Source organism: Streptomyces hundungensis (assembly GCF_003627815.1).
Lineage (GTDB): Bacteria > Actinomycetota > Actinomycetes > Streptomycetales > Streptomycetaceae > Streptomyces > Streptomyces hundungensis_A.
The window spans coordinates 6055591-6111201 of the sequence record NZ_CP032698.1 but is presented as its reverse complement, the minus strand read 5'-3'; the positions used below and the strand labels follow the sequence as shown (position 1 = coordinate 6111201).

Genomic DNA, 55611 nt, shown 5'->3' with positions numbered 1-55611 from the left:
GCTCTTCTGCGCATCCGGCCGATACGTCAACTGACGCTCGCTGCATTGCTGTTGGGGCTCGCCACGGTCAGCGACTCCTTCGTCTACCTCCTGCTCCAGCACCGGCTCGGCGTCCCCGACCGCTGGTTCGCACTGCTCCCCCTCGGCACGGCCGCCGCCTTCCTGCTGCTCGCCGTACCCCTGGGCCGGCTCGCCGACCGGCTGGGGCGCCGGCGCGTCTTCCTCGGCGGGCACATGGCCCTGCTGCTGGCGTACGTGTTGCTCCTGACCGGCTGGCAGAGCCCGGCCCTGCCCTTCCTCACGCTGGCCCTGCACGGCGGGTTCTACGCGGCGACCGACGGCGTCCTGATGGCGGCGGCCGCCGGTCACGTCCCGGTCGAACTCCGCTCCTCCGGGCTCGCGTTGATCCAGACCGGCCAGGCGCTCGCCCGGTTCTTCTGCTCGATCGCGTTCGGCGCGGCCTGGACCGCGTGGGGCGACCGCACGGCCCTCGGCACGGCGACGGCCGTCCTCGCCGGATGCGCGGTGGGCGCGTTCCTGCTCCGTCCCTCGGCCCCCGAGACGAAGGCCCGATCCGAGAAGTCGACCCGACCCGAGAAGTCGACCCGACCCGACATGAAGGCCCGACCGTGACGCTCCGCAACAAGATCCTGGTCCTCGTGGCGGCCTTGGCGGTCCTGGCCGCGGCCGCCGCCGCGTCCGTGCTGCACGCCGCGGACCGCGAGGACCAGAAGAACCGACCGCGCTCCGACGGCCCCCGCGTGACGGCGGGAACCGTGTCGCTGCGGCCCGGCTCCGGGCCCAGGATCGTGTTCCGCAGCATGGCGTGGGGCCCGCACCGCGACGAGCTGGCCACGGTCGCGGCCGGCGACCCGGCGGGGCCGCGCACCGCCTCGGGCGTGAAGTGCCTGCGCTTCTACGCGGCGGCCGGCACCGGCGTCTGCCTCCAGGCCGAGCGCGGCACGATGACCGACTCGTACCGCGCGGTGATCCTCGACGACCGGCTCGAGGAGCGGGCCCACTACGCGCTCCCCGGCATCCCGACCCGGGCCAGGGTCTCGCCGGACGGACGTTGGGCGGCCTGGACGGTGTTCGTGGGCGGTGACTCGTACGCGGGCACCAACTTCTCCACCCGCACGGCCGTGCTCGACACCCGGACCGGCCAACTCACCGCATCCCTCGAGGAGTTCACGGCGTATCTGAACGGCGTCGAGCACCACAGCGCCGACACCAACTTCTGGGGCGTCACCTTCGCCGACGACGACCGGCACTTCTACGCGACGATGGCGACGGGCGGCCACACCTATCTGGTACGGGGTGATCTCGCGGCGCGCACGGTGACCTCCCTGCACCCCAACGTCGAGTGCCCCTCGCTCTCCCCCGACGGCACCCGCGTCGTCTACAAGAAGCGGGTGACGGGTCTGCCCGCCGACGCGCCCTGGCGGCTGTACGCCCTCGATCTGGCGACGATGGCGGAGACCGCGCTCGCGGAGCCGCGCAGCGTCGACGACCAGGTGGTCTGGCAGGACGACCACACCGTGGCCTACGCCCTGGCCGGCGACTACGGCACCGACCTGTACACGGTCCCGGCCGACGGCACGGGAAAGCCCAGCCGCCTGCTGACGGCGGGGCTCGCCCCGGCCTACCTGCCCTGACACGCCGCCGGGCGGGGGCGGAGCGGGCCTCCCCGGCGCGGGCGGGCCTCCCCGGTGCGGGGCGGGCGTCCGCGGCGCGGGGCGGGCTGAAGCGTGCGTGCCCCGCACAGAGAGGGCGGCCCAGCTCCTGGCAGGGAGCGGGCCCTTCTCCCCGCGAAGGCTGGCGCTACTCCTTGTGCGCGCGGTAGAAGTCCCGCTCCATCTCGCGCGCCTCGACCATGATGTGCAGGCGCCGCCCCTCGACCCCGCTCACATGCTTGCGGGCGATCTCCAGGACCGTCCCGGCGAGCTTCTCGACCGCCTCCGGGGTACGCCCGGAGAGGATGGCGACCTGGATGAAGACGGCGTCGAGGTCGTCCTCGTCAGCGCCGAAGTACGACTCCTCGATGCGCCGGAACCGGGTCTTGAAGGCCTCGGTGGAGGCGTTGATCGGGGCGGGCGCGACCTCGTGGACCTCACGGGCGAAGGCCCGCCGGTCGAAGGTGGCGGCGAGTCGCTCGGAGTATTCGACGGTGACGAACGGCATGACCAATTCCCTTGTTCTGCCTACGGGTTGACGGGTGGACGGTTCAGCTGGAGGTCTTGCGGGAGGCGTAGTGGCGGGCGGCCCGCACCCGGTTGCCGCACTTGGTGGTGCACCAGCGGCGGGCGGCGTGGGAGCGCAGGAACCAGCGGGTGCAGCCCGGCGCGCCGCAGGGCGCGAGCCGGTCGGCGTCGTCGCCGGTGAGCAGGTCGGCCCCGTCCTCGGCGAGGGCGCACAGGGCGGCCCCGACGGGGTTCGCGGTGTCGGGTTCGTCGGCGCGGTGCGGCTCCCGCCCGGTCCACACGAGGCGGGGTGTGGGGGGCGCGGCGGCCAGGGCGGCGTTCAGCGCCTCAAGCGCGGACGGCGCGGGCACGGCGCCCTGTGCCCGCGCGGCGAACAGCTCTCGCAGCGCCTCACGCAGCGCCCGCAGCCGCCCCGCCTGACGCCCACTCAGAACCGTACGGTCCGGGAGCAGTTCATGCCGTACGAGCCAGAGCCGCGCGGCGTCCGTGTCCTCAAGGAGGTCGACCTGGCCGTGGCTGAGCGCGAACCGGGTGTTGACCAGGGCGAGGGAGAGAAAGCGTTCCTCGCCGGGGACCGGCAGCTGGTGGAGGTAGTGGGGGGCGTCATGATCCACGCCTCTCATGCTAACGCTTGCCGTTGCCCGTGAGAAGCTCTACCGTCACCTAACGGCAAATGAAGTCCGAAGACGTGAGGGAAGGGGCGGGCCGGAACATGACCACGCACACGACGGGGCGGCGCCACGGCACGACGGGCATCGATGTGGAGCGGGTGCGCGAGGACTTCCCGATCCTCGGCCGGACGCTCGACAGCGGGGCGCGCCTGATCTATCTGGACTCGGGCGCCACCACGCAGCGGCCGCTCCAAGTCCTGGACGCGGAGCGGGACTTCTCCCTGCACCACAACGCGGCCGTGCACCGCGGCGCCCACCAGTTGTCGGTCGAGGCGACCGAGGCGTACGAGGGCGCGCGTGCCAGGATCGCCGCCTTCGTCGGCGCGGCGGCCGACGAGATCGTCTTCACCAAGAACACCACCGAGGGCATCAACCTGGTGGCGTACGGGCTCGGCCACGCGGGCCGTGTCGGGCCGGGCGACACGATCGTGGTGACCGAGATGGAGCACCACGCGAACCTGGTGCCCTGGCAGCAGCTCGCCGAACGGACCGGCGCCACCCTCACCTGGTTCGGCCTGACCGACGACGGCCGGCTCGACCTGGACCGCCTGGAGGAGCTGGTCGACGAGTCGACGAAGGTCGTGGCCCTGACCCACCAGTCGAACGTCCTGGGCACCCTCAACCCCGTCCGCACGATCGCGGACCGGGCGCACGCGGTGGGCGCCCTCGTGGTGGTGGACGGCGCCCAGTCGGTGCCTCATCGCCCGGTGGACGTGGGCGAGTTGGGCGCGGACTTCCTGGCCTTCTCGGGCCACAAGATGCTGGGCCCGAGCGGCGTCGGAGTCCTGTGGGGACGGGCCGCGCTCCTCGCGGAACTGCCCCCGTTCCTGACGGGCGGCTCGATGATCGAGGTGGTGGAGATGACGCACTCCACGTTCCTGCCGCCGCCCCAGCGCTTCGAGGCGGGTGTCCCGATGACCTCCCAGGCGGTGGGCCTCGCGGCGGCGGTGGACTATCTGGAGGCGCTGGGCATGCGGGAGGTCGCAGCCCACGAGCAGGCCCTGACCGCCCTGGCCCTGGACCTCCTGGACGAGATCCCGGGGGTACGGATCATCGGCCCCGGGAACGTCGCGGACCGGGGCTCGGCGGTGTCGTTCGTGGTGGACGGCATCCACCCCCACGACGTGGGCCAGATCCTGGACGACCGAGGCATAGCCGTCCGCACCGGCCACCACTGCGCCCGCCCCCTGACCCGCCGCTACGCGGTACCGGCCACGACAAGGGCGAGCTTCTACCTCTACAACACGGAGACGGAGGCCCACGCCCTGGCCGAGGGGGTGCGGGCGGCCCAGAAGTACTTCGCGTGACGCACAGGGCCCCCGCGGACGACCGGGCCGACTCGGGCCCGAACCCCCTTACAGCACCGGCAGGTTCTTCCGCAGCTCAAACGCGGTGACCTCCGACCGGTACTCCTCCCACTCCTGCTTCTTGTTGCGCAGGAACTGGCGCGGCCAGATGACGGCCTGGGGTTACCCGGCTGAGAGACTCGCTGACCTGCGGCCGAGCGGTCGTCAACGGTCGTTGTTTGTCACTCTGGGCCGCCCTTCGACGGCCCAGGGACGGCCCGAAGCGGGGTATGCCCGCCCCGCTCGGACGGTCAGAGACGGAGCCCTTCCGCCACATCACCCATAGTCGTGACGACCGTATCGGCGCCCGCGTCAGCGAGGGCCCGGCCCTTGCCGGGTTTGTTAGCGAACCCGACGGAGCGGCCGCCAGTGGCCTTTGCGGCTTCCACGTCCGTCACCGAGTCACCGATAAGCGTGCAGTCGTACGGAGGCGTGTCTAGTTCACTGGCCGCCACCAGTAGTGAGTGAGGGTCAGGCTTCATTGCGTCCGGCTGGTAGGGGGCACGACCAACGACCGTGTCCACGAGCTGGCTGAGCCCGTGCAACAGCAGGAACGCCCGGACGCAGTCCGCCGAGTTATTGCTGACAATGGCGACCTTCCGGCCCGAGGCACGGGCCCCTTCGAGTGCAGCCACAGCCCCGGCGATAGGCGGCCCCGCCAACCGCACGGCCGTCACCTCAGCTTTGGTCAACTCGTCCTCGATCGCACGCAGCGCAGATTCCCCGCCCTGCGGGGCAAGACGGAGGATTTCCATCGGGTCGTCGGTGCCGTGAGCCTTGCTGCCCAGTGCCGCGTCAAACTCCGCCAAAGTCTCTGCGAGATGACGCGCAACGTCTGGCGCCGGGCTGCCCGCGAACACGTCGCAGATAGGCCCATCAAAGTCGAACAGCACTGCTCGTGTGGCTCCGAGTACTTCCGCCAGGGTGCTACTTCCCATCCGGGTCGAAGTCCCTTCCGATGGTCTCCCACACGCTGTCGAACCACATGCGCGCCTGGCTCACCTGCTGGGCTCCGCTGGACGACTCGCCCTCGTTCAGCGAGTAGTGGAACAGCGTGGCGTCCGCTCCCACCAGGTCGTAGATCTCTATGGCTTCGCCCTGCGTCACGACCTTGTTCGGCCGGATCGGGTAGTACCCGAAGAACGCGTCTTCCTGATTGATCACGTAGAGCTTGAAGAACTGCGTGCCGCTGTGGACGCGCACGCTGACCTTCGCTTCGCTGACCAGTCCGAGCACGCTGAGTTCATGCATCGTGTTGGCGATGCTTCGGGTGAAGCTGACCATCATGTTGTGCATACGGGCCCGAAGTCGCGGGTCGTCGCTGCCGTCCTCGCGCCGGACTGGGGCGGCCTGGGGCACTGACATGTCGGGCACCAGGATGCGGATGTTGATGGTCGACGGAGTCAGGCGCCCGATCCGAATCTTGTCGATCGGCTCCTGAAGCGCCCCGTGCAGTGTCTCGCTGGAGAACCCCGCGAAGTCGATCGACACGTTCTCGCTAGCGAAGGCCTGTTCCACGTACGGCCGCAGGCCCGCCGGCCGTTCGGTGCGGTTCCGTACGTACACCCCGCTCCCCTTGCGGGAGACGATCAGCCCCTCATCCTCCAGCTCACGGAGAGCGCGTTGGATCGTGGCGCGCGCGAATCCGTACGCCTCCGTCAGTTCTTTCTGCGACGGGATCTTGTCGCCGGGGCCCAGCTTCCGGGTCCGGATGGCGGCGCTCAGACTGCTCGCCACCTGCTCATACGGCGGTCGGTCGTCGTCCGGGTCCAGGGGTTCAGGCGTGAACGTCATGCCTTTGATGCTACGGCCTCTCTGCTCGATTGGGACAGCCAAGATAGTCAGGTGTTGACGTGGCTAGCCAGGATGGCTACGTTGTTCTTATCCGAACCGGGCTAGCCAGGTTGGTCAGGCGGGCTCGGGTGGTGCTGGCTTGGGATTGCTCGTTTTGAAGGCGGCTTTGGCCGCGCGCTGCGGGCCCTGCGCTGGTCGTTCCTTGACAACTGAATGGGGATCATGCCGCCTCTCCTCGGCCAAGTAGGCGGCCACGCGGGTCTCTCGCGTGACGTATAGCGCTACCCCAACCTTCCGCAGCCTGCTGCGGGCCGGTTGCCTCCTCTGCCCGTCCGGGCGCCCTGCGGGGCGGTCGTACGGGCGGGGTTGAGGGGAGCCGGATTGACCGACTTCAACGGCGCGCGGCCCCGGTGCTGGAACACCGGGGCCGCTGTTCGAGCCGTTTCACCTGCTAGGGAGACCACGACTCATGAAGAACATCGCTGCACTTCAGACGGCCGTTACCGCCGTGCTGCCGGACATCGAGCCGACGTCGGCCGAGCTGGACGCCATCGAGGCCGAGATGCCGCTGATCCTGGCGGAAGTCGAGTTGCTGGACGCGCAGATCATCACGCTGGACCGCACGCCGAACGAGCTGGACGCCCGCCGTACCCGGCGGGCCCGGCGCAAGGTGCTGGCAGCCCGCCGGGCGCTGGCCAACCACACCGGTACGCCGGAGGTGGCGTGATGGCCGTGCTTCCTGCCCAGATGTCGAACAGTGGCGGCCGGTGGCACCTGTACGTGCCGCTGCTGAACGTTCCGGTCTCGCTGTGGCCCGCACACGAGTGGCCCCCGGCCGCTCCGGTCCCCACGCTCGCTGAGCGGGAGCGGGTGCTGGACGCGCTCGGCTACAGCATCCCGGCCCAGGACGAATGGTCCTGGACCGAGGACAGCGACATCCCGGGGAACCCCGCGACGCGGGTCCGCCTCATCGCCACCGTCACCGTCCGCCCTGTCGCCGGGGGCACGCGATGAACCGGGCCCCCAAGACGCTGTTGGTACTCGCGCTCGTGGTCGTGGTCGGGATGGCGTTCCGGGTGTCGTGGAACGCGTTGCGGGATGTGGCCCGTGCGATCGGTGCGGACCACACGGCCGCGATGCTCTACCCGTTCGTGGTCGACGGTCTGATGGCGCTGGCGCTGGTCGCCACGCTCGTGCTGACCGCCGACGCCCGGCGGTTCGCGCTGCGGGTGCTCGGCACCTACACCGCCGCTTCTCTGGTCCTCAACTACGTGCACGGTCTGGTCCCCGCGCTGCACGGGCAGTCGGTCGACTGGGGGCGGTTGGCCGACTGGAACCCGGCGAACTGGGCGCTCGTGCTGCTCGCGACGTCGCTTCCGGTCGGGTCGATCTACTTCGGGTCCGACCTGGTCGCCAAGGTTCTCCACCACCACCCCACCCCGACCGTAAATGGGGATGAAACGGCCGAAAGTATGAGGAATCGGTCGATGGCTGACCAGGGCGAATCCGGCCCGGAGCCTCGCATCGTGAACGCCGTGCCGATCCCGCGTCCAGTGCAGGTCGGGTTCCTGAAGCCGACTGTCGCGCTCAAGCCGGTACCTGCGATCGCGCCCATTCCGGTCGGCTCCGTCTCAACGGTGGCGGCCGACTCGACCAGGCCCCGCCGGGCGACTGGTCGCGTCCCCGACGTCGCGCGGTCTGCCCGACCCAAGCGCACCCCGGCCGAACTCCTCGCCGAGGCCCGGTCGGCGTCCGCCGACTGGCCCGACGCGCATCTGACGGCCGAGCGGCTCCGTAAGGCGGTTCACACGTCGGCGGAGAAGGCGCGCGGTTTGCGGGACGTGTTGCTCGCTGAGCGGGCCGCGTGATGGGCGCCGCGTACGCGAAGTGCTTCGACCCGTCCGGCGCCCGCTACGGGATACCGACGTTCCCGTGGAAGTTCGCCCCGGACGGCTACGCCACCCGCCGACAGTTGCGCGCCCTGGGGCTTCGCCCTGGTGGTCAGCCGGTCGCCGGACAGGTCATGCGCCGCTCTCGCCGCCGGGCGTCGGGGGTGAGTGTGGCGTTCCTGTACCGGGTCGAACTGGCCCTGCCGGTCCGTCCGATGACGTCGCGGAAGTGGGGCGCGCTCGCTTTGGCGATGCTCGCCCGCCGCACCTGCCCCGAGTGCCGCATGGATGCCGGGTACGTCATCCCGCCCTCGCTCGGCATGTGTGTGACCTGCGCTTATCCCGCTGATGCCGCCGCTTGAGATGCGGCGATGAACGGAGACGCTGTGAAGCTCACCGTCACCACCCACAAGGTGTTCGGCCACCGTGCCACCCAGCGCACCGCCCAGTACCTGGCCGACCAGGCCGGGCGTTTGGTGGCCCGGTCGGTGTCGGGCCGTATGCCCGACGTTCAGATCGTCCTGACCAACGCCCGGGGCCTGGCTGAGCTGGCCACCGCCGCCGAAGCCGAATTGGCCGGCGGGGTCGACAGGCGCGCCCTGGATCGCGAGATGCGCCACGCCGTGCGCGAGGCCCGTAACGCGGCCGGACGCGCGGTGGCGCGCACGGACGGTTCGGTGCTGGTGCTGGTCAACATCGACCAGCACCGCACCCCCGAGGACTTCGCCGTAACCCTCGTGCATGAGCTGGTCCACGCCATGCAGTTCAGCCGCAAGGGCGTGCGCGAACGCATCATCCGCGACCGCCGCCACTGCTTCGGCGTCGAGCGCCAGACCCGCCGCCAGGAACGCGAACACGAACGCCTGCTGAATCAGGAAGAGAACGAGGCCTACGGCCGCGAATTCCTCGCCAAGCAGCTCACCGCTGCCGCTGCCTGACCGGGGCAGCATCCTTCCCGTTGCCGCCCCGGTCCGGGGCAGTCAGGAGTCAACTCCCGTGGCTTTCAACGCCGTTCATTTCACGAAGAACCCCACCGGCGCCTCTGTGGAGCCGTCCGGTGCGCCGGGCGTTGCTGTAGCAGCGCTGGACGCTGAAAAGCCGTCTGTGCCCCTGTGGGTGCGCTCCGGGCGTGCCGTACGCGGTGCGGTCACCCACGAACACACCCGCACCGCTGGGCGGTTGGCGGTGCGCCACAGCATGTACGCGCTCGGCGGCGCCCGTATCGTGGCCCGCCGCACGTGGGAGGGCCGCACCGCCACCCGCTACGAACGCATGCTCCGCGCCGCCGAAGCATCCGGGAACTACGAGGTGGCGGCCGAGTGGGAGGAGCGCGGGCAGCGCTTCCGTGAGGCCCGACACCGCCGCCGCATGGACCTGCTCACCGCTCCTGTCGATGCCGCCAAGAGCGTGCTCGTGGGTACCGGCATGGGCATCGGGTCGCTGGTCGCGCTCGGGGTGGTGCTGGCCATCGCCAACAAGGACGCCGCCGACGTGGTCACCCCGCTGATGGCCGTGGTCGAACTGGTCCGGCTGCTCGTGGTCATCGTCACCGTGGTGTGGGGTCCGGCTGTCACGATCGGCCCGTTCCTCGCGCTGCTCGCCCTGTGGGCGGTCGGCCGGCACCAGCAAGCCGCCCCGAACTGGGCCCTGCCCGCCGCTGTCCGCAACGGTGAGGGTGAGCCGATCACTCCGTCCATCGTCGTCAAGGCACTGCGCGACCTCGGTGTGCCCGCACTGGGCAGGGCTATCAAGGAGATGGGCGACGCCGGGGCGTCGATGCTCGGACCGATCCGGATCGCCGGGTGCGGCGTCGAAGTCGACGTGACCTTGCCGTCCGGGGTGTCGACGAACGAGGTTCAGAACCGGCGCCGCAAGCTCGCCGAGAACCTGTCCCGGCATGAGCACGAAGTGTTCATCACCATCCCGCAAGCCGCCCGCACGGTGCGCCTGTGGGTCGCTGACAGTGGCGCGCTGGATGAGCCGATCGGCCCGTCCCCGCTGGTCACGGACGAGACGATGACCGCCGACTACGCCAAGGGCCGCGCCCCCTGGGGACAAGACCTGCGCGGGGATGCGGCGGCCATCAGCCTGTATCAGCGCCACCTGCTGATCACGGGCCTGTCGAACCAGGGCAAGACTGTCGCGCTGCGCTCGCTCGCCCTGTGGGTCGCGCTGGACCGGTCGGTGCAGTTCCTCATGGGTGACCTCAAGGGCGTGGGCGACTGGGCCATGTTCGAGGGACTGGCCAAGGTCCTAATCCAGGGACCTACCGATGACCACGTCATCCGGGTCACGGAGATGGTCGAGAGCGCGGTGGATGAGATGAACCGCCGCCTCCAGGCCCCGCCCGGCACCGTGTTCCCCGCCCTGATCGTCCTGGTCGATGAGGCGCAGGTGGCGTTCATGTGCCCGGTCAAGGACGACGAGAAGCGCCCCTATGGCGGCTCGAAGGCCAACTCCCGGTACTTCATGGCCGTCCGCAAGATTCACAATCAGGGGCGTGCGGTCAACGTCCTGATGTGGCAAGGCACCCAGGACCCCACCGACCAGAACCTTCCCAAGCTCGTGCGCGAAGGCGCCCACACCCGGGCATCCCTCGCGCTCGGCACCGAGTCTCAGGCCCGCATGGCGCTTGGAGACAAGGCGGTTGACGGTGGCGCCGCCCCGAACCTGCTCCGTCCGGGGCTCGACCGGGGAACGCTGGTCGTCGCGTCCGACGGCATCGCCATTCCCGCGGGGCAGGCCTCGATCACGGTGCGCACGCACTACATCGACGACGACGCGGCCGTGGCCATCACTGACCGCGCGAAGGCCCTGCGCGATGGCGTCACCACGGTGACCGTGATCGAGCGGGGTGAGGAGCGTGACCCGCTCGCCGACATCGCTTCCGTGGTCGGGACAGCCGAGCGGGTCCGCACCAAGGACGTCCTCGCCCGGCTCGCCGCCCGCAACGCGGACGCCTACGGCAAGTGGTCCTTCCTCGACCTCAAGCGCGTTCTCGATGGGACCGGGGCTGAGCCCTACAAGTCCGATGGCGTCATGGTCGTCGCCCGTGACCGGGTCGCCCGGGCGCTCGCCAACCGCGACGACGACGGTTCCGCTTCCGCCGCATAGATCAGGGAGCGAACCCCTGGCGGGTCAGGGAGTCAGGGAGAACTCCCTGCCCCCCTCCCTGACCCGCCTCCCTCCCTCTCACCTGCGCAAATGATCTGCCAGGGAGTCAGGGAGGCCCGCAGGTCAGCACCCCCGAAACCCCCTCCACACGCCACCCCGCAGGGGGTGTCTCTGCCTCCCTGAACCTCCCCGGAAGGGATTCCGCATGTTCCCCGAACACCCCCGGCACGCGCCGGTTGAGCGGGTCATAGAAGTCCACCACCCCGCCCCGATCCAGCCGGTTGCGGCGCCGCTCGTACCGGTCCAGCCGGGCACTGTCCCGGCAGTCGCGAGCATCGTCCTGCCGGACGGGCGGGTCGTCACCGGCTACGCCATCGCCCCCGCCAAGCCCGAACCCATCGCCGCCAAACCGGCTGTGTCCCGCACCGCCGTGAACGTCGCTCTCGGCGGGATCGGCTTCGCCGCCGTATGCGGCGGGCTGCTCCTGCTCACCTCGTTCATCGCGGCCCTGACCGCGTTCATCACGCAGCTCATCATCCTGGCGGCCGTGATCTTCGGAGGCTGGATCTCCGTGCAAGTCCTTGGCCCCCGGCACGGTGACGGCGGCACCGTCGTCAACATTCGGCGCGCTGTCTTCAAGCGCAACCACTTCCACGGCTGACCAGGCAGGAAGGGTAATCCCTATGGCTCACACACCGGCCCGACCACCCAAGCGCTACCCCGGCGCGGCCTCCACCACCCCGGGCGGGAGGGTCCACCTGGGGTCCAGGCCCGACACCGCCCCGCGCGGAAGCGAGTACCTCGACACCACCCGCAACGACCCTCGTACGCGCGCCTCCTGACACCGTCGAAAGGCCTTCCCGTGCTCCGACTCCGCCTCCAGCTCACCGGTTGGTCCCGCCGGACGCTGATCCTGACCGACACCCCGCGCCCCGACTGCCCCGACTGTGAGGGCGACGGCGCCATCGGGTGCGACTACGGCGACCACGAGGGCGAATACGCCGACACCGACTGGTACCCCTGCGGCTGCTGGACCCAATGGCGCAAAGCCCTGATGCCGCTCCCGCGCCTGCCCCGCCTCCTGCGCCGACGCGTCGACCACCGCGACCCGTGGAGCGACGAACCGCCGTTCTAGCTACGCCAAGGGCGGCCCCCGTCTCGCCAAAGTCCGGGGCCGCCCTTGCCTGCCAGTGCTTCTCACAGAACTGGAGACATCCAGCATGACGCAACCCACCGACATCCGGCGAGAGCGCACTCAGGGCCCATCCTGCCCTTCCATGTGCGATCTGGTGACCACGGCGCTCGAAGTGGCCCGTACGGGCCTGCCGGTACTGCCCCTGCGACAAGGCAAGGTCCCGTTCGGGAACTGCCGCACCTGCGCCAACAACGCGTGCGGCGGACGCCCGAACATGAAGAACGCGGGCCCCTGCCAGTGCCCCGACGTGTGCCACGCGTGGGCCGCAGCGACCACCGACCCGAACGTCATCAGCTCCCCGGCATGGGGGCGGGCGTGGCGCCGGGCGGTCAGCGTCGCGTACCACCCGGGAGGTGCCGGGCTCACGGTGGTCGACCTCGATACGCCGGCCGCCGTGGCCTGGGCCCGTGACATCCTTCCGCCCACCCGGACCGTGCCCACCACGCGTGGGGAGCACTGGCTCTACCAGGGCGCCATGCGGTCGGTGAACGGGGTCCGGGCTGGAGTCGACATCAAGTCCACGATGGCCTATGCCCGTTGGCGCGGACACGGAACCGGCACCCTCACCGCCCTGCCGGACACCGTGCGCGCGCTGGTCGCGAAGTCTGCCCCAGCTCTGCGCCCGCAGGTCGTCGCCGTGGCCGCGCTGGCCGGGGGCGGGGAGTGCCCTCACCGCACGCCCGCCTTCCTGGAACGCGGTATTGCCATGGCGGAGGAGCGCATCTCCGAGGCCCGGAGCACCGTGCACACGACGGTGTACCGGACGTTCCTCGCGGTGCTGTCCACGCACGGGCGGTGCGGGTGCCTCACCGACGCCCACGTGGCCCGCCTGTTCGCCGCCGCTCAGGCCAAGGGCGAGAGCGCCCGGCACTGCGCGGATGCGTGGGCCAACGCCCGCACGGCGCTGGGGATGTGAGCGCCGTGTCCGAGGACGAGAAGGACCCCGCCCGGAAGGTCATTACCGAGTACGCGCAGTCCCACTTTCGGTACTTCCGCACCACCGAGGGGACCGTGTACGCGCAGCGCAACGGCCACCCCGTAGCCCGTCCGATCCGCTCGCAGGGCACGACCGGTAGTCACCGGCAGGAACTCATGGTCGACCTGTTCCGCGATGGGCTTGGCGTGTTCAACGGCACCGCCATGAAGGAGGCGTTGGACTTGATCGAAGCACTCGCACTCTCCCAGGACGTTCAGCCCACCCACATTCGCGTCGCCCCCGGGTTCGACGGAGCGACGTGGCTGGACCTGGGACGCGACGACGGACAGTCCGTCCGCATCCACCCCACCGGCTGGGAGATCACCGTTCCCGACCCGCGTGAGGTGTCCTGGCGCCGCACCCAGCTCACCGGCGAACTCCCCCTGCCCGCAACCGACACGGACGGCAAGGGCATCGACCTCTTGTTGGGCCTGTGCAACTTCGCGGGCCCGGCAACCGAGTGCCTGGCCATCGCCTGGCTGCTCGGCTGCTTGGAGCCGTCCGTGCCCGTCCCCGCGCCGTTCCTCACCGGCCCCCAAGGCGCGGGCAAGTCGACGGGCGGCCGGATGCTGGTGCGCATCCTCGAAGGGATGACCGGCGACCTTCGGCGCGCTCCGAAGGATGAAGAGAACCTCATCACGGCCGTGGCCGCAGGATGGGTCACCGCCCTCGACAACCTCTCCCACCTGCCCCCGGACCTCTCCGACCTGATGTGCTGCATCGTCACCGGAGCCGAGAGCATCAAGCGCGCCCTATTCACCGATGGGGACGTTGTCCGCTCCCGCTACCGGCGCCCGCTGCTCCTGACCGGGATCGACGTCGGCGTCATCCGCCCCGACCTCGCCGAACGGCTCCTGCCCCTGCGCCTGGAGCGGCCCCGGGTGCGGCGCACCGAAGCCGAGTTGTGGGCCGACTACGCCGAAGCGCTGCCCGTCGTGCTCGGCTCGATGTTGGACCTGGCGGTCAAGGTCCGGGCCGCTGACGCGGTCACCCCGACCGACCTGCGCATGGCCGACTTCGCCCACCTGTGCGCCCAGTTCGACGCGGTTGCCGGGCTCGGCACGCTGGACGCCTACCGGGCCAGTCTCGACGACCTCAACGACGACGTCATCGAGGGTGACCTCCTCGCGCAGACCGTCCTCAAGCACGCCACCGAACTCGATCCCGGCGTTGACGTGCGGATGACATCGGCGGAGTGGCTGCATTGCCTCACCAGCCTCTACAGCGGAGAGGAATGCCGCCCCCTGCCCAAAGGGTGGCCCACCACCGGCAAGGTGCTCTCCGACCGTCTCAAGCGCCTACAACCCACCCTCGCCGCCCGGGGCGTCCTCGTGGACTGGGGCCGCAACAAGACCGCCCGGTACATCGAGATGAGCCGACAGGCCCCGCCCCCGCCCCCGAGCAACAAGCCGCGTTCTGACCGACTGCCGGGCGGGCGGACAAGCAAGAGGAGCACGCCCGGCCGGGTGCTCCTCTTGCTTGTCCCGGCGGCGCAGCCGCTCGGCAAGGGTCGCGCCGCGAAGCGGCCCCGCATTCACGCTCTGAGCAGTGACGCACCACCACAGAAACCACCCCTTCTTTTTTCTAAGAAGGGAAGACCTGCGTCACCCGCGTCACCACGCCCCCGCACACGGCCCCTGACCTGCCACAACAGCGGTGACGCAGACGGCCGAATCCTGCGTCATCGTGCGTCACCTGCGTCATCGGTGCGTCACCCGATGACGGACGCCTGCGTCACCGGTGACGCAGACCCCGAACCCCTGCGTCACCCGAAACCGCAGGTCAACGGCTCAGGTGACGCGGATGACGCGATGACGCAGAAATCCCCGCTTCGGACAGCACAGCCCACGACACCGGCGAAAGCCCCGCCAAGGAGGCATCGCATGCGCCCGCCACCAGTCATCGACACGCTCCGGAACGGAATCCCGGACCGCTACCTCACGCCCGAGGACATCGCCGCGATTTTCGAAGTGCCCAAGGAAACCGTCTACCAGTGGCGCAAGAAGCGCGTCGGGCCGCCCGGGTTCCGGATCGGCAAGCACGTCCGCTACGACCCCGCCGAAGTGCTCACCTACGTAGCCGAACGCAAGAACGCCGACCGCGACGCTGCTTGACGCCGCTCCCCGCCCGACTCAACTCCCCTGGGAGGGCCGCCTCGCGGCCCTCCCTCTCTCATCTCCGAGAAGGGACGGCCCACCGCATGGCAGGCCACATCCAAGACCGCTGGTACAAGACCGAAACCAACTCCGTCGGCAAGACCGTCCGCACCAGGACCGACCGTTACGGCAGCGGTTTGCGCTACCGGGCCCGGTACATCGGCCCTGACGGCACCGAGAAGGCAAAGAGCTTCCCTGACGGGCAAAAGCGCCTCGCTGAACAGTGGTTGACGAAGATCAAGGCCGATATGGATGGCGGCCGGTACATCGACCCCAAGGCTGGCCGGACCACCTTCCGCCAGTACGCCGAGAAATGGCTCAACTCACAGACGACCGATCCCACCACGCGAGAGCCTGTAGGCGTTCAGATCAGGCGCCATGCCATCCCGTACCTGGGTTCCCGACCGCTCGGCACCTTCAAGCCCGAGCACATCCGCGATTGGCTCGCCGAACTGGAGCGATCCGTGCCCGCGTCGTCTTACCGCCGCGTAATCTTCGCGAGCGTGTCCGGAGTGTTCACTGCGGCCGTGGAAGACGACCACCTGCACCGAAACCCCTGCAAGGCCAGCACGGTTCACGCGCCCGGCCCCAACAACCGGCGCGTCGTCCCCTGGACTGCTGAGCGCACGTTCGCGGTGCGCGCTGCACTCCCCGAGCAGTATCGCGCCGCTGTCGACCTGGGCGCCGGATGCGGTCTGCGACAGGGGGAGATCTTCGGGCTGCCGGTCGATGAAATCGGGTTCGATACCGGTTGGCTGCACGTCGGGTGTCAGGTGAAGGTGTCGGGCGGGAAGCTCGTGTTCGGCCTGCCGAAGCGCAACAAGGAACGTGACGTGCCGCTCGCTGATTCCGTGGCGCACGCACTCAAAAAACACATGGATACCTACCCGCCGGTGGAGGTCACGTTGCCGTGGCAGCGTCCTGACGGACCGCCAGTGACCAAGCGGCTGTTGTTCGTTCGCCCCGACGGGGGCGGCGCCGTACGGCGAACGGACTTCAACACGCGTTACTGGAAGTCCGCGCTGGTGACGGCCGGGGTTATCCCCGAGCCCAAGCCGGGCGAGCGGCACCAGGCCGCTCGCGAGCACGGGATGCACGCGCTGAGGCACTTCTACGCGTCGGTGCTTCTGGACGCCGGCGAGAACATCAAGGCTCTGAGCAGCTATCTGGGCCACACCGACCCCGGCTTCACGCTGCGGGTGTACACGCACCTGTTGCCGAGCAGTGAGGGACGTAGCCGCAATGCCGTCGACGCGGTGTTCCATCCCGCCGCTTCGGCGTCCGACGGCCCACAGACGGCCCAGCCGTAGCCGGACACCAGAGAGGGCCCACGGTCATCGACCGTGGGCCCTCTCTGCGTTCTGGACCAATAACGCCCTGACCTGCGCCTACAGCACCGGCAGGTTCTTCCGCAGCTCAAACGCCGTGACCTCGCTGCGGTACTCCTCCCACTCCTGCTTCTTGTTGCGCAGGAAGAAGTCGAAGACGTGCTCGCCCAGGGTTTCGGCTACCAGTTCGCTGCGTTCCATCAGGGTGATCGCCTCGCCCAGGTTCTGCGGGAGGGGTTCGATGCCCATCGCTCGGCGTTCGGCGTCGGTGAGGGCCCAGACGTCGTCGTCGGCGCCCGCGGGGAGTTCGTAGCCCTCTTCGATGCCCTTGAGGCCCGCCGCGAGGAGGAGGGCGTAGGCGAGGTAGGGGTTGCAGCCCGAGTCGAGGGAGCGGACCTCGATGCGGGAGGAGCCGGTCTTGCCGGGCTTGTACATGGGGACCCGGATCAGGGCCGAGCGGTTGTTGTGGCCCCAGCAGATGTACGAGGGCGCCTCGCCGCCGGCGCCCGCCGTGCGCTCCGAGCCGCCCCAGATGCGCTTGTAGGAGTTGACCCACTGGTTGGTGACCGCGGCGATCTCGGCGGCGTGCTTGAGGAGGCCCGCGATGAAGGAGCGGCCCACCTTGGAGAGTTGGTACTCGGCACCCGACTCGTAGAACGCGTTCCGGTCGCCCTCGAAGAGGGAGAGGTGGGTGTGCATGCCCGAGCCCGGGTACTCCGAGAACGGCTTCGGCATGAAAGTGGCCTGGACGCCCTGCTCCAGGGCCACCTGCTTCATGACCAGGCGGAAGGTCATGATGTTGTCGGCCGTGGACAGCGCGTCCGCGTACCGCAGGTCGATCTCCTGCTGGCCCGGCGCCCCCTCGTGGTGGCTGAACTCGACCGAGATGCCCATGGATTCGAGCATGGTGATGGCCTGGCGGCGGAAGTCCATGCCGACGTTCTGCGGGGTGTGGTCGAAGTAGCCCGAGTTGTCCGCCGGGACGGGGCGCGTGCCGTCGAGCGGCTTGTCCTTCAGGAGGAAGAACTCGATCTCGGGGTGGGTGTAGAAGGTGAACCCGAGGTCGGAGGTCTTGGCCAGGATGCGCTTGAGGACGAAGCGCGGGTCCGCGAAGGACGGGGAGCCGTCCGGCATCCGGATGTCGCAGAACATCCGGGCCGTGCCGGGGGCCTCGGCACGCCAGGGCAGGATCTGGAAGGTGGACGGGTCCGGGCGGGCGATCATGTCGGACTCGTAGACGCGGGCGAAGCCCTCGATCGCCGAGCCGTCGAAGCCGATCCCCTCGTCGAAGGCCTGCTCCAGCTCGGCCGGGGCGACCGCCACCGACTTCAAAAAGCCCAGCACATCGGTGAACCACAGGCGCACGAACCGGATGTCGCGCTCCTCGAGAGTCCGGAGCACGAACTCCTGCTGCTTGTCCATAGCCACATCCTTGCAGTTCAGACGGCCTGTGCACCGCTGTCCCTCCGGGAGAGGGACGGCGGGGGAATCCTCAGTATCGAGGCGCCGGATTACCTCCACATTACGCACCCGGTATGACGTGCGGCACGTCCATCCCGCCGCCGTCGCCGGCGCGGCCCGCGAAGGCCCGCCCCCTGTCGGGTCCCCCGACTGTCGGCCGGTACGCCCCCCGGCCCGCACCGCCCCGCGCTCCCTCGCCTACGATCTGCGCCCATGGGGGGAGCGAGGCTCACGCGCGTGCCGCGTCCCGTGGTGCCGCTGAGCGCCATGGTGACGCCGTTCGGCGCACTCCCGCTCTGCCCGGCGACGGACGGCGCGAGGTCCGCCTTCCCGCGGTTCGGGGGCCGGCCGCGCGCGCCGGATCCGCACGTCCTTCAGGTCCTGCGGAGCCAGCGGGCCCCGCGACCCCGGCCGCCCCGGCCCAACTCCCCCCGATGCGAAGGACGTTACGACACATGACCATGCAGGACGACTACCACGCCTCCCGCAGGGCCCACATAGAGGAGCAGCAGCGCAACCGGCAGGCCCGGCGCCGGCGCGAGACGATCGTGGCGATCAGCTCCGTCACCGCGGCCGTGCTCGTCGTCGCGGGCCTGGTGGGCTTCGGGGTGTACAAGTTCAGCACCATGAAGGACAGCGGCAGCACGAGTGCCGCGCCCCGGACGGAGCCGTCGGCGCGGGGGTCCGGTGACGCGTCGGGGCAGGGGTCCGGCGACGCGGGCGCACCGATCGCCGGCGAGAAGGACTGGGACACCAAGAAGCTGACCCGCAACCATGTGACGACTCCGGTGCGGTACCCCATGACGCCCCCGGTGGGCGGCGACCACGCCGCGGTGTGGATGAACTGCGGCGGCGTCGTCTACCAGAAGCCGGTTCCTGATGTGAACGCGGTGCACTCCCTGGAACATGGCGCGGTGTGGGTGACCTACACGGACAAGGCGTCCGCCGCCGATGTGAAGAAGCTGGGCGGCAAGGTGTCCGTGACGCCGTACTCGCTGATGAGCCCCTACCAGGACCAGGCCGGGGCGATCATGCTCAGCGCCTGGGGCAAGCAGCTCACCGTGGACAGCGCGGACGACCCCCGGGTGAACCAGTTCTTCACCCGGTACGTGGAGGGCCCCCAGACGCCCGAGCCCGGCGCCCCGTGCACCGGCGGGCTGGATGAGCGGTGAGCCGCCGCTCCTGGGGGCTCACCGCGGCGCTCGCGCTCGCGATGGTGTTCGCGGCGGCCGCGGTGCTCGTCTCCTCGGGCGGCAACGGAAGCGCCGCCGAGGCCAAACCCCGTACCCCTGAGGCAACTTCGGCCGACGCGGGGTTCGCGCGCGACATGGCGACGCACCACCAGCAGGCGGTGGAGATGTCCTTCATCGTGCGCGACCGCACCTCGGACGAGGAGGTACGGCGCCTCGCGTACGACATCGCCAACACCCAGGCCAACCAGCGGGGCATGATGCTCGGCTGGCTCGACCTGTGGGGTTTGCCGAAGAACGAGGCGTCCCAGGCGCCGATGGCCTGGATGGGCATGGCGATGGAGCCGGGCGCCGACGGCGCGCTGATGCCGGGCATGGCCACCAACGCCGACCTGAACCGGCTGCGGGGGCTCGGCGGCCGGGACGCCGAGGTGCTCTACCTCCAGCTGATGACCGAGCACCACAAGGGCGGCATCCACATGGCCGAGGGGTGTGTACGGCGCTGCACGGTGGGCCCGGAGAAGCGGCTGGCCCAGGGCATGGTCGACTCCCAGCACTCCGAAATCGACCTCATGGCGCAGATGCTGAGGAAAAGGGGCGTAACGCCGAAAACCAACTGACGCACCAAGTGACGCACCAATGGACGCGCCAACTGAGCACGGGTAAACGCTCTTTGGCGTTTCTTGGTGATCACATGCCCCCCGCATGAACCGTTCCTGACAAGAGTGACGCAGTACATGCGCGCATCAGACAGCGCATGTGCAGCAGGCGAAGACCTCACGCAGGGGGTTACATGAGAATTAGCCGCGCCAGGCGGCGCGCCGGTGTGAGCATGGCAGCGACACTGCCACTGCTCGCCGGCGCGCTCGCCCTCGGCATACCGTCCGCCCAGGCGGCCGACCCGGTCCCCGGCGGACGGGCCGCCCTCGCGGGCACCCAGCCCACCTGGGCCACCGGCTCCGCCGACCAGGGCGCCGCATCCGCATCCACCAAGGTCGACGCCCGGGTGTACCTCGCCGGGCGGGATGCGAAGGGCCTCGACGCGTACGCCGCGGCCGTGTCCGACCCGCGGTCGCCGTCGTACGGCAAGTACCTCAGCACCGCGCAGGCGCAGCAGCGCTTCGGCGCCACCCAGGAGCAGATCGACGCGGTCACCCAGTGGCTGAAGTCGTCCGGGCTGACCGTCACGGGCTCCAACCAGCACTACATCTCGGTCTCCGGTGACGTCGCCGCCGCGCAGAAGGCGTTCGCGACCCAGCTCCACAACTACCGCAAGGGCAACCGGACTTACCGGGCGCCCGCGAAGAACGCGTCGGCGCCGAACGCGCTCGCCGGCGCCGTTCTGACGGTGACGGGTCTGGACAACGCGCCGCACAAGGCGACCCACCAGGACACCCTTCCGGGTCCGGGCGCCGGCTTCCGCAACGCGGGACCGTTCTCCACGTACTACGGCTCCAACGTCGCCAAGACGCTGCCGGACGCGTACGGCGGCAAGGTCCCGTACGCCGTGCACGGCTACACCGGCCAGCAGCTGCGGGCCGCGTACGGCGCGGGCGAGTACACCGGCAAGGGCGTGACGGTGGCGATCACCGACGCGTACGCCTCGCCGACCATGGCCTCGGACGCCGCCCAGTACGCCAAGCGCAACGGTGACAAGCCCTACAAGACGGGCCAGTACACCGAGGTGCTCCCGGCGGACTACAACAGCACGGAGGCGTGTGACGCGTCCGGCTGGTACGGCGAGGAGTCCCTGGACGTCGAAGCCGTGCACGCGGTCGCGCCCGACGCGAACATCGTGTACGTGGGCGGCGCGTCCTGCAACGACCCGGATCTGCTCGACGCCCTCAACAAGGTCGTCGACCGGCACCTGGCCGACATCGTCTCCAACTCGTGGGGCGACATCGAGGCCAACGAGACCCCGGACGTCGCGGCGGCGTACGACCAGACGTTCAAGCTCGGCGCGATCGAGGGCATCGGCTTCTACTTCTCCTCCGGCGACAACGGCGACGAGGTCGCCAACACCGGCAAGAAGCAGGTCGACACCCCGGCCAACTCGGCGTGGGTGACGGCGGTCGGCGGCACCTCGCTGGCGGTCGGCAAGAACGACAAGTACCAGTTCGAGACCGGCTGGGGCACCGAGAAGGCCAGCCTGTCCGCCGACGGCAAGAGCTGGGTGAACTTCCCCGGCGCGTACACCAGCGGCGCGGGCGGCGGCACCAGCTCCACGGTGAAGCAGCCGTTCTACCAGCGTCACGTCGTGCCGGACGCGCTGGCGAAGGCGAACGGTGCGACCCGGATGCGTACGGTTCCGGACATCGCGGCCGTGGCCGACCCCAACACCGGGTTCCTGGTGGGCCAGACGCAGTCGTGGCCCGACAAGTCGGTGAAGTACGACGAGTACCGCATCGGCGGCACCTCGCTGGCCGCGCCGGTCATCGCGGGCGTCCAGGCGCTCGCCCAGCAGGCGCAGCGCTCCCCGATCGGGTTCGCGAACCCGTCGATCTACGCGCGCTTCGACTCCCGGCTCTACCACGACGTGACGGACCACCCGCTGGGTGCGGCCCGTGACCTCGCGGTCGCCCGGGTCGACTTCGCCAACAGCGTCGACGCGTCGGGCGGGCTGCTCACGTCCGTGCGGTCGCTCGGCAAGGACAGTTCGCTGGTGGCGACGCGGGGGTACGACGACGTGACGGGGGTGGGTTCGCCCGCGCCCGGCTATGTGGCGTCGTACACCAACCCGTTCCGCCGCTGACCCCATCCGGGGGTTCGCCCCGTCCCTGGCCACTTCCGGCCGGGGGCGGGGCGTTCGGCGTTTTTCGCCCCACCCCGCCCCTTCCCCAAACCCTCCGGGGGCGTGGATCGCCCTCCCACCGCGGCCCGCGCCCGCTTCTCGCGCAGTTCCCCGCGCCCCCAAAACCCCCGGTCATGTGCAGACCGTGCCCGCTTCTCGCGCAGTTCCTCGCGCCCCTAAAATCCTCGGTCGTCTGCGGGCCGTGGTCGCTTCTCGCGCAGTTCCTCGCGCCCCCAAGAAAACCCGTTTTCGTCTGCACGCCGTGCGTGGCTGGTCGCGCAGTTCCCCGCGCCCCTAACTGCTCGGTGCGGGCCAGCACCTCAGCCTGTCATGGGGGTCCCCCCTGGCCCTTAAGGCCTTGGGGGAGATTGAGGACGAGCGCCCTTAAGGCGCGATACGGGGTCTGGGGCGGAGCCCCAGGGGCCGAACCCTTCAACCCGCTGCACGGGCGGGTGGGTGGGCGAGGTGCCCGGGGTCTGGGGCGGAGCCCCAGGGGGCCCGGAACCAGCCAACCCCCGTCACGGGCGGGTGGGTGGGCAAAGGGGCCCGGGGTTAGAGGAGCCCCGCCAGCGACCCCGGCGCGTCCAGCATCAGCAGATGCCCCGCGCCCTCCGCGACCGCGAACCTCGCCCCCAGCACCCCCGCAAGGCCCCGCTGACGCCGAACCCAGCGCGGCCCGCCGGCCCCACCCGCCAGCACCGTAGCGGGGCAGGCCGGCAGCTCCAACTCCCGCCGCAAACACAGAAGTTCGGCCGCCACCGACCCGTACGTCGCGTTCTCCAGCAGCAGGCCACGCCACACCCGCCCACCCCGATAGCAGAGCCGCACCAGATCCCGCGGAGCCGGATCACCCCCGCCCGTACGCGACGCGCGGACCACGGCGCGGCGGGCCGCGGGGCCCAGCGCGGCGGGCGCGCCGGCGTGGCCGAGCAGGGAGCCCGCCGCGCGGGCGAGGGCGAGCCGCGCGGGAAGGGCGGCCGGCGGCCGAGCGCGCTCCTCGACGCTGGAGTCGACCAGGAGGAGCCCCGCCGTGCGGGAGGGATGCAGCCGTGCGAAGGCCTCCGCGTGGAACCCCGCGATGGAGTGGCCGACCACCGTCACGGGACCGGGCAGGCCCAGCCCGTCCAGGAGCCCCGCGATCCGCCCCGCCTCCCCCGCGGCGGTCGGCGGCGCCACGGCCGGCCCGGAAAGGCCGTGCCCGGGGCGGTCGAAGCGTACGACCGTGTGGTGGGGGGCGAGCAACGGCATCACCGGATCCCAGTCGAACCAGCTCATCCCGAGGCCCGCGCTGAGCACCACCACCGGCCCGGCCCCCTCGACCACCACATGGTGCGCCACCCCACCCCAGCGCAGAAACCTCCCCACGGGCCTCACTTGCGGCTCTCCTTGGCCACGCTCCACGCCAACACCCCCAACCAGATGGCGACCAGCAGGACTTGGAGGCGCTGGCCCGCGCCGAGCGCCCAGGTGCCCCGGCCCGCCTGGAAGGCGGCGACGGAGGTCAACGTCCAGGCGGTGGCGGCCAGTTCGAGGGCGACCAGGGCGGGGCCGAGGGCGGCGAGCGGTGGCCACCATCCGTAGCGGCGGGCCGCGACGGTCAGGGCGAGTACGCCCAGGAGCGCCCCCACCATCGCGAGGCTGCTGCTCACCGCGTGCGCGGTGTGGGTCGCGGGGACCAGGCCGGCCGTTTCGCGGGCCGCGCACACCGGGTCGGCGGTGGGCGCGCAGCTCAGCGGGAGCCGGGAGTCGAGGGCCGTGGCGGCGCCGAACAGCGCGAGGCCGAACCAGCCGAGCAGTGGCCAGCGCCGCCGGTCGCAGCGGGCCAGGGCGCACACCGCGCCGGCCAGTACGAGGAGCCCCGCGCCGAGGTCGGTCGCGCGGAACAGGCCCCCGAACGGCTGGTCGGCGGCGGCGAGTTCACTGACGTACGCCTGGATGGGGTCGAGTCCGGTGTGGAACACGAGCTCCAGCACCCAGGCCGTGTAGGCCAGGGCGCCGAGCGCGAGCAGAGCGGCCACGGGGCGGGGTCGTACACCACTGCGGGACATGGTGGGACCAAGGTTACGGGGGCGGCAGGGGGCGCTGGTGGTCCGGATGTACCCAGCTCGGCTTGCGGAACTTCAGGAAGGCGAGCGGGGCGAGGACGCCGAGCGCGAGCAGACCGCCGCCGACGATCAGCAGATAGCGCCAGAGCGGCTGTCCGCCGAACTGGTCCGGCGGCACGAACCCGATGAACAGCGCGGCCACCGACGCCACGAACCCGATGCCCGCGACCCAGGCGACGGCGGGCACCCGAAAGCCCCGCTCCACCTCGGGCCGGGTCCTGCGCAGCCGGACCACCGCCACGAACATCAGCAGATAGGCGATCAGATAGATCTGGACGGTGATGACGGAGAACATCCAGTACGCGCTCGACACGTCACCGCTGAAGGCGTACAGGATGCCGATCAGGGTGGTGATGACGCCCTGCGCGACCATGATGTTCTGCGGGGTGCCGTATCGGTTCAACCGCTGGAGGAACGGCGGCAGATACCCCTCCTGGCGCGACAGGAGCACCAGTCCCTTGGCCGGTCCGGCGAGCCAGGTCAGCATGCCGCCGAGCGCGGCGGCCACCAGCATCACCCCGACGACCTTGGTCATCCAGCCGATGTGGAAGTGGTCGAAGAACGCCTGGAAGGCCTGCATCAGGCCGGCCGTGAGGCTCAGTTGGGAGGACGGCATGACCCAGGAGATGGCCAGGGCCGGAAGGATGAAGATCAGCAGGACCAGGCCGGTCGCCAGGAACATCGACTTCGGGTACTCGCGCTTGGGGTCGCGCAGCGAGGAGACGTGGACGCCGTTCATCTCCATGCCCGCGTACGACAGGAAGTTGTTGACGATCAGGACCAGGCTGGCGAGCCCGGTCCACGGGGGCAGCCAGTGCGAGGCGTTCATGGGGGCGGCGGAGGGGTTGCCCTGGCCGAGGAAGACGAAGCCGAGGGCGACCAGGACCACGCCGGGCACGAGCGTGCCGATGACGAGTCCCATCGAGCTGAGGCCCGCGACGGTCTTGGTGCCGCGGGAGGAGATCCACACGCCGGTCCAGTAGATGACTACGATGACGATGGCGACATAGAGCCCGTTCTCGGCCAGGCTCGGGTCGATGACGTAGGCGAAGGTCGAGGCGACGTAGGCGAGCAGGCTCGGGTAGTACGCGATCGTCATGGCGAACTGGCACCACACGGCGAGGAAGCCGAGGGGTTTGCCGAGCGCCTCGCTCACCCAGCGGTAGATGCCTCCGGTCCAGCCGGAGGCCAGTTCGGCGCCGACCAGCGCGGTCGGGAGCAGGAAGACGACGGCCGGCAGGAGGTAGAGGAAGATCGCGGCCAGGCCGTAGATGGCCATGGAGGGCGAGGGCCGCAGGCTCGCGACGGATGCCGTCGTCATGAGGCCCAGGGTCACCCAGGAGACGAGCTGCCGTGGGGTCCCCTCGTCCGCGACGAGTTCTTCATCGGAGGCGTCCGTGGTCGTCATGCGCCCATGATCGGCTCGGCCGACGGGTCCCGCATGTCGGCCGGCGGCCGGTCCGCGAGGCCGACCCGCAAGGAACGCGCCGTCCCTCGCCTGCGGCCGCTGCGCCGGGTACCGCGTCTCCACCCCATCGCGTCGCATTGACGATTAAGGTGAGGGCGTGCCTCAACTACGTCTCGCCCTGAATCAGATCGACTCGACCGTCGGCGACATCCCCGGCAACACCGAGGCGATCGTGCACTGGACCCGGCACTGTGCCGAACAGGGGGCGCACCTCGTCGCGTTCCCCGAGATGATGCTGACCGGCTACCCCGTCGAGGACCTCGCCCTGAGATCCTCCTTCGTCGAGGCGTCCCGTCGGGCGCTCACCGCGCTGGCCGCGCGCCTGGCGGCGGAGGGCTTCGGGGAGATCCCCGTGGTGGTCGGCCATCTGGACCGCTCCCCCGTGGCGGTCCCCCGGCTCGGCCAGCCGGCCGGCGCTCCTCAGAACGCGGCGGCCGTGCTGCACGGGGGCCGCGTCGTGCTCGGCTTCGCCAAGCACCACCTGCCCAACTACGGCGTCTTCGACGAGTTCCGCTACTTCGTGCCGGGCGACACCATGCCGGTGGTGCGGGTGCGCGGCGTCGATGTGGCCCTCGCCATCTGTGAGGACCTGTGGCAGGACGGCGGCCGGGTGCCGGCCACCCGCTCGGCCGGGGCCGGACTCCTGATCTCCATCAACGCCTCGCCGTACGAGCAGAACAAGGACGACTCCCGGCTCGACCTGGTCCGCAAGCGCGCCCAGCAGGCCGGCTGCACGCTGGCGTACGTCGCGACCGTGGGCGGCCAGGACGAGCTGGTCTTCGACGGCGACTCGATCGTCGTCGACGCGAGCGGCCACGTCTTGGCGCGGGCACCGCAGTTCTCCGAGGGCGCGGTGATCCTCGATCTGGAGCTGCCCGCGGCGGGCCCGGCCCCCTCGGGCGTGGTGGACGACGGACTGCGCATCGATCATGCGGTGATCTCCGAGGAGCCGGTTCCCGCCTACGAGCCGGAGCTCACCGGTGGGTACGCCGAACGGCTCGACGACGACGAGGAGGTCTACTCGGCGCTGGTGGTGGGCCTGCGGGCATACGTGGCGAAGAACGGCTTCCGGTCCGTCCTGATCGGGCTCTCCGGCGGCATCGACTCGGCGCTCGTCGCCGCGATCGCCTGTGACGCGCTGGGCGCGGCCAACGTCCACGGGGTGTCCATGCCGTCGAAGTACTCCTCGGACCACTCCCGGAGCGACGCGGCGGAGCTGGCCCGCCGGACAGGGCTCGCATTGCGCACCGTTCCCGTGGAGCCGATGTTCGACGCGTACATGGGCTCGCTCGATCTGACCGGACTCGCCGAGGAGAACCTCCAGTCACGGCTGCGCGGCACGATGCTGATGGCGCTGTCCAACCAGGAGGGCCACCTCGTGCTGGCCCCGGGCAACAAGTCCGAGCTGGCGGTGGGGTATTCGACGCTGTACGGCGACTCGGTGGGCGCGTACGGACCGATCAAGGACGTCTACAAGAGCGCGGTCTTCCGGCTCGCCCGCTGGCGCAACCGGGCGGCGGCCGAGCGCGGACAGACCCCGCCGATCCCGGAGAACTCCATCTCCAAGCCGCCGAGCGCCGAGTTGCGCCCCGGCCAGGTCGACACGGATTCGCTGCCCGACTATCCCGTCCTGGACGCGATCCTGGCGATGTACGTCGACCAGGACCAGGGCGCGGACGCCATCGTGGCGGCCGGGTACGAGCCGGAGCTCGTGACGAAGACGCTGCGGATGGTGGACACCGCGGAGTACAAGCGGCGCCAGTACCCGCCGGGCACCAAGATCTCGCCGAAGGGCTTCGGCAAGGACCGCCGGCTGCCCATCACCAACCAGTGGCGGGAGTCGAGTTGAGCCGCCGGGGCCCGGCTGACCGGGCCCCGCGCCCGGCTACACCTTGAGCCGCGCCGCGATCGGCAGGTGGTCGCTGCCGGTCCTCGCCAGCGTCCACGACGACGTGGGCTGAAGGCCCTTGACCATGATCTGGTCGATCCGGGCCATCGGGAACCCGGCGGGCCAGGTGAAGCCGAAGCCGCTGCCCGCGGCGCCCTGGGTGGAGCGCATCTGGGCGGTGATGTTGTTCAGGGAGCGGTCGTTCATCGTGCCGTTGAGGTCGCCGAGCAGCACCACCTTCCCCAGCGGCTCGGCGGAGATCGCCTCACCCAGCGTGTAGGCGCTGTTGTCCCGCTGGTTGGCGGTGAACCCGGCGTTCAGCTTGACCCGCACCGAGGGCATGTGGGCGACGTACACCGCGACATCGCCGGAGGGCGTCCGCACGGTGGAGCGCATCGCGCGCGTCCAGCCCATCTTGATGTCGACGGGCCGGCTGTCGCTGAGCGGGTAGGTGGACCACAGCCCGACGGTGCCCTGCACCGAGTGGTACGGGTAGCGGTCCGCCAGCGCCTTCTTGTACGTGGTGACCTGGTCGCCCGGGATCTCTTCCAGGGCCAGCACCTGGGCGCCGGACGCCGCGACCTGGCGGGCGGTGCCGGCCGGGTCCTTGTTGTCGGCGTTCACGTTGTGGGTCGCCACGACCAGGTCGCCGCCCGAACCCTGCTTGTCGGTGAGCAGTCCGCCGAACATGTTGAACCACATGATCACCGGGAGCAGCAGCGCGATGAGCGCGGTCGCCGAGCGGCGCCAGAGCGCGAGGCCCAGCAGCACCGGCAGGAACACCCCGAGCCACGGCAGGAAGGTTTCGGAGAGCGAACCCAGGTTGCCGATCGAGTTGGGGATCCGGGCGTGCAGGACCATCACCAGGGCGATCAGGACGGCGAATCCGGCGAGCACCAGGCCGCGGCGCCAGATGCCGCGGTCGTTCCGCCACCGGTCGGTCAGGCGCCGGAACCGGGACCCGGTGCGCTCGCCCTCCGCGCTTCCGTCGCCCGTCTCCGTCATGTACGCCCGCGCCATACCGCTGTCCTCACTGCTGTTCCGCAACCGTCCTCGCCGTTCGACCCTAGGCGAAAACGGCCGGCTTTCCCTGCTGTCGTCCGTCTCGTACGGACTTCCCTACGGCGAGCAGGACGACCGGGCGCGGTGACGGGTTCCAGGCGGGGGCCCTCGCGGGGCGCGCTGTGACACAACGCGCATATTCAGCGGGGCGGGCGCAGCCCTTCGAGGACGGCGTCCACGATGCGCTCGGCCAGTTCCGGGCCGGGCAGTTCGGTGTCGGGTCGCATCATGGTGCGGACCAGCATCGGGGCGACGAAGAGGTCCCCGGTCATGTCGAGGTCGAGGCCGGCGCGGAGTTCGCCGTTGGCGACGCCCCGCCGCAGCAGCTCGTCGAGGAGCTCGCGGCGGGGATCGATGACCAGGCTGTGGTACTTGGACCAGAGCTTGGGGTAACTCTGCATCTGGGCGAAGACGTTGTGCAGCAGCGCGGAGGACCGCTTTGCGGCGCCGCGTCGGCGCACGTTGTCGACCACCGCGATCAGGTCGTCCCGCAGGGAGTGGCCGGGCAGCGGCGGGGTGGGCGACTCCATGGACCGCACGACCTCGACGAACAGCTCCTCCTTGCCGGCCCAGCGCCGGTAGATGGTGGCCTTGCCGACGCCGGCGGTGCGGGCGATGCGTTCGATGGAGAGGTCGGCGAACGGAACGCCCTCCTCGAGGAGCACGATCACGGCTTCCAGGATCTGGCGCTCCACGGCCTCGGAGCGAGGCCGTCCGCGCCGTGGTTCGCCGTCCCCGTCGTCCCTGTGCCGCTTGTCCATCAAGGTCACGCCCGCTCCGCTTCTCTCGACCGTCCCTTTGATTGTCCCCGCGCCCCGCCGGTCAGCGGCGGGCGGCCTCGGTGGGCCGGTCCTGTGCCTGGGGCGAGGGGCCCGCGGGCGGCTTCCCGGGCAGGAAGAGGAGGACGACGAGCGCGCCGAGCAGGGCCACGCCCGCCGAGGCGAACGCGGTGATGTGCATGGCGTGGATGAACGCGTCGTTGGCGGGACCGATCAGCGCCTTGCCCTCGGGGCCCATCCGCTCGGCGATGCCGAGGGTGGCCTCGATGGACTCGCCGGCCGCCTTGCGGGCCCCTTCGGGGACCGCGCCGAGGTGGCCCTCGATGTCGCCGCGGTAGACCGTGGAGAGCAGCGAGCCGAGCACGGCGACGCCGAGCGCGCCTCCGACCTGGCGGAAGGTGTTGTTGACGGCCGAGCCCGAGCCGGCCTTCTCGCGCGGCAGCGCTTGCATGATCGAGACGGTGACGGGCGGCATGATGTGGGCCATTCCGGCGCCCTGGAGGAAGAAGACGACCTCCATGACCCAGATGGGAGTGGTGGCGTCGAAGAGGCCGAAGGCGGCGAGGCCGACGGCCACCAGGACCAGTCCGGCGGTGCAGACGGCGCGGGCGCCGAACCGGTCGACGACGAGCCGGGCCCGCGGCGCGAAGATCATCTGGGCGGCGGCGAGCGGCAGGATCAGCAGGCCCGACTCCAGGGCGCTGTAGCCGCGCACGCTCTGCATGTAGAAGACCGAGAAGAAGGTGACGCCCATCAGCGCGAAGAAGGTCAGCGCGATGGCGACGACGGCCGCCGAGAAGGCCGGCTTCTTGAAGTAGCCGATGTCGATGGCGGGGTGGTCGCAGCGCTTCTCGTACAGGACGAAGCCGACCAGGACCGCGACGCCGCCCAGGATCGTGGCGAGCACGGTGGGATCGGTGAAGTCGGCCAGTTCGCCGCCGTGGATGATGCCGTACACCAGCAGCACGAGGCCCACGACGGACAGCAGTACGCCCACCGGGTCGAGCTTGCCGGGGTTCGGGTCCCTGGAGTCCGGGACCAGGACGACCATGGCGATCAGGGCGATGATCACGACCGGCACGTTGACCAGGAAGACCGAGCCCCACCAGAAGTGCTGGAGCAGGACGCCGCCGGTGATGGGGCCGATCGCGATGGCGAGGCCCACTCCGCCGGCCCAGATGCCGATCGCCTTGGGCTGCTCCTCGCGCTCGAAGACGTTCATGAGGACGGCGAGGGTGGCGGGCATCACGAAGGCGCCGCCGAGGCCCATCAGGGCGCGGAAGGCGATGAGCTGGTCGGGGGAGTTCGAGAACGCCGCGAGCACCGAGCCGAGGCCGAAGACCGTGATGCCGAAGAGCAGGATCTTCTTGCGGCCGAGCCGGTCGCCGAGGAGGCCCGAGGTGAACAGCAGCCCGGCGAAGACGAGCGTGTAGGCGTTGATCGCCCATTCCAGCTCGCTCTGGGTGGCGCCGAGGCCGGTGGGGGCGGGGCTCGCGATCGTCTTGACGGCGACGTTGAGGATCGAGTTGTCGAGCACGACGATCAGCAGGCTGAGCATCAGGACGGCGAGGATCGCCCAGCGTCGGCGGTGGACGGCTTCGGGTATCCGGGGTGCGGCCGGGGCGCCGGACGCGGGAGACGTGGTTGACATGCCCGCCACTGTAGAACAATTTCGATACGAGACCGTCTCGTATAGGAATGACTTTGCTTTTCGGCCACTGTCCGATGCCTTGCCGATGTGCCGTACGACCCACCCACTTCCCGGCAGCGGGCACGGGATGCCACCATGGACGTGGTCCGGAGACGCCGTAAGGGCGCTTCGAGATGACGAACAGGAGCCGTTGCGATGACGCAACAACTTCCCTCTGCGCAGATCCCGAAAGCATCCGACAGCAGCGACCCGAAGGCGCTGTACGGAGGCAAGGGCACCCGGCGCATCACCGTGCACGACATCGCCGCCGCCAAGGCGCGCGGTGAGAAGTGGCCCATGCTCACCGCCTACGACGCGATGACCGCCTCCGTGTTCGACGAGGCCGGCATCCCGGTCCTGCTGGTGGGCGACTCCATGGGCAACTGCCACCTCGGGTACGAGACGACCGTCCCGGTCACCCTCGACGAGATCACCATGCTGTCCGCCGCGGTCGTCCGGGGCACCTCGCGCGCGCTGGTCGTCGGCGACCTGCCCTTCGGCTCGTACCAGGAGGGCCCGGTGCAGGCGCTGCGCACCGCCATGCGCCTGGTCAAGGACGCGGGCGTCGGGGCGGTGAAGCTGGAGGGCGGCGAGCGCAGCCACGAGCAGATCCGGCTGCTGGTCGACTCCGGCATCCCGGTCATGGGCCACATCGGTCTCACCCCGCAGTCCGTGAACACGCTGGGCTACCGGGTGCAGGGCCGCGGCGACGAGGCGGCCCACCAGCTGCTGCGCGACGCCAAGGCGGTGCAGGACGCGGGCGCCTTCGCGGTCGTCCTCGAACTGGTCCCGGCCGAGCTGGCCGCCGAGGTCACCCGCATCCTGCACATCCCCACGGTGGGCATCGGAGCGGGCGCCGAGTGCGACGCCCAGGTGCTCGTCTACACCGACATGGTGGGCCTGACCCCGGGCAAGACCCCGCGCTTCACCAAGCAGTACATGGATCTGCGCGCATCGCTGGGAGAGGCCGCGAAGGCCTTCGCCGGTGAGGTCGTCGGCGGGGCCTTCCCGGCCGAGGAGCACACCTTTCACTAGCCGCCGTCTCCCCTGAGCCACTGCGGTCACGACGACAGTCCGCCGACTTCCCCCATCGGCGGGCTGTCCGTCGTCCGGGGCCGGGTTCCGACCGGGCCGGGGCGGCCGGGCGGGGGCTGTCGGCGGGTCGTCCGGGGGCTGTCGGCGGCCTGTCGGCGCCTTGTCGGTGGCGCCTGGCACCTTGGTGGACATGACGCGAATCGACAAGAACCCCACCGGTGGTGCCGAGGCGGTCGCCGCCGGTACCGCCATCTCCGTACGGGGACTGGTGAAGCACTTCGGCTCCACCAAGGCGCTGGACGGCGTCGACCTGGACGTCCGCGAGGGCACCGTGCTCGGCGTCCTCGGGCCGAACGGCGCCGGCAAGACGACCCTGGTCCGCTGCCTGTCCACCCTGCTCGTGCCGGACGCCGGCACCGCCACCGTGGCCGGCTACGACGTGGTGCGCCAGCCCCGCCAGCTGCGCCGCACGATCGGCCTGACCGGGCAGTACGCCTCGGTCGACGAGAAGCTGTCCGGCCGCGAGAACCTGTACATGATCGGCCGGCTGCTCGACCTGTCCCGCAAGGAGGCGCGCTCGCGCGCCGACGAGCTGCTTGAGCGCTTCTCGCTCACGGACGCGGCGAAGCGGCCCGCGATGACCTACTCCGGCGGGATGCGCCGCCGGCTCGATCTGGCCGCCTCCATGATCGGCCACCCGGCCGTGCTGTATCTGGACGAGCCGACGACGGGCCTGGACCCGCGCACCCGCAACGAGGTGTGGGACGAGGTGCGCCGGATGGTCGCCGAGGGCGCCACCGTGCTGCTGACCACGCAGTACATGGAGGAGGCCGAGCAGTTGGCGAGCGAGCTGACGGTCATCGACCGCGGCACGGTCATCGCCAACGGCGAGGTGGACGAGTTGAAGGCGCGGGTGGGCGGCCGCACCTTGCAGATCCGGCCCACCGATCCGCAGCAGCTGGGCTCGATGGCGCGGGCCGTCACCGAGGCGGGCCTCGACGGCGTCTCGGGCACCCAGGTCGTGCCCGACGAGGGCGTGCTCAACGTGCCGATCCTCAGCGACCAGCAACTGACCGCCGTGGTCGCCCTGTTGGGCTCGCGCGGCTATGGCATCGCCCACATAGGCACCCACCTTCCCAGCCTGGACGAGGTGTTCCTGGCCATCACCGGCCAGAAGACCGCCGACTCCCAGGACGCCCACCGAGAGACCGAGGAGGTCGCGGCATGAGCACCACCACTGTCGAGGCGCCCGCCCAGCAGTCCCCTTCCGCCGCGCCGCGACCCACCGGCTCCGACGACGTACGGATCGGACTGCGCGCCAACCTGCGCCACATCGGCGCCCTGGCGCGCCGCAACATGCTCCAGATCAAGGCCGACCCGGAGTCGATGTTCGACGCCGTGCTGATGCCGATCATCTTCATCCTGCTGTTCGTGTACGTCTTCGGCGGCGCGATGTTCGGCGACGGCAACCAGGGCGCGTACGTCAACTACCTGGTGCCCGGCCTGATGGCGATGATGGGCCTCAACATCGCGATGGCGGTCGGCACCGGCGTCAACGACGACTTCAAGAAGGGCGTGATGGACCGTTTCCGGACAATGCCCATCGCCCGGTCGTCCGTCCTCATCGCCAAGATGGTGGTCGAGGTCGGCCGCATGATGGTGGCCACCACGATCCTGCTGATCATGGGCTTCATCCTGGGTCTCAGCATCAGCACGTCGGTCTGGGGTCTGCTCGCCGCGGTCGGTCTGTCGCTGACGTTCGGCGCCTCGCTCATGTGGATCTTCATCCTGCTCGGACTCACCATGAAGACGGCCCAGGCCGTCCAGGGAGTGGCCATGCTCGTGCTGATGCCGCTGCAATTCGGATCGTCCATCTTCGCCAAGCCGACCACGATGCCGGGCTGGTTGCAGTCCTTCACCGACTACAACCCGCTGTCCAACCTGGCGGACGCGGCCCGCGGCCTGATGATCGGCGGCCCGGTCGCGCACTCCGCCCTGATGACGCTGGCCTGGTCGGCCGGGATCACCGTGGTGATGGCTCCGCTGGCCGTCGCCAAGTTCCGCAAGCGCACCTGATCCTGACGGAGCGTCACCCTGACACAACGTCAGTCCTTGCGATCGCGTCGCACCAAGGCGGTGGCCTCCTCAGCCGAGAGGCCGCCGCCTTCGGCGTGCGCGCCCTCGAACGCGGCGTCGTCGAGCAGGGCGCGGACGACCCGCTCGGCCGAGGCCCGCTGCCTCGCTTCCACGGCCGACGAGAAGTGGCCGGCGGGGAGCAGGGCGTCGTGCGCGCCGATCAGCCGCGCCGCGTCCAGGGCGTCGTCGGCGCCGCCGAGCCCGGCGATCCCCCAGGCCGCGGTGAGCAGATGGACGGCGACCATCTCCGGCGCGATCATCCGGGAGAGCGGTTCCTGGGCCCGGCCGAGCGCGGTCAGCGCCCCGGCCACGGCGTCCGCGAACCGGCCCTGCTCGTTGTCCAGCCAGGCCCGCACCCCGAGGACGAACCCCTCGAACAACAGCAGGTTGGCGCCCTGGAAGTCCCTCAGCATCGTCTCGACCTGCTCGCGCGCCTCCTCGAACCGCCCGGTGCGGCCCAGCCAGGTGGTGAGCAGGAGCCGGGCCGCGGGCCTCGCCTCGGCGCCCGCGTGGTGGCCGTCGGCGAGGATCTCGCGCAGCATCGCCTCGCCCCGCGCCTCCTGCCCGGTCTCCAGGAGGGTGGCCGCGAGCCTGGCCCGAAGGAGGGTCACCTGGGCCTGGGCACCGAGCTGCTCCGCGTACTGGAGCGCGGCGGAGAAGTCCTCGGCGGCGAGCCCGAACTCGCCCCGCTTCTCCCGCGCCTCACCCCGGGCGCCCAGCGCCTCGGCCGCGCCCCAGGCGTCCCCGAGGCGCTGGAACATCCGCAGGCTGGCTTCGGCGTCCCCGGCCGCGTCCCCCGACCACGCGGTGCGGTTGGCGAGGACGTTGGCGCGCATCTGGAGGGCGGCAGCCAGCTCCCACTCGTAGCCGAACTCCTCGCAGGCCGTCACGGTCGCGTCGAGGACCTCCCTGAGCCGGTGCTGGTCGGCGGTGAGCACGACGGGGAAGAACCACAGGGAGCCCGGCATGCGACAGGTCTGCGGCAGCCCGGGGCGGTAGACGGAGACGATCGCGCGCAGTCGCTCCATGGCTTCGGGGGTGGTCCAGTCGTCCACCTCGTGGTCCATGGAGACCAGTTGGATCAGGCGCACCCCGCGCCGCGCCTCCTGGAGCACCTCGTCGTCGAACGGCGGCGGGACGTCCGTGCAGCGGACGTGGACCGGGGGCGCGGGCGTCAGCGGCGGCGCGAACGGGTCGGGGCCGAGGGCCGCGACCTCCCGCGCCCAGGACCGCGAGTCGACCCGCAGATCGCGCATCTGCCAGTACCAGAGCAGGGCGTGCACCAGACTGAGCGCCTCGTGCTCGTCGCGCAGCGCGATGGAGCGGCGCAGCGCGGTCCGCAGGTTCTCGTACTCGCGCTCGAAGGCGTCGATCGCGGCCCGCTGGCCGGGGCCGCGCAGCAGGCCGTCGTTGCGCCGGGCGAGCTCGCGGTAGTACGTGAGGTGGCGCCGCTCGGCGCCGGCCCGGCCCCCGGCCGCGTCGAGCCGTTCCGCCGCGTACTCGGCGACGGTCTCAAGGAGCCGGTAGCGCATCTCGCCGGTGTCGTCGGGGGCGGCCACCACGAGCGACTTGTCGATGAGCGAGCCGAGGAACGTGGCGACGTCCTCGGTGGCCACCTCGGCGGACGGGCCGACCCCGGTGGCCACCTCGGCGGTCGGGCCGTCCTCGGCGCACACCGCTTCGGCGGCCGCCAGGTCGCAGCCGCCCGCGAAGACGGCGAGGCGGCCGAGAACCGCACGTTCGGGCTCCTCCAGGAGGTCCCAGGACCAGTCGACGACGGCCCGCAGCGTCTGCTGGCGGGGCAGCACGGTGCGGCTGCCGTTGGTGAGCAGCCGGAAGCGGTCGTCGAGCCGGTCCGCGATCTGACGGGGCGTCAGCACACGGAGGCGGGCCGCGGCCAGCTCGATGGCGAGCGGCAGCCCGTCCAGGCGGCGGCAGATCTCGGCGGCCGCCTCCGGATCGTCCTCGACGCGAAAGCCGGGCCGGGCCGAGGCGCCCCGCTCGGCGAGCAGCCGCAGCGCGAAGGGCGTGGGCAGCGGCTCGACGAGCCGCACCAACTCCCCCGGCACGCCCAGCGGTTCACGGCTGGTGGCAAGGACGACCAGGTGCGGACAGCGCCCGAGCAGGTACTCGGCGAGTTCGGCGGCGGCGCCGATCACATGCTCGCAGTTGTCCAGGAGCAGCAGCATGCGGCGCGGCCCGCAGTGTTCGGCGAGCCGGACGGCCGGGTCGTCCGCGTGCCGGTCGGCCGCCCTGAGCTCCTCGGCGCCCGCCGCGTGCAGCACCGTCTTGCGGGCGCCGACGGCGGTGAGCACCGCGGCGGCCACCCCGGCCGGGTCCTCCACGGGCGCGAGTTCGGCCAGCCACACCCCGTCCGGCCAGCACTGCGCGGCGCCCTCCGCGGCCTCCTGGGAGAGCCGGGTCTTGCCGGCCCCGCCGGGTCCGAGCAGGGTGACGAGCCGGGCGCTTTCGAGGTCGCCGCGAAGGTCCGCGAGGTCGCCCTCGCGCCCGACGAAAGAGGTGAGGCGGGCCCGCAGATTGCCGGGCGCGGGGGCGGCCGGCGCCGGTGGGGGCTCGACCGGTGGGCTGAGCAACTCGGCGTGGATGGCGCGCAGTTCGGGCCCGGGATCGGCGCCGAGCTCCTCGGCGAGGGTGGCCCGCACGCCCTCGTACCCGGCGAGCGCCTCGGCGGGGCGGCCCGCGGCCCGCAGCGCCCGGATGCGCAGGGCGTGCAGCGGCTCGTCCAGCGGGTGGCTCGCGCACAGCGCGGCGAGTTCGGCCAGCGTCTCGTCGGCGCGGCCGAGCGCGAGGGACGCGGCGAGCCGGAGCCTGCGGGCGTCCAGGCGGCGGCTCTCGGCGCGGGCGGCCGGGGCGCCCGGGTCGGGCAGATCGGCGAGCGCGGGCCCCGTCCACAGGGCGAGCGCGTCGTCGAGCAGGGTCGATGCCTTCGCCGGATCGCCCTCCTCCAGGGCACGGGAGCCGTCGGCGGTGAGCCGCTCGAAGCGGTGCAGGTCGATGTCGTCGGCCTCGGCGGCAAGCCCGTATCCGCCGCTCTCCGCGGAGAAGACCGCGTCATGACCGAGGGCCCGGCGCAACCGGCCGACCAGCGCCTGGAGCGCGGCGGGCGCGTCGGCGGGCGGCTCGTCGCCCCACACCTCGTCGACGAGGACGCCGACGGAGGCGGCGCGGCCCGGCCGCAGCGCGAGCACCGTCACCAGGGCGCGCAGCCGCGCGCCGCCGAGGGCGACGGGGGTGCCGTCGGGGCGGTGGGCCTGGGTGTTGCCGAGAATCCGGTAGCGCACGCCCCCATTCTCCTGGACGCCGCCGCGGCCCGGCGCCGCGGCGGGGAACTCCCGCCGGTTCCCGTGACGTTCGACCTTCACCCCCTGTACGGTCGGGCGCGTCCCGTCCACCCGTCCCACCAGCACTGGAGCGCCTCGCATGGCCACCGCACCCTCCCGCGACCACGACCGGCGGATCAGTCCGGTCTTCCTCGGGATCGTCGCCGTCATGGCGGTCTCCGGGTGGGCGGTGTGGACGAGTTACGCCTCGTCGCGCGGTCTCGCCGTGTTCCTGTTCGTGACGTCCGCGTGGGTGGTGTCGCTCTGCCTGCACGAGTACGCGCACGCCCGCACCGCGCTGCACGGCGGGGACATCACGATCGGCGCCAAGGGCTATCTGACGCTCAACCCGCTGAAGTACACCCACGCGTTGCTGTCGATCGTGCTGCCCGTCCTCTTCGTGATCATGGGCGGCATCGGACTGCCCGGCGGCGCGGTCTTCATCGAGCGCGGCCGGATCCGCGGCCGCTGGCGGCACAGTCTGATCTCGGCGGCGGGCCCGCTCACCAACGTCGCGTTCGCCCTGGTGTGCACGGCCCCGTTCTGGCTGCACGCGCTCGACGGGGTGCCCGACGACTTCCGCGCGGCGCTCGCCTTCCTCGCGCTGCTCCAGGTGACGGCGGCGCTGCTGAACTTCCTGCCGGTGCCGGGCCTCGACGGGTACGGGATCATCGAGCCGTGGCTGTCGCACGCGGCGCGCCGCCAGGTCGAGCCGTTCGCCCCGTTCGGGCTGCTCGCGGTGTTCGGGCTGCTGTGGATCCCCGAGGTCAACCAGGAGTTCTTCCGGCTGATCTACGCGATCCTCGACGGGCTCGGGGTGCCCGACGTGGCGGCGGCGACCGGCCGCAGCCTCTACCAGTTCTGGCCGGACCTCTCCGCTACTCCGCAGAGCTAGCGGCGCGGCCCCTGCGCAGGTAGTACCACGTCATGTTGGACGAGAGCCCGACGAGCAGCACCCAGACGATTCCGAGCCAGCTGCCCTGGGCGAAGGAGACCACGGCCGCGACGACGGCGAGGACACAGACGACGAGGGCGTACAGAGCGAGGCGGGGCATGGAGGTCGGCTCCTGTCGGGGTACTTCGGCACTCAGGTCGAACGGGATGACACTGGACGGACGGATGCCTGAGCACCCGCCCGTCCAGTGTCCCCCATGCCCGGCCGTCCTCAGACGTCGGTGACGCGCAGCCCCGCGTGCGCCTTGTAGCGCCGGTTCATCGAGATCAGGTTGGCGACGAGCGACTCCACCTGGTGGGCGCCGCGCAGCCGCCCCGCGAAGACACCGCGCATGCCGGGGATGCGGGCGGCGAGCGCCTGCACGACGTCGGTGTCGGCGCGGGACTCCCCCAGCACCATCACATCGGTGTCGATCTCCTCGATCGAGGCGTCCTGGAGCAGCACCGCCGACAGGTGGTGGAAGGCCGCGGTCACCCGGGCCTCGGGCAGCAGGGCGGCGGCCTGCTGGGCGGCGCTGCCCTCCTGCGGCTTCAGGGCGTACGCGCCCTGCTTGTCGAAGCCGAGCGGATTGACGCAGTCGACGACGAGCTTGCCCGCGAGTTCCTCGCGCAGCGACTCCAGGGTCTTGGCATGGCCGTCCCAGGGCACCGCCACGATCACGATGTCGCTGCGCCGTGCGCACTCGGCGTTGTCGGCGCCCTCGACACCGAGCCCGAGCTCCTCGGCCGCCGTCCGCGCGCGCTCGGCGGCCCGCGAGCCGATGATCACCTTCTGGCCGGCCCGGGCGAACCGGTAGGCGAGGCCACGGCCCTGGTCGCCGGTGCCGCCGAGCACGCCGACGACGAGACCGGAGACGTCCGGAAGCTCCCAGGGGTCCTTCGCGGCGGGCTTCGAAGCGGTACCGGCGTTGTCATGCGACGCGTTGCCGGCGTTGTCAGTGGAAGTCATGAGGCCGACCTTACTCGTCCGTAGCGCGGCCTTCGTTGGGATGACGGGGCCCCGTTTCGGCCCACGGCCGTCTCCGGATGGGGCAGGCTGCCGGCATGGATGCCGTACGGGTCGCACTGCTGCGGGAAGTGCTCGCCGGGACGGAGTGGCTGCGGGCCACCCGCCGCTTCGCGGGCGTGCTGCGCTCCTCCGTCGTACCGCACGGAGGGGGGCTGCTCCTGGTCGGCACCGAGTCCTACGAACCGTGGCACCTGGCCGCCCACCTCACCGACGAGGCCGCCTGGTCGGGGCTGCCGGAGCTGAGCCCCACGCTGGTGCGCCACCGCACCGAGCCGGGCGGACCGCCCCATCTGTCCGTCGGGCTCGGCCGCCTGGAGGCGGCGCGGCGCGGCGAGACGCTGCTGGTGGTGGCGCCCGAGCGGCCCGCCGAGGGGCTGCTGAGCCGTGTCCACGACGCGCGCCGGGCGGGCGCGACCGTGCTCGCCCTGGACGGCGGCGACCGCGAGGTGCGGGGTCTGGTCCACGAGTGCCTGACGGTGGCCCCGGACGCCGAGCTCGACCTGGACACCGTGCAACACCTGGTCAGCGCAGCGGCCGGCGAGAACACCCTGCCCCCACAGCGCGGCCCGCGCCGCTTCCGCGACCGCCTCGGCCGGCTGGCCGACCAGCTGACGGCCCCACCGCCGGGCCGCTGGTGAGCGGCGACGACCGGCCCCGCGTCGACGACCGGTAATTCACTTGCGAGGGACGCACCCGCGCCCCGAACATGACCCTTCGTGCCCGAAGAACCCGCCGCGTCCCGACTCCGCTCGATCCTGCCCGACCTGGCCCCCTGGCGGGCCTCGGCCGATTTCCGTCTGCTGTGGGTGCAGGGCCTGATCACCACCTTCGGCAGCTTCATGGCGATGGTCGCGCTGCCGCTCCAGATCAAGGAGTTGACCGACTCGCCGCTCGCGGTGGGCGCGATGGGCGCGGTGGAACTCGTCCCGCTGGTCGTCTTCGGCCTGTACGGCGGAGCCCTCGCGGACGCCGTGGACCGCCGCAAGGTCATTCTCGCCACCGAGGCGGGCCTGGGTCTGCTCGCACTGATCCTGCTGGTCAACGCGGTATTGCCGAGCCCCGTGCTCTGGCCGCTGTATGTGGTGGCGGCCGGCGTCTCGGCCCTGTCCGGCCTCCAGCGTCCGGCGCTCGACTCGCTGCTTGCCCGGATCGTCCCGCACGACCACCTGCCTGCGGCCGCCGCCCTCAACGCGGTGCGCTGGCAGCTCGGCGCGATCGCGGGCCCCTCGCTGGCGGGCCTGGTCGTGGCGTACGCCGGCACCGCCACGGCGTACGCCACCACCATCGGCACGTTCACCGTGTCGGTGGTGATGTGCGCCCGGCTGAGCCCGGCGCCGCCCGCCCACGACGCCCGGAAGCCGTCGCTGCGGGGCATCGCGGAGGGCGCCCGTTACGCGTGGTCGCGCCCGGTGCTCCTCGGGACCTACGCCGTCGACCTGGCCGCGATGTTCTTCGCCTTCCCGAACGCGATCTTCCCGTTCCTCGCCGAGAGCCTGCACGCCGACTGGTCGCTCGGCCTGATGTACGCGGCGGGCTCGGCCGGTTCGGTGCTGCTCAGCCTGACCAGCGGCTGGACGTCGCGGGTGCGGCGGCACGGCCTGTTCGTGGTGTGCGGGGCGGCGGTCTGGGGCACGGCGATGGCCGGGGCAGGACTGCTCGGCAACGTGTGGCTGGTGCTCGCCTGTCTCGCCGTGGCGGGCGCGGGCGACATGCTGAGCGGGCTAGGCCGCTCCACGATCTGGAACCAGACCATCCCGGAGGAGCTGCGCGGCCGGCTCGCCGGGATAGAGGTGCTCTCGTACAGCGTGGGCCCGCAGCTCGGCCAGGTCCGGGCGGGCGCGATGGCCGGCTGGACCGGGACGAGGGCGGCGGTGTGGTCGGGCGGGGTGGCGTGCGTCGCGACGGTGGGACTGCTGGCCGCGGCCCTGCCGAAGCTGGTCACCTACGACGCGGCGACCGACGAGGACGCGGCGCGCCGCCGGGCGGCCACGCAGCCCACCACCACCGCGGTCTAGGGCCTGTCCGGCGGATCTTGTCTGGGACGCGGGGGGCTGCCACGCCCATCTGCGGCGTTGTCGTCGGTTGCCGACGCTCCGCGTCGCCGCCCTCCTCCGCCTTGCAGCTGGACGCACCAGCCCCCCGCTCACCAGCACCACAAAGCCAAGGCACCCCGACGGCGACCAGATCCGCCGGACAGACCCTAGTCGGCGCTCTCCGTGGGCGCCGACTTGTCGTGCCACTTCGGATCGTTCTCCCACTCCAGGTTGCGTTCCTGGGCGTGTCGCATCGCGTGCTCGGCCTCCTCACGCGTCGGGTAGGGGCCGAAGCGGTCCTTGGCCGGGCACTCGGGGCCCTCCTCGACCTTGTGGTGGGCCAGGCAGTAGAACCACTCACCGGGCTTACCGACCGTGCGCTTCTTGAACAGAGCCATGCGTGCCTCTTCCCTCGACGGTGACCTTCGGCCTCAAGGCCATGCTGCCCCACACCTGCTCGATAGACTCGCCGGCATGTCTGGCCAGCCGAAGTCGCAGTCCCTGCTCGTGCCCGGGGAGATCTCTCCGGCCCGTTCCGTCCCGGGTCGCATCCCACGTCCCGAGTACGTCGGGAAGCCCATGCCCGCGCCGTACACCGGCCCCGAGGTGCAGACCCCCGAGACCATCGAGCTGATGCGGACCGCGGGCCGGATCGCGGCGCAGGCGATGGAGGAGGCGGCCAAACACATCGCGCCGGGGGTGACCACGGACGAACTCGACCGGGTCGCCCACGAGTTCATGTGCGACCACGGCGCCTACCCCTCGACGCTGGGCTACCGCGGCTTCCCCAAGTCGCTGTGCTCCTCGGTCAACGAGGTCATCTGTCACGGCATCCCCGACTCGACCGTCCTGAAGGACGGCGACATCGTGAACCTGGACGTCACCGCGTACATCGGCGGCGTACACGGCGACAACAACGCCACCTACCTCTGCGGTGACGTGGACGAGGAGTCGCGGCTGCTGGTCGAGCGGACCCGGGAGGCCCTGGAGCGGGCGATCAAGGCGGTCCGGCCCGGCCGCCAGATCAACATCATCGGCCGTGTCATCGAGTCGTACGCCAAGCGCTTCGGCTACGGCGTCGTACGGGACTTCACGGGGCACGGGATCAGCACGGCCTTCCACTCCGGCCTGATCGTGCCGCACTACGACGCCCCGCACGCCACGACCGTGATCAAGCCGGGCATGACCTTCACGATCGAGCCCATGCTGACGCTCGGCACCCACGAGTACGACATGTGGGAGGACGGCTGGACGGTCGTCACCAAGGACCGCAGGCGCACGGCCCAGTTCGAGCACACCCTGGTCGTCACCGAGACCGGCACGGAGATCCTCACCCTGCCGTAACGCCCGGGCTCCGTTTTCCGCGCGGGTGTCGCTCGGGGGACGAGCGGGTACGTCTTTACCGACAGGACGTCGGGAACCGTTCGGCCCGGCCCCGCCTCGGGACGGGTCGGCGGTTCCCGCACCCGCTCGGTCCCCGGAGGCCCGCCTTGACCCCGTCCGCTCCCCCGCCGTTCTCCACGCTGATCCGCACCGCCTCCCAGCAGCAGCACACGGAGGCGGAGAGCTCGACGTTCATGGGGGACCTGCTCGGCGGCCGGCTCGGGGTGGAGGCGTACGCCCGCTACACCGAGCAGCTCTGGTTCGTCTACCGGGCCCTGGAGGAGGGCGCCCGCGCGCTGGTGGACGACCCGGTGGCGGGGCCCTTCATCCGGCCCGAGCTGATGCGGACGGGCGCGCTCGCCCGGGACCTCGCGCATCTGCGGGGCGAGGGCTGGCGGGACACGGCGGTCCCGCTGCCCGCGACTTCGGCGTACGCCGACCGCGTCACCCAGTGCGCGCGGTCCTGGCCCGCCGGATATGTGGCGCACCACTACACCCGCTACCTCGGCGATCTGTCGGGGGGCCAGATCATCCGCGACCGGGCGGAGCGCACGTGGGGCTTCACGCGCCGGGGTGACGGCGTCCGGTTCTACGTCTTCGAGGAGATCCCCAACCCGGCCGCGTTCAAGCGGAGTTACCGCGAGCTGCTCGATGGGGTGCGGGTGGATGAGGTGGAGCGGCGGCGGGTGGTCGAGGAGTGCGGGCGGGCGTTCGCGCTGAACACGGCGGTGTTTCGGGAGTTGGGGGAGGAGTTTCCCCTCAGCGCGTGAGGCTCCGCCGGGGGGTGGGGGGCTGGGTTGGGGGCTCGGGGGTTGGTTTTGTGCGGGGAAGCCGTGGCTTGGCCGTTTTGCGCAGTTCCCCGCGCCCCTTACGCCCGCTTTCGGCTGCGGGCCGTGCGTGGTTGCTCGCGCAGTTCCTCGCGCCCCTTTGGGCGCCCTGGGCTCTTGAGGGGGCGTGCACCGGCGGGTTTTTGCGGGGGTCGTGCGCTCGGTGAGAGGTGAATCACGTACCCCGCGGGTATCGGTCAGGTAAGGCTCGGTTAAGTTAGGTCCGCCTCAGTCGACCTGTCGACCCGACCAGCGTGGAGCCCGCATGCGACCCGTCCGTACCTCCGTCGTCACCGCCGCCGCTGCCGTCGCGGCCCTGACCGCCGTCACGGGCTGCGCCGACAAGAGCGACGCCAAGGCCGACGGCGCCGCCGGCTCCATCAAGGTGACCGCCACCGACAGCTCCTGCGAGCTGTCGAAGAACGACTTCCCGGCCGGGCACGTCAAGTTCGACATCGAGAACAAGGGCTCCAAGGTCACCGAGGTCTATCTGCTCTTCCCGGACGACCGCATCGTCGCCGAGCGGGAGAACATCGGCCCCGGCCTCAAGCAGCAGCTCACCGCCGAGGTCAAGGCCGGCTCGTACGAGATCGCGTGCAAGCCGGGCATGAAGGGCGACGGCATCCGTCAGAAGGTCACCGTCACCGGCGGCACCGCCGCCAAGCGCAACCCCGCCCTGGACACGGCCGTCGCCGAGTACCGCAAGTACGCGCAGGAGCAGGCCGACGAGACGCTGCCCAAGGTCAAGGTCTTCACCGACGCGGTGCGGGCCGGCGACCTGGAGGCCGCGAAGAAGGCGTTCGCGCCCTCCCGTCTCGGCTGGGAGCGCACCGAGCCGGTCGCGGAGTCCTTCGGTGACATCGACCCGAAGACGGACACCCGCGAGGACGGCCTGGAGAAGGGCCAGAAGTGGACCGGCTGGCACCGCCTCGAGAAGTCGCTCTGGGCCGACGGCAAGATCGGCCAGGACGAGAAGGACCTCGCCACCGAGCTGGACAAGGACCTGGCCGACTGGCAGAAGCGGGTCGGCACCGCGGAGATCACCCCGACCTCGATGGCCAACGGCGCCAAGGAGCTCCTCGACGAGGTCGCCACCGGGAAGATCACCGGCGAGGAGGACCGCTACAGCCACACCGACCTGTCCGACTTCAAGGGCAACGTCGAGGGCGCTCAGAAGGCGTACGAGCTGCTCAAGCCGGTCGCCGCGAAGAACGACGCGGCGCTCACCACCGAGCTGGACAAGCAGTTCGGCGGTCTGAACACCCTGCTCGACAAGTACCGCACGGACAAGACCTCCTACGATTTCACCTCGTACGACAAGGTGAGCGAGGGTGACCGCAAGCAGCTCTCCGACGCCGTGAACGCGCTCGCCGAGCCGCTGTCGAAGCTCGCCGCCGCCGTCACGAAGTAACGCAGGAACCAGGAGGAGATCCGCCATGAGCGACACGACCGAGGCCACCGAACCCGCCAGGTCGCCCTCCCGCCGGGCGCTGCTCGGCTGGGGTGGCGCGGGCCTCGCGCTGGGCGCGGCCGCGGCCGGCGGCACGGTCGCCGTCGTCAAGGGCGGCGGGAGCGACGCGGTGCCGGCCGCGGAGTCGGGCGCCGCGGTGCCCTTCCACGGCGCCCACCAGGCCGGCATAGCCACCGCCGTCCAGGACAGGCTGCACTTCGCCGCGTTCGACGTGACGACGAAGGACCGCGCCGCACTCGTCCAGCTCCTGAAGGACTGGACGGCGGCGGCCGCAGCGATGGCCGAGGGCAAGACGGTCGGCGAGGGTGCCTACGGCGGCCTGGCCGAGGCGCCGCCGGACGACACGGGCGAGGCGCTGGGCCTCAAGCCGTCCCGGCTGACGCTCACCTTCGGTGTCGGGCCCTCCCTCTTCGCCAAGGACCGCTTCGGCCTGGAGTCCAAGCGGCCCGAAGCACTGGTCGACATCGAGCAGTTCCCCGGCGACAACCTCGACCCGGCGCGCAGCGGCGGCGACCTGTGCGTCCAGGCCTGCGCGGACGATCCGCAGGTGGCGGTGCACGCGATCCGCAACCTGGCCCGCATCGGCATGGGCAAGGTCGCCATCCGCTGGTCGCAGCTCGGCTTCGGCAAGACGTCCTCGACGACGCCGGACGCGCAGACTCCGCGCAACATGATGGGTTTCAAGGACGGCACCCGCAATGTCGACGGCACCGACACCAAGGCGCTCGACGAGCACGTCTGGGTCGGCGCCAAGGACGGCAGCGACTGGATGACCGGCGGCTCCTACCTGGTGGCCCGCCGGATCCGGATGCACATCGAGACCTGGGACCGCACCTCGCTCCAGGAGCAGGAGGACGTCTTCGGCCGCGACAAGGGCGAGGGCGCCCCGGTCGGCAAGGCCAAGGAGCGCGACGAGCCGTTCCTGAAGGCGATGAAGCCGACCGCGCACGTGCGCCTGGCGCACCCCGACTCCAACGACGGCGCACGGATCCTGCGCCGCGGCTACTCCTTCACGGACGGCACGGACGGCCTCGGCCGCCTGGACGCGGGCCTGTTCTTCCTGGCGTACCAGCGCGACGTGCGCAAGGGCTTCCTGCCCATCCAGCGCGCCCTGGCCCGCCAGGACGCGCTCAACGAATACATCCAGCACGTGGGTTCGGCGATTTTCGCGGTTCCGCCGGGCGTCCGTGACAAGGGCGACTGGTGGGGCCGGGGACTCTTCGGCTGAGAGGGAGACATGTTCGCCAACTATCTGATCGGCCTGCGCGAGGGGCTGGAAGCCAGCCTCGTCGTGTGCATCCTGGTCGCCTACCTGGTGAAGACCGGTCGCCGTGACGCCCTGAAGCCGGTGTGGGTGGGCATCGCGGTCGCCGTGCTCGTCGCGTTCGCGTTCGGCGCGGGGCTCGAGTTCGGCTCCCAGGAGATGACGTTCAAGGCGCAGGAGGCGCTCGGCGGTTCGCTGTCGATCATCGCGGTCGCCCTGGTCACCTGGATGGTTTTCTGGATGCGGCGCACCGCGCGGCACCTGAAGAGCGAGCTGCACGGCAAGCTCGACTCGGCCCTGCGGATGGGCACCGGCGCGCTGGTGGCGACCGCGTTCCTCGCGGTCGGCCGCGAGGGCCTGGAGACCGCCCTGTTCGTGTGGACCTCGGTGCACGCGGCCGGTTCCGAGAACGGCACCTTCCAGCCGATGATCGGCGCCCTGCTCGGCCTGGCCACCGCGGTCTTCCTCGGCTGGCTCTTCTACCGCGGCGCCCTCAAGATCAATTTGGCGAAGTTCTTCACCTGGACCGGCGGCATGCTGGTGGTCGTCGCGGCGGGCGTGCTCGCGTACGGGGTGCACGACCTCCAGGAGGCCGACTTCATCGCCGGCATCAACTCCAAGGCCTTCGACATCAGTTCGACGATCGCGCCGGACAGCTGGTACGGCACGCTCCTCAAGGGCGTCTTCAACTTCCAGCCCGACCCGACCGTGCTCCAGGTCTCGGTCTGGGCGCTGTACCTGATCCCGACGCTCGCGTTCTTCTTCGCCCCGGTAGGGTTCCGGAAGTCCATGGGGACCAAGAGGGTCGAGGGGCAGAAGGCGGTTCATGAGCAGGGTGAGTCGGCTGATGGCGGGGCTCGCGACGGCGACCGTACTGACGGTGACCGCGAGCGGCTGCGTGACGGTGCACGGGGAGCGGGAAGTCGTACCGTCGGCGACGAGGGCTGAGGCCGCCCGGGCGCTCACCGCGTTCACCGACGCGTACAACAAGGCCGACAAGGCCTATGACCCGGCCCTGGACGCGGACCGGGTCACCGGCGCCTTCGGCGCCACCACCCAGGCGGGGTTCTCGGCCCGTCATGTGACGAGCCCGGGCGGCAACGCCCGGTACTCACCGCTCGAACTGACCGGCGCCGCCTACACGATCCCCCGCCAGGCGGGCTGGCCGCGCTGGTTCGTCGCCGACACCGACTCCAACCGCGACCAGGACGACCAGGGCCCCGGCGACACCCGCTGGCTGCTGCTGTTCATACGCACCGGCCCCCAGCAGGGGTGGAAGCTGGCCTACCTCTCGATCCTGGGCGTCAAGGACGTCCCCGCGTTCGCGAAGGACAAGGACGGCTGGGCCCAGCCGGTACGGGCCGACGACCCCTCGCTCGCGCTCGCCCCGAAGGACCTGAGCACCAGCTACGCCTCCTACCTCCAGAGCGGGAAGCCGCCGGTGTTCGCGGACGGCGGCCACACCAGCGGCTGGCGCGAGGCCCGCCAGAAGAACGCGGTACGCTCCGGCCGCGTCAGCCAGTTCGTCGACCAGCCCCTGAACGAGGGCGACTTCGCCCCCCTCGGCCTGCGCACCGCCGACGGCCACGCCCTGGTCTTCTTCGCCGCCCGCCACTTCGAACGCCAGACGGCCGCGAAGGGCGTCCGCCTGGAGATCACCCCCGACGAGAAGGCGATGCTGACGGGCCAGGTGACCACGTCCCTGACCCGAGAGTGGATCTCCAACGAACTGGCCCTCGTACCGGCCCAGGGGGCGGTCGTGGTGATGGACCGGGTACAGGGGTTGGTAGCCACGAAGGGCGAATAGCGCGGTGCCTTCGGGCTCGGGTGGTGGGGGGGCTCGCGCAGTTCCCCGCGCCCCTGGCCCGCCCGGCGACTTCGGGTTCGGGTCGTGCGTGGTTGCTCGCGCAGTTCCCCGCGCCCCTAGCGGGTCGATGCTGGGCCGCACGGGCACTTCGGCCCGGCTGGCGGCTTCGGGCTCGGGCCGTGGGTGGTTGCTCGCGGCCCTAGCGGGGCGGTGCCGGGCGGGGCATTTCAGCCCGTCCGGCGTTTGAGGACGAGCGCCCTTAAGGCGCGACACGGGGGTGCAGGGGGCGGAGCCCCCGCCGACGCGGGGCCGCATCAGCCGTCCGGCAGCACCGGGCAACCTCAGCCCGTCCGGCGATTGAGGACGAGCGCCCTCAAGGCGCGACGGGGGTGCAGGGGGCAGAGCCCCCGCGCGGGGCCCGGGGCGGAGCCACGGTGGGGTGGGGGGCTAGCGGCCCAGCGGCCACGCCGCCGCGTGCGCCCCCGTCTCCCCCGCATACCGCGCACACGCATCGGTCAACGCCTCAAGCACCGTCAACGGATCCGGAAGCGCATGCTCCGGCCCCCGCACCCACGCGACCCCGAGCTCCCCCGGCAGCCGCGCCGGCGGCACGAGGACATAGCTCCCCCGGCAGTGCCAGCGCAGCCCCGGATGCTCGTCCATCGTCTCGGGATGGCAGTCGAGCTCGCAGGGCCACCACTCGTCCTCGTCCTCGGGCGTACCCCGCGTCGCGGTGAAGAACAGCATCCGCCCGTTGTCGCCGTCACCGGCGGCCTCGGCGACCGGACCGACGTCGATCCCCTCGGAGAGCAGCCGGGCCAGGGCCTCGCGCCCCGCTTCGAGCGGCACGTCGAGCACGTCGTGGACCATGCCGGTCGCGGTGATGAAGTTGGCCTCGGGCTGGCCGAGCGCCCAGCGCTCGATCTGCGCGGGGTCGGTGGTGGACTGCGTCTGCCAGGCGAAGGAGACGGGGTGGCGGGCGGGCGTGGGACAGCCCATGCGCTCACAGGAACATCGGTAGCCGATGGGGTACGCGGCGGGCGCCAGGGGCAGATCGGCGGCGGCCACGGCCAGGAGCAGCGAGAGCCGGCTCGGGTCCACACCCGGCGCGTCCTTGGGCCGCCTGCGCAGCCAGCGGGACAGTTTGCTCTCCTCGCCGCGGGAACGGCCGAACTCAGCGCCCATCTATCCCCTCACCTCACCGTCGACCCCGGGGACTCTCGTCCACGGGGAACATCGTCCCACCATCCTGCTCCCCGGGTGACCGCACCGGACATCCGGGGTGTGTGACATGCCCCGCCCCGATCCGGCGCACGGCAACACCCAGGTCAGCGGGGTGCGATTCCGCGCAGCGCGTACTCGACGAGGCTGTCCGCGTAGGCGTGGGTGAGCGGGAGGGTGCGCAGCAGCCAGCGGTGGGCGAGCGGGCCGACGAGCAGTTCCACGGCGACGCGGGGGTCGACGTCGGGGTCGATCGCGCCCGCGTCCCGCGCCGCGCGCAGCCGGTCGACGTACAACTGGAGCCCGGGTTCGAGCAGTTTGCGCACGAACTGGGCGCCGAGGTCCGCGTTGATGACGCCCTCGGCCGCGAGCGCGCGGTAGGGGATCTCGAAGCCGGGGTCGGTGAGCTCGTCGACGGTGGCGCGCAGCACCTGCTTGAGATCCGCCTCCAGGTCACCCGTGTCGGGGAGGGCCGGGTCGCTCTCGGCGGCCTGGCCGCCGCGTTCGAGGAAGGCTTCGAGGAGGACTTCCGCCTTGGAGGGCCACCAGCGGTAGATCGTCTGCTTGCCCACGCCGGCCCGCGCCGCGATGCCCTCGATGGTCGTCCTGCCGTACCCCGCCTCGCCGACGAGCGAGAGGGCCGCGTCGTAGATGGCCCGGCGTGAACGCTCGCTGCGGCGGGTGGAGTCGGGTGTTCTGGTCTCTGCCATGGGTCGATCCTACCGCCACTGCGAGGCGAGACGTATCGTCTCTTGACAAGACGGTTCGTCTCGTTCAGACTCGAAGCACGAGGCGAGACGAACCGTCTCGACCCGGGACCGCGCCTGTGCGGCCCGGGCGATGGGGAATCCCGACGGAAGGAGATGTGTCATGACCCGAGGTGGAGCAGGAAACATGCTGGGCGTCGGCGGCACCCGCAGCCGGCTCTCGCGCCAGGCACTGCGCGGCACGGGCGGCAACGCCCGGGGCGGCGGCGGTCTCGATCCGATGGCCCAAAAGCGGGAGCTGCTACGGAAGTTGAAGGAGAGGCGTACGGCATCGCATGAGGCGTGAACGCGCGAATGAACCATACGGGTCGGGTGAAAAACAACCCTGATGGTGCACTGCGCGATGGCCCCGCACAGCGGACCATGGGCTGGACGCGGCTGCACGCCCGTGCGGCCCAAGTCTCCCGTGAGGAGCCTTCATTGCCTCGTGCGACCCGTGACCTCCATACGCAGAGAACCGCCCGACCCCGGCGCTATTTGATGTGCCCACCGGCACACTTCAAGGTCACGTACTCCATCAATCCCTGGATGGACCCCGAAAAGCCCGTCGACCTGCCGCTGGCCCTGGCCCAGTGGGAGGACCTGCGCGACCGCTACCGCGCGCTCGGCCACACCGTCGAGCTCCTCGACCCCCGACCCGACCTGCCCGACATGGTCTTCGCCGCCAACGGAGCCACCGTGATCGACAGCCGGGTGCTCGGCGCCCGCTTCGCGCATCCGGAACGCGCGGCGGAGGCCGCGGTCCACCTCGCGTGGTTCCGCGCCCACGGCTTCACCACCGTCCACGAGCCGTCCCACATCAACGAGGGCGAGGGCGACTTCGCCGTCACGGCCTCCTATCTGCTCGCCGGGCGCGGCTTCCGTTCCAGCCCGCTCTCGCACGACGAGGCCCAGGAGTTCTTCGGCCGCCCGGTCATCGGCCTCGACCTGGTCGACCCCCGCTACTACCACCTGGACACGGCCCTGTGCGTCCTGGACGACGCGGCCGACGAGATCATGTACTACCCGGCCGCCTTCTCACCCGGCAGTCAGGCCGTGCTGTCCAGACTGTTCCCGCACGCGTTGATCGCCGAGGAGCCGGACGCGGCCGCCCTCGGGCTCAACGCGGTGAGCGACGGCCGCCATGTGCTGCTCCCCCAGGGTGCCATCGGCCTCTTCGACCCGCTGCGCGCGCGGGGCTACGAGCCGATCGGCATGGACCTGGGCGAGCTGCTCAAGGGAGGCGGCAGCGTGAAGTGCTGTACGCAGGAACTGCGTTCCTGACTAGGAGGCCGGCTCTGCGGGGTGGGGCGGCCAGGAGTCGCCCCACTCGGCATCCCGGGCCGCGCGATACAGCGTGCCGTGCCGCTTGCTGACCGTCTCACGGCGCAACTGCTCCTGCGCGGTGCAGAGTTCGAGCAGCACCTGCCCCTTGCGGATCTGGGGCCGCCGGATCACCCGCGCCGCGGCGGGCTCCGGCGGGAAACGGGTGGCGGCGAGATAGCTGAACTTCTCGTCCTCGTACGCGAGGGAGCCGCCCTTGACCTGACGGTGCAGCGAGGAGCGGCTGACCCGGGCCGAGAAGTGACACCAGTCGGTGCCGGGCTCGATGGGGCAGGCCGCGCTGTGCGGGCAGGGCGCGGCGATGTGCAGGCCGGCCGCGATGAGCCGGTCACGTGCCTCGATGATGCGGGCATAGCCGTCGGGAGTGCCGGGCTCCACGATGACGACGGCGCCAGTCGCCGCGGCGGCCGCCGCGTCCACCAGGGCGCGGCGGTCCTCGGGGTGAGCTCGTTCAGGACGTAGGAGACGGTGACGAGGTCCGCGCCGTCCAGGGTGAGGGCCGAGCCGATGCGGGCGCGCTGCCAGCGGGCGGTGCGCAGTCCGGGGAGTCCGGAGGCCTCGGCGAGTTCACGGCCGATGGCGAGCGCGGGCTCCGCCCAGTCGAGGACGGTCGTCGCCACGGAGGTCGGCACGTCCTGCCACGCCTCGGCCACCGCCCAGCTCGCCGAACCCGTGCCGCCACCGATGTCGGTGTGCGTGGCGGGGGTCCACGTTCCGGCCGCGTCCCGGAACGCGCCGAGCGCGGAGCGCACCGCCTCGAACGTGGCGGGCATCCGGTACGCGGCGTAGGCGGCGACATCGGAGCGGTCCCGCAGCACCGGGGCGTGGGTGGGGACGACCCCGCGGTAGTGGGAGATCAGCCGGTCGACGGCGCCGGCGGTCGCCGACGGCGGCAGCCCGTCGAGCAGTCCGGCCAGGGCCGAGCGCAGTACGTCCGGGACGGGAAGGGAGTGGTTCACCGGCAGGAGTCTACTTTTGCGGCGCGGGGCCGCCGGACGCCGAGCTGGGCGACTGGTGCTCGCGCTGCCAGGGCCGGCACAGGAGCAGGAAGCAGAGCAGGGCCGCGACGGCCGAGGCGAGCTGGACCACGGCCATGGGCACGGCCGTCGCCTCACCGGCGATGCCGACGAGCGGCGAGGCGACCGCGCCGACCAGGAAGGAGGAGGTGCCCAGCAGCGCGGAGGCGGAGCCCGCGGCGTTCGGGGTGCGCATCAGGGCCTGGGCGTTGGTGTTCGGCATGGCGAGACCCATCGCCGACATGAGCACGAAGAGCCCGGCCGCGACCGGCGCGAGGCCCACCTCGCCGAAGACGCCGGAGGTCATCAGGAGCAGGGCGGTCGCCGCCACGGCGATGACGGCGAGTCCGAAACCGAGCACCTTGTCCAGGCTGACCCGGCCGATGAGGAGCTTGCCGTTGATCTGGCCGACGACGACCAGACCGACGGAGTTCAGGCCGAACAGCAGCGAGAAGGTCTGCGGGGAGGCCCCGTAGATCTCCTGCACCACGAACGGGGAGGCGGAGATGTAGGCGAACAGAGCGGCGAAGGCGAGGCCTCCCGCGAGCATGTAGCCGGTGAAGACCCGGTCCTTGAGCAGACCGCCCATGGTGCGCAGCGCCTCCTTGACCCCTCCGGAGTGGCGGCGCTCCACGGGAAGCGTCTCGTGCAACCACCGGAACACCACCACGGTGAGCAGCACACCGACCACGGTCAGCACGGCGAAGACTCCGCGCCAGTCGGTGAGTCGCAGCACCTGGCCGCCGATCAGCGGGGCGATCACGGGGGCGACGCCGGAGATCAGCATCAGGGTGGAGAAGAAGCGGGCCATCTCCACACCGTCGTAGAGGTCGCGCACCACGGCCCGGGCGATCACGATGCCGGCGGCCCCGGCAAGGCCCTGCAACAGGCGGAAGGAGATGAGGAGTTCGACGTTGGGGGCGAAGGCGCAGACCGCGGTGGCCAGCACATAGACGATCATGCCAATGAGGAGAGGGCGACGCCGTCCCCACTTATCACTCATCGGCCCGACGACGAGCTGACCGAGCGCCATGCCGGCGAGGCAGGCGGTGAGGGTGAGCTGAATGGTCGCGGCCGGCGAGCGCAAGGCGTCGGTGACCTCGGGCAGCGCGGGCAGATACATGTCCATGGAGAGCGGCGGAAGCGCGGTGAGCCCGCCGAGGACGAGCGTGACCAGCAGGCTGGTGCGGCGGACGGCCGCGCCGGCACGGGGTGCCCGGGCGTCGGCCGTGGTCGGTATGGGGCCCTGGGTGTCCTGGCCGCCGCGCTCCGGCATCGGTTTCTCTCCTGAAGGTTGAATCGAATAAGCAATGCTCTCAGCCGGGCCGGGGTGAGGGGACCACCCGGGACGCAAAGGAAAGGAGGAACGGATCACATACGGGGCACCTATTGGGTCACAGCGCGCGGCAGCGTGGGTCGCGCCGCGGTCGAGCCGCTCGCTCCCATATCCCGGACGGCCGGCCACGCCCAAGGACCTCTCCCGTACGCTCCGAACCCATGGACATCACTTCGCAGAAGGCTGCCGTCGTGACCGGGGCCGGCTCCGGCATCGGCCGTTCCGTGGCACTCGTGCTGGCGGGCGCGGGCTGGTCGGTGGCGCTCGCCGGGCGCCGGGCCGAGGCGCTGGAGGAGACCGCGGCGCTGGCCGGGGCCGACCCGGACGTGCGGTGCGTCCCGACGGATGTGACCTCACCCGACGAGGTCGGCGCGCTGTTCTCCGCGACGCGGGCCGCCTACGGCCGGGTGGACCTGCTGTTCAACAACGCGGGGGCGTTCGGTCCGATCGGAGTGCCCGTCGAGGACCTGTCGTACGAGGCGTGGCGCTCGGTGGTGGATGTGAACCTGACCGGCGCGTTCCTGTGCGCGCAGGCGGCGTTCCGGGCGATGAAGGAGCAGACGCCCCAGGGCGGCCGGATCATCAACAACGGGTCGATCTCCGCGCACACCCCGCGGCCGAGGTCGGTGGCGTACACGGCGACCAAACACGCCATGACCGGGATGACCAAGTCGCTCTCCCTGGACGGGCGGCCGTACCGGATCGCGGTCGGGCAGATCGACATCGGCAACGCGGCGACCGAGATGACCGCGCCCATCCAGACCGGGACCCTCCAGGCCAACGGGGAACTGGCGGTGGAGCCGGTGATGGACGCGCAGGACGTGGCACGCACCGTGCTGCACATGGCGGAGCTGCCGCTGGAGGCGAACATCCAGTTCGCCACGGTGCTGGCCACGGCGATGCCGTACATCGGCCGAGGCTGACCCACCCCCGGCCCGCCCCGGTCCCGCGGGAGTCCCGCGCCGGCGCGACTCGGTCCCGGGCGCCGGCCCGCCCCGGTCCCGCGGAGGTCCCGCTCCGGTCCGGGCCCGCCCCACCCCCCGCCCCACCCCGGCGCGTCCCTCCGCATCGCCGGAATAGGCGCGCGGGGGCGGCAGTTGGGGCGAACATGACGAGCGACGCGCATCCCGAGACACTCACCCACGCCGGGGAACTCCCCCACCCCGAGGCACTCCGGCACCCCGAGGTGCTCCGCTACACGGCCTTCACCAGTGACCCCGCCGGGGGCAATCCGGCCGGCGTCGTGCTGGACGCGTCGGGGCTCGGCGACGCCGAGATGCTGGCCATCGCCGCCGAGCTCGGTTACAGCGAGTCGGCGTTCCTGACGGCGCCGCCCCAGGGGCTCGGGGAACCGGGGCGGGCGTTCACGCTGCGGTTCTTCAGCCCGAAGGCCGAGGTGCCGTTCTGCGGACACGCCACCGTGGCGACGGCCGTCGCGCTCGGCGAGCGGATCGGCCCCGGGGAGCTGATCTTCGCGACCCCGGCCGGCACGGTCCCGGTGATCGTCGCCGAGGACCTGGCGAGCGGCGGCCTTCGCGCGACCCTGACCAGCGTGGAGCCGCACTCCGAACCCATCGGGGAGAA

53 protein-coding genes and 3 pseudogenes (2 of these 56 cut by a window edge) are annotated in these 55611 nt (G+C 71.1%); 36 read left to right on the top strand and 20 right to left on the bottom strand.

The features are described from left to right. Together DWB77_RS27110 and DWB77_RS27105 are read left to right on the top strand one after the other, a co-directional pair. A protein-coding gene (locus DWB77_RS27110) for an MFS transporter (protein WP_120723954.1) crosses the window boundary here: on the top strand, positions 1–633 show its final stretch. It extends 690 nt beyond the left edge of the window; the window shows 633 of its 1323 coding nt (coding positions 691–1323); the start codon falls outside the window, past its left edge; it ends in the stop codon at positions 631–633. Further along, positions 630–1655, top strand: coding sequence for a TolB family protein (locus DWB77_RS27105; protein ID WP_120723952.1), 1026 nt, complete (start codon positions 630–632; stop codon positions 1653–1655). Before DWB77_RS27110 ends, DWB77_RS27105 begins: the two co-directional genes overlap by 4 nt. Before the next feature lie 166 nt (positions 1656–1821). Here the strand turns inward: DWB77_RS27105 and DWB77_RS27100 are convergent, their stop codons facing one another. Further along, positions 1822–2181, bottom strand: coding sequence for a 5-carboxymethyl-2-hydroxymuconate Delta-isomerase (locus DWB77_RS27100; protein ID WP_120723950.1), 360 nt, complete (start codon positions 2179–2181; stop codon positions 1822–1824). A gap of 43 nt (positions 2182–2224) precedes the next feature. Then, on the bottom strand, positions 2225–2824 hold the full coding sequence (locus DWB77_RS27095) for a CGNR zinc finger domain-containing protein (protein ID WP_174248630.1): 600 nt from the start codon (positions 2822–2824) through the stop codon (positions 2225–2227). A gap of 89 nt (positions 2825–2913) precedes the next feature. Between DWB77_RS27095 and DWB77_RS27090 the strand changes: the two genes are divergently transcribed. Next, the gene (locus tag DWB77_RS27090) at positions 2914–4179 is read left to right on the top strand and encodes a cysteine desulfurase (protein WP_120723946.1); all 1266 of its coding nucleotides are present in this window, start codon (positions 2914–2916) and stop codon (positions 4177–4179) included. A gap of 48 nt (positions 4180–4227) precedes the next feature. On the opposite strand, the pseudogene DWB77_RS39645 reads toward DWB77_RS27090, so the two are convergent. The 3 genes and pseudogenes from DWB77_RS39645 to DWB77_RS27075 form a co-directional block, all read right to left on the bottom strand. Beyond that, positions 4228–4314, bottom strand: a pseudogene (locus DWB77_RS39645) (glutamine synthetase); the annotation flags it as partial. Positions 4315–4469: 155 nt separating this feature from the next. Beyond that, positions 4470–5156, bottom strand: coding sequence for an HAD family hydrolase (locus DWB77_RS27080; protein WP_120723944.1), 687 nt, complete (start codon positions 5154–5156; stop codon positions 4470–4472). Next, the gene (locus DWB77_RS27075; protein ID WP_120723942.1) at positions 5146–6012 is read right to left on the bottom strand and encodes a winged helix-turn-helix domain-containing protein; all 867 of its coding nucleotides are present in this window, start codon (positions 6010–6012) and stop codon (positions 5146–5148) included. Before DWB77_RS27075 ends, DWB77_RS27080 begins: the two co-directional genes overlap by 11 nt. A gap of 469 nt (positions 6013–6481) precedes the next feature. Between DWB77_RS27075 and DWB77_RS27070 the strand changes: the two genes are divergently transcribed. The 13 genes and pseudogenes from DWB77_RS27070 (at position 6482) to DWB77_RS27020 (ending at position 16652) form a co-directional block, all read left to right on the top strand. Continuing rightward, complete coding sequence (locus DWB77_RS27070) at positions 6482–6739, top strand: DUF6284 family protein (RefSeq protein WP_120723940.1); 258 nt, start codon at positions 6482–6484, stop codon at positions 6737–6739. Continuing rightward, complete coding sequence (locus DWB77_RS27065) at positions 6739–7026, top strand: DUF6303 family protein (protein ID WP_120723938.1); 288 nt, start codon at positions 6739–6741, stop codon at positions 7024–7026. The genes DWB77_RS27070 and DWB77_RS27065 overlap by 1 nt, the downstream gene beginning before the upstream one ends. Beyond that, a complete protein-coding gene (locus tag DWB77_RS27060) occupies positions 7023–7880 on the top strand; it encodes a DUF2637 domain-containing protein (protein WP_120723936.1) in 858 nt (285 codons plus the stop codon). Before DWB77_RS27065 ends, DWB77_RS27060 begins: the two co-directional genes overlap by 4 nt. After that, complete coding sequence (locus DWB77_RS27055) at positions 7880–8263, top strand: RRQRL motif-containing zinc-binding protein (protein WP_120728312.1); 384 nt, start codon at positions 7880–7882, stop codon at positions 8261–8263. The genes DWB77_RS27060 and DWB77_RS27055 overlap by 1 nt, the downstream gene beginning before the upstream one ends. A 24-nt stretch (positions 8264–8287) precedes the next feature. Then, complete coding sequence (locus DWB77_RS27050; protein ID WP_120723934.1) at positions 8288–8839, top strand: hypothetical protein; 552 nt, start codon at positions 8288–8290, stop codon at positions 8837–8839. A gap of 58 nt (positions 8840–8897) precedes the next feature. After that, on the top strand, positions 8898–11015 hold the full coding sequence (locus tag DWB77_RS27045; RefSeq protein WP_120723932.1) for an FtsK/SpoIIIE domain-containing protein: 2118 nt from the start codon (positions 8898–8900) through the stop codon (positions 11013–11015). Positions 11016–11220: 205 nt separating this feature from the next. Further along, positions 11221–11676: a hypothetical protein gene (locus tag DWB77_RS27040; RefSeq protein WP_120723930.1), complete on the top strand. Its 456-nt coding sequence runs from the start codon at positions 11221–11223 to the stop codon at positions 11674–11676. 22 nt (positions 11677–11698) lie between these two features. Next, positions 11699–11857 (top strand): hypothetical protein, encoded by a 159-nt coding sequence (locus tag DWB77_RS38000; RefSeq protein WP_162952628.1) that lies wholly within the window; start codon positions 11699–11701, stop codon positions 11855–11857. Positions 11858–11877: 20 nt separating this feature from the next. Continuing rightward, positions 11878–12150, top strand: a complete 273-nt coding sequence (locus DWB77_RS27035; RefSeq protein WP_120723928.1) for a hypothetical protein — start codon at positions 11878–11880, stop codon at positions 12148–12150. An 85-nt stretch (positions 12151–12235) separates the two neighbouring features. After that, positions 12236–13126: a bifunctional DNA primase/polymerase gene (locus tag DWB77_RS27030; RefSeq protein WP_120723926.1), complete on the top strand. Its 891-nt coding sequence runs from the start codon at positions 12236–12238 to the stop codon at positions 13124–13126. Positions 13127–13131: 5 nt separating this feature from the next. Next, positions 13132–14598: pseudogene (locus DWB77_RS27025) on the top strand (ATP-binding protein); the annotation flags it as partial. A 306-nt stretch (positions 14599–14904) separates the two neighbouring features. Continuing rightward, positions 14905–15300: a helix-turn-helix domain-containing protein gene (locus tag DWB77_RS39640; RefSeq protein WP_428985199.1), complete on the top strand. Its 396-nt coding sequence runs from the start codon at positions 14905–14907 to the stop codon at positions 15298–15300. An 86-nt stretch (positions 15301–15386) separates the two neighbouring features. Further along, positions 15387–16652, top strand: a complete 1266-nt coding sequence (locus DWB77_RS27020) for a site-specific integrase (protein WP_120723922.1) — start codon at positions 15387–15389, stop codon at positions 16650–16652. A 78-nt stretch (positions 16653–16730) separates the two neighbouring features. Here the strand turns inward: DWB77_RS27020 and DWB77_RS27015 are convergent, their stop codons facing one another. Then, on the bottom strand, positions 16731–18092 hold the full coding sequence (locus tag DWB77_RS27015) for a glutamine synthetase family protein (RefSeq protein ID WP_114035578.1): 1362 nt from the start codon (positions 18090–18092) through the stop codon (positions 16731–16733). Positions 18093–18586: 494 nt separating this feature from the next. On the opposite strand from DWB77_RS27015, the gene DWB77_RS27005 reads away from it, so the two are divergent. The 3 genes from DWB77_RS27005 to DWB77_RS26995 all read left to right on the top strand — a co-directional run bounded on the left by DWB77_RS27005 (position 18587) and on the right by DWB77_RS26995 (position 22073). Further along, entirely contained in the window at positions 18587–19303 is a 717-nt protein-coding gene (locus tag DWB77_RS27005) for a DUF3105 domain-containing protein (protein WP_120723920.1), read from the top strand. Positions 19304–19344: 41 nt separating this feature from the next. Beyond that, positions 19345–19941 (top strand): DUF305 domain-containing protein, encoded by a 597-nt coding sequence (locus DWB77_RS27000; protein ID WP_120728310.1) that lies wholly within the window; start codon positions 19345–19347, stop codon positions 19939–19941. A 212-nt stretch (positions 19942–20153) separates the two neighbouring features. Continuing rightward, positions 20154–22073: a S53 family peptidase gene (locus tag DWB77_RS26995; RefSeq protein WP_120723918.1), complete on the top strand. Its 1920-nt coding sequence runs from the start codon at positions 20154–20156 to the stop codon at positions 22071–22073. Positions 22074–22664: 591 nt separating this feature from the next. On the opposite strand, the gene DWB77_RS26990 is transcribed toward DWB77_RS26995, so the two are convergent. From DWB77_RS26990 to DWB77_RS26980, 3 genes are read right to left on the bottom strand one after another with little or no spacing between them, the layout of a single operon-like run. After that, the gene (locus tag DWB77_RS26990) at positions 22665–23477 is read right to left on the bottom strand and encodes an alpha/beta fold hydrolase (protein ID WP_246033927.1); all 813 of its coding nucleotides are present in this window, start codon (positions 23475–23477) and stop codon (positions 22665–22667) included. Positions 23478–23482: 5 nt separating this feature from the next. Next, the gene (locus tag DWB77_RS39005) at positions 23483–24160 is read right to left on the bottom strand and encodes a DUF998 domain-containing protein (RefSeq protein ID WP_120723913.1); all 678 of its coding nucleotides are present in this window, start codon (positions 24158–24160) and stop codon (positions 23483–23485) included. Between the two features lie 13 nt (positions 24161–24173). Further along, positions 24174–25625, bottom strand: a complete 1452-nt coding sequence (locus DWB77_RS26980) for an APC family permease (RefSeq protein WP_120723911.1) — start codon at positions 25623–25625, stop codon at positions 24174–24176. Positions 25626–25782: 157 nt separating this feature from the next. Between DWB77_RS26980 and DWB77_RS26975 the strand changes: the two genes are divergently transcribed. Then, a complete protein-coding gene (locus DWB77_RS26975; RefSeq protein WP_120723909.1) occupies positions 25783–27534 on the top strand; it encodes an NAD+ synthase in 1752 nt (583 codons plus the stop codon). Positions 27535–27570: 36 nt separating this feature from the next. Here DWB77_RS26975 and DWB77_RS26970 read toward each other — a convergent pair whose 3' ends face one another. From DWB77_RS26970 to DWB77_RS26960, 3 genes are all read right to left on the bottom strand, one after another. Continuing rightward, positions 27571–28593, bottom strand: a complete 1023-nt coding sequence (locus DWB77_RS26970; protein WP_120723907.1) for an endonuclease/exonuclease/phosphatase family protein — start codon at positions 28591–28593, stop codon at positions 27571–27573. 182 nt (positions 28594–28775) lie between these two features. Then, positions 28776–29396: a TetR/AcrR family transcriptional regulator gene (locus DWB77_RS26965; protein WP_120728307.1), complete on the bottom strand. Its 621-nt coding sequence runs from the start codon at positions 29394–29396 to the stop codon at positions 28776–28778. Between the two features lie 61 nt (positions 29397–29457). Then, on the bottom strand, positions 29458–31065 hold the full coding sequence (locus tag DWB77_RS26960) for an MFS transporter (protein ID WP_120723905.1): 1608 nt from the start codon (positions 31063–31065) through the stop codon (positions 29458–29460). Positions 31066–31260: 195 nt separating this feature from the next. Between DWB77_RS26960 and panB the strand changes: the two genes are divergently transcribed. The 3 genes from panB (at position 31261) to DWB77_RS26945 (ending at position 34215) form a co-directional block, all read left to right on the top strand. Then, complete coding sequence (gene panB, locus DWB77_RS26955; RefSeq protein ID WP_120723903.1) at positions 31261–32139, top strand: 3-methyl-2-oxobutanoate hydroxymethyltransferase; 879 nt, start codon at positions 31261–31263, stop codon at positions 32137–32139. A gap of 190 nt (positions 32140–32329) precedes the next feature. Next, complete coding sequence (locus DWB77_RS26950; RefSeq protein WP_120723901.1) at positions 32330–33367, top strand: ATP-binding cassette domain-containing protein; 1038 nt, start codon at positions 32330–32332, stop codon at positions 33365–33367. Continuing rightward, positions 33364–34215: an ABC transporter permease gene (locus tag DWB77_RS26945; protein ID WP_120723899.1), complete on the top strand. Its 852-nt coding sequence runs from the start codon at positions 33364–33366 to the stop codon at positions 34213–34215. Before DWB77_RS26950 ends, DWB77_RS26945 begins: the two co-directional genes overlap by 4 nt. A gap of 29 nt (positions 34216–34244) precedes the next feature. On the opposite strand, the gene DWB77_RS26940 is transcribed toward DWB77_RS26945, so the two are convergent. After that, a complete protein-coding gene (locus DWB77_RS26940) occupies positions 34245–37577 on the bottom strand; it encodes a BTAD domain-containing putative transcriptional regulator (protein ID WP_120728305.1) in 3333 nt (1110 codons plus the stop codon). A gap of 139 nt (positions 37578–37716) precedes the next feature. Here DWB77_RS26940 and DWB77_RS26935 point away from each other — a divergent pair, with 139 nt between their 5' ends. Beyond that, entirely contained in the window at positions 37717–38511 is a 795-nt protein-coding gene (locus tag DWB77_RS26935; protein WP_120723897.1) for a site-2 protease family protein, read from the top strand. Here the strand turns inward: DWB77_RS26935 and DWB77_RS37995 are convergent. Together DWB77_RS37995 and npdG are read right to left on the bottom strand one after the other, a co-directional pair. Then, positions 38495–38671: a hypothetical protein gene (locus DWB77_RS37995; RefSeq protein WP_162952626.1), complete on the bottom strand. Its 177-nt coding sequence runs from the start codon at positions 38669–38671 to the stop codon at positions 38495–38497. The genes DWB77_RS26935 and DWB77_RS37995 overlap by 17 nt on opposite strands. Positions 38672–38781: 110 nt before the next feature. Further along, entirely contained in the window at positions 38782–39519 is a 738-nt protein-coding gene (npdG, locus tag DWB77_RS26930; protein ID WP_120723895.1) for an NADPH-dependent F420 reductase, read from the bottom strand. Between the two features lie 95 nt (positions 39520–39614). Here npdG and DWB77_RS26925 point away from each other — a divergent pair, with 95 nt between their 5' ends. Together DWB77_RS26925 and DWB77_RS26920 are read left to right on the top strand one after the other, a co-directional pair. Next, entirely contained in the window at positions 39615–40217 is a 603-nt protein-coding gene (locus tag DWB77_RS26925; RefSeq protein WP_120723893.1) for a hypothetical protein, read from the top strand. Between the two features lie 78 nt (positions 40218–40295). Continuing rightward, positions 40296–41594, top strand: a complete 1299-nt coding sequence (locus DWB77_RS26920; RefSeq protein WP_120723891.1) for an MFS transporter — start codon at positions 40296–40298, stop codon at positions 41592–41594. A 185-nt stretch (positions 41595–41779) separates the two neighbouring features. Here DWB77_RS26920 and DWB77_RS26910 read toward each other — a convergent pair whose 3' ends face one another. Continuing rightward, positions 41780–42010: a hypothetical protein gene (locus DWB77_RS26910; RefSeq protein WP_120723889.1), complete on the bottom strand. Its 231-nt coding sequence runs from the start codon at positions 42008–42010 to the stop codon at positions 41780–41782. 76 nt (positions 42011–42086) lie between these two features. Here DWB77_RS26910 and map point away from each other — a divergent pair, with 76 nt between their 5' ends. The 6 genes from map (at position 42087) to DWB77_RS26880 (ending at position 48364) form a co-directional block, all read left to right on the top strand. Then, a complete protein-coding gene (gene map, locus DWB77_RS26905; RefSeq protein WP_120723887.1) occupies positions 42087–42956 on the top strand; it encodes a type I methionyl aminopeptidase in 870 nt (289 codons plus the stop codon). A 146-nt stretch (positions 42957–43102) separates the two neighbouring features. Then, the gene (locus tag DWB77_RS26900) at positions 43103–43765 is read left to right on the top strand and encodes a heme oxygenase (biliverdin-producing) (RefSeq protein WP_120723885.1); all 663 of its coding nucleotides are present in this window, start codon (positions 43103–43105) and stop codon (positions 43763–43765) included. Positions 43766–44087: 322 nt separating this feature from the next. Continuing rightward, positions 44088–45233, top strand: a complete 1146-nt coding sequence (gene efeO / locus DWB77_RS26895; RefSeq protein ID WP_120723883.1) for an iron uptake system protein EfeO — start codon at positions 44088–44090, stop codon at positions 45231–45233. Positions 45234–45258: 25 nt separating this feature from the next. Next, complete coding sequence (efeB, locus tag DWB77_RS26890; protein WP_120723881.1) at positions 45259–46521, top strand: iron uptake transporter deferrochelatase/peroxidase subunit; 1263 nt, start codon at positions 45259–45261, stop codon at positions 46519–46521. A 9-nt stretch (positions 46522–46530) separates the two neighbouring features. After that, a complete protein-coding gene (gene efeU, locus DWB77_RS26885) occupies positions 46531–47505 on the top strand; it encodes an iron uptake transporter permease EfeU (RefSeq protein ID WP_120723879.1) in 975 nt (324 codons plus the stop codon). Then, a complete protein-coding gene (locus tag DWB77_RS26880) occupies positions 47405–48364 on the top strand; it encodes a hypothetical protein (RefSeq protein WP_120723877.1) in 960 nt (319 codons plus the stop codon). Before efeU ends, DWB77_RS26880 begins: the two co-directional genes overlap by 101 nt. A gap of 447 nt (positions 48365–48811) precedes the next feature. Here the strand turns inward: DWB77_RS26880 and DWB77_RS26875 are convergent, their stop codons facing one another. Together DWB77_RS26875 and DWB77_RS26870 are read right to left on the bottom strand one after the other, a co-directional pair. Continuing rightward, positions 48812–49549, bottom strand: a complete 738-nt coding sequence (locus tag DWB77_RS26875) for a bifunctional DNA primase/polymerase (RefSeq protein WP_120723875.1) — start codon at positions 49547–49549, stop codon at positions 48812–48814. Positions 49550–49692: 143 nt separating this feature from the next. Further along, positions 49693–50295 (bottom strand): TetR/AcrR family transcriptional regulator, encoded by a 603-nt coding sequence (locus tag DWB77_RS26870; protein WP_120723873.1) that lies wholly within the window; start codon positions 50293–50295, stop codon positions 49693–49695. 160 nt (positions 50296–50455) lie between these two features. Between DWB77_RS26870 and DWB77_RS26865 the strand changes: the two genes are divergently transcribed. Together DWB77_RS26865 and ddaH are read left to right on the top strand one after the other, a co-directional pair. Beyond that, on the top strand, positions 50456–50638 hold the full coding sequence (locus DWB77_RS26865; RefSeq protein WP_120723871.1) for a DUF6243 family protein: 183 nt from the start codon (positions 50456–50458) through the stop codon (positions 50636–50638). A gap of 77 nt (positions 50639–50715) precedes the next feature. Beyond that, positions 50716–51615 (top strand): dimethylargininase, encoded by a 900-nt coding sequence (ddaH, locus tag DWB77_RS26860; protein WP_428985198.1) that lies wholly within the window; start codon positions 50716–50718, stop codon positions 51613–51615. Here the strand turns inward: ddaH and DWB77_RS26855 are convergent. Further along, positions 51616–52634: pseudogene (locus DWB77_RS26855) on the bottom strand (small ribosomal subunit Rsm22 family protein). Positions 52635–52644: 10 nt separating this feature from the next. After that, positions 52645–53967, bottom strand: coding sequence for a Bcr/CflA family multidrug efflux MFS transporter (locus DWB77_RS26850; protein ID WP_120723867.1), 1323 nt, complete (start codon positions 53965–53967; stop codon positions 52645–52647). Between the two features lie 221 nt (positions 53968–54188). On the opposite strand from DWB77_RS26850, the gene DWB77_RS26845 reads away from it, so the two are divergent. Together DWB77_RS26845 and DWB77_RS26840 are read left to right on the top strand one after the other, a co-directional pair. Beyond that, the gene (locus DWB77_RS26845; RefSeq protein WP_120723865.1) at positions 54189–54950 is read left to right on the top strand and encodes an SDR family oxidoreductase; all 762 of its coding nucleotides are present in this window, start codon (positions 54189–54191) and stop codon (positions 54948–54950) included. Positions 54951–55135: 185 nt separating this feature from the next. Beyond that, positions 55136–55611, top strand: partial view of a PhzF family phenazine biosynthesis protein gene (locus tag DWB77_RS26840; protein ID WP_120723863.1) — the 5' portion only. Its footprint extends 457 nt past the window's final position; 476 of the gene's 933 nt are visible here — the first part of the coding sequence; the start codon lies at positions 55136–55138; its stop codon lies off the right edge, out of view.

What these genes read in the sequence shown, in the direction of transcription:
- DWB77_RS26870 (WP_120723873.1), bottom strand. Translation starts at nt 50,295, where the DNA reads ATGGCAGAGACCAGAACACCCGACTCCACCCGCCGCAGCGAGCGTTCA.
- DWB77_RS39005 (WP_120723913.1), bottom strand. Translation starts at nt 24,160, where the DNA reads ATGTCCCGCAGTGGTGTACGACCCCGCCCCGTGGCCGCTCTGCTCGCG.
- DWB77_RS26950 (WP_120723901.1), top strand. Translation starts at nt 32,330, where the DNA reads ATGACGCGAATCGACAAGAACCCCACCGGTGGTGCCGAGGCGGTCGCC.
- DWB77_RS38000 (WP_162952628.1), top strand. Translation starts at nt 11,699, where the DNA reads ATGGCTCACACACCGGCCCGACCACCCAAGCGCTACCCCGGCGCGGCC.
- DWB77_RS26980 (WP_120723911.1), bottom strand. Translation starts at nt 25,625, where the DNA reads ATGACGACCACGGACGCCTCCGATGAAGAACTCGTCGCGGACGAGGGG.
- DWB77_RS27030 (WP_120723926.1), top strand. Translation starts at nt 12,236, where the DNA reads ATGACGCAACCCACCGACATCCGGCGAGAGCGCACTCAGGGCCCATCC.
- efeO (WP_120723883.1), top strand. Translation starts at nt 44,088, where the DNA reads ATGCGACCCGTCCGTACCTCCGTCGTCACCGCCGCCGCTGCCGTCGCG.
- efeB (WP_120723881.1), top strand. Translation starts at nt 45,259, where the DNA reads ATGAGCGACACGACCGAGGCCACCGAACCCGCCAGGTCGCCCTCCCGC.
- DWB77_RS27040 (WP_120723930.1), top strand. Translation starts at nt 11,221, where the DNA reads ATGTTCCCCGAACACCCCCGGCACGCGCCGGTTGAGCGGGTCATAGAA.
- map (WP_120723887.1), top strand. Translation starts at nt 42,087, where the DNA reads ATGTCTGGCCAGCCGAAGTCGCAGTCCCTGCTCGTGCCCGGGGAGATC.
- DWB77_RS26935 (WP_120723897.1), top strand. Translation starts at nt 37,717, where the DNA reads ATGGCCACCGCACCCTCCCGCGACCACGACCGGCGGATCAGTCCGGTC.
- DWB77_RS27020 (WP_120723922.1), top strand. Translation starts at nt 15,387, where the DNA reads ATGGCAGGCCACATCCAAGACCGCTGGTACAAGACCGAAACCAACTCC.
- DWB77_RS26970 (WP_120723907.1), bottom strand. Translation starts at nt 28,593, where the DNA reads ATGGCGCGGGCGTACATGACGGAGACGGGCGACGGAAGCGCGGAGGGC.
- DWB77_RS27075 (WP_120723942.1), bottom strand. Translation starts at nt 6,012, where the DNA reads ATGACGTTCACGCCTGAACCCCTGGACCCGGACGACGACCGACCGCCG.
- DWB77_RS26945 (WP_120723899.1), top strand. Translation starts at nt 33,364, where the DNA reads ATGAGCACCACCACTGTCGAGGCGCCCGCCCAGCAGTCCCCTTCCGCC.
- DWB77_RS27000 (WP_120728310.1), top strand. Translation starts at nt 19,345, where the DNA reads ATGGTGTTCGCGGCGGCCGCGGTGCTCGTCTCCTCGGGCGGCAACGGA.
- DWB77_RS26845 (WP_120723865.1), top strand. Translation starts at nt 54,189, where the DNA reads ATGGACATCACTTCGCAGAAGGCTGCCGTCGTGACCGGGGCCGGCTCC.
- DWB77_RS27095 (WP_174248630.1), bottom strand. Translation starts at nt 2,824, where the DNA reads ATGAGAGGCGTGGATCATGACGCCCCCCACTACCTCCACCAGCTGCCG.
- DWB77_RS26960 (WP_120723905.1), bottom strand. Translation starts at nt 31,065, where the DNA reads ATGTCAACCACGTCTCCCGCGTCCGGCGCCCCGGCCGCACCCCGGATA.
- ddaH (WP_428985198.1), top strand. Translation starts at nt 50,716, where the DNA reads ATGGGCTGGACGCGGCTGCACGCCCGTGCGGCCCAAGTCTCCCGTGAG.
- DWB77_RS26925 (WP_120723893.1), top strand. Translation starts at nt 39,615, where the DNA reads ATGGATGCCGTACGGGTCGCACTGCTGCGGGAAGTGCTCGCCGGGACG.
- DWB77_RS27065 (WP_120723938.1), top strand. Translation starts at nt 6,739, where the DNA reads ATGGCCGTGCTTCCTGCCCAGATGTCGAACAGTGGCGGCCGGTGGCAC.
- DWB77_RS27055 (WP_120728312.1), top strand. Translation starts at nt 7,880, where the DNA reads ATGGGCGCCGCGTACGCGAAGTGCTTCGACCCGTCCGGCGCCCGCTAC.
- DWB77_RS26910 (WP_120723889.1), bottom strand. Translation starts at nt 42,010, where the DNA reads ATGGCTCTGTTCAAGAAGCGCACGGTCGGTAAGCCCGGTGAGTGGTTC.
- DWB77_RS26875 (WP_120723875.1), bottom strand. Translation starts at nt 49,549, where the DNA reads ATGGGCGCTGAGTTCGGCCGTTCCCGCGGCGAGGAGAGCAAACTGTCC.
- DWB77_RS27015 (WP_114035578.1), bottom strand. Translation starts at nt 18,092, where the DNA reads ATGGACAAGCAGCAGGAGTTCGTGCTCCGGACTCTCGAGGAGCGCGAC.
- DWB77_RS26880 (WP_120723877.1), top strand. Translation starts at nt 47,405, where the DNA reads ATGGCGGGGCTCGCGACGGCGACCGTACTGACGGTGACCGCGAGCGGC.
- DWB77_RS27080 (WP_120723944.1), bottom strand. Translation starts at nt 5,156, where the DNA reads ATGGGAAGTAGCACCCTGGCGGAAGTACTCGGAGCCACACGAGCAGTG.
- DWB77_RS37995 (WP_162952626.1), bottom strand. Translation starts at nt 38,671, where the DNA reads ATGCCCCGCCTCGCTCTGTACGCCCTCGTCGTCTGTGTCCTCGCCGTC.
- DWB77_RS26850 (WP_120723867.1), bottom strand. Translation starts at nt 53,967, where the DNA reads ATGCCGGAGCGCGGCGGCCAGGACACCCAGGGCCCCATACCGACCACG.
- DWB77_RS39640 (WP_428985199.1), top strand. Translation starts at nt 14,905, where the DNA reads ATGACGGACGCCTGCGTCACCGGTGACGCAGACCCCGAACCCCTGCGT.
- npdG (WP_120723895.1), bottom strand. Translation starts at nt 39,519, where the DNA reads ATGACTTCCACTGACAACGCCGGCAACGCGTCGCATGACAACGCCGGT.
- DWB77_RS27060 (WP_120723936.1), top strand. Translation starts at nt 7,023, where the DNA reads ATGAACCGGGCCCCCAAGACGCTGTTGGTACTCGCGCTCGTGGTCGTG.
- DWB77_RS27005 (WP_120723920.1), top strand. Translation starts at nt 18,587, where the DNA reads ATGACCATGCAGGACGACTACCACGCCTCCCGCAGGGCCCACATAGAG.
- DWB77_RS27090 (WP_120723946.1), top strand. Translation starts at nt 2,914, where the DNA reads ATGACCACGCACACGACGGGGCGGCGCCACGGCACGACGGGCATCGAT.
- DWB77_RS27100 (WP_120723950.1), bottom strand. Translation starts at nt 2,181, where the DNA reads ATGCCGTTCGTCACCGTCGAATACTCCGAGCGACTCGCCGCCACCTTC.
- DWB77_RS27070 (WP_120723940.1), top strand. Translation starts at nt 6,482, where the DNA reads ATGAAGAACATCGCTGCACTTCAGACGGCCGTTACCGCCGTGCTGCCG.
- DWB77_RS26865 (WP_120723871.1), top strand. Translation starts at nt 50,456, where the DNA reads ATGACCCGAGGTGGAGCAGGAAACATGCTGGGCGTCGGCGGCACCCGC.
- panB (WP_120723903.1), top strand. Translation starts at nt 31,261, where the DNA reads ATGACGCAACAACTTCCCTCTGCGCAGATCCCGAAAGCATCCGACAGC.
- efeU (WP_120723879.1), top strand. Translation starts at nt 46,531, where the DNA reads ATGTTCGCCAACTATCTGATCGGCCTGCGCGAGGGGCTGGAAGCCAGC.
- DWB77_RS26995 (WP_120723918.1), top strand. Translation starts at nt 20,154, where the DNA reads ATGGCAGCGACACTGCCACTGCTCGCCGGCGCGCTCGCCCTCGGCATA.
- DWB77_RS26965 (WP_120728307.1), bottom strand. Translation starts at nt 29,396, where the DNA reads ATGGACAAGCGGCACAGGGACGACGGGGACGGCGAACCACGGCGCGGA.